Source organism: Hyunsoonleella ulvae, from assembly GCF_016827605.1.
GTDB lineage: Bacteria > Bacteroidota > Bacteroidia > Flavobacteriales > Flavobacteriaceae > Jejuia > Jejuia ulvae.
Genome location: NZ_JAEPJQ010000001.1, coordinates 1209593 through 1267263, shown reverse-complemented (window position 1 = coordinate 1267263; position 57671 = coordinate 1209593). Strand labels below are relative to the sequence as shown.

At 31.7% G+C, this 57671-nt stretch carries 54 protein-coding genes (2 of these 54 running past the window's edge); 11 read left to right on the top strand and 43 right to left on the bottom strand.

Annotation, left to right across the window (positions count from 1 at the left end; all coding sequences use genetic code 11):
- From JS605_RS05655 to JS605_RS05645, 3 genes are all read right to left on the bottom strand, one after another.
- Positions 1–116, bottom strand: partial view of a DUF5687 family protein gene (locus JS605_RS05655; RefSeq protein WP_203256671.1) — the start only. Its footprint begins 1363 nt before the window's first position; 116 of the gene's 1479 nt are visible here — the first part of the coding sequence; the start codon lies at positions 114–116; the stop codon falls past the left edge of the window.
- A 12-nt stretch (positions 117–128) separates the two neighbouring features.
- Positions 129–530 (bottom strand): DUF2059 domain-containing protein, encoded by a 402-nt coding sequence (locus JS605_RS05650; RefSeq protein WP_203256670.1) that lies wholly within the window; start codon positions 528–530, stop codon positions 129–131.
- Between the two features lie 124 nt (positions 531–654).
- On the bottom strand, positions 655–996 hold the full coding sequence (locus tag JS605_RS05645) for a PadR family transcriptional regulator (RefSeq protein ID WP_203256669.1): 342 nt from the start codon (positions 994–996) through the stop codon (positions 655–657).
- 112 nt (positions 997–1108) lie between these two features.
- On the opposite strand from JS605_RS05645, the gene JS605_RS05640 reads away from it, so the two are divergent.
- Positions 1109–2173, top strand: a complete 1065-nt coding sequence (locus JS605_RS05640) for a ferredoxin--NADP reductase (protein WP_203256668.1) — start codon at positions 1109–1111, stop codon at positions 2171–2173.
- 7 nt (positions 2174–2180) lie between these two features.
- Here the strand turns inward: JS605_RS05640 and JS605_RS05635 are convergent, their stop codons facing one another.
- Together JS605_RS05635 and JS605_RS05630 are read right to left on the bottom strand one after the other, a co-directional pair.
- A complete protein-coding gene (locus JS605_RS05635; RefSeq protein WP_239000260.1) occupies positions 2181–3206 on the bottom strand; it encodes a glycosyltransferase family 9 protein in 1026 nt (341 codons plus the stop codon).
- Positions 3207–3257: 51 nt separating this feature from the next.
- Complete coding sequence (locus JS605_RS05630) at positions 3258–3863, bottom strand: DUF4254 domain-containing protein (RefSeq protein ID WP_203256667.1); 606 nt, start codon at positions 3861–3863, stop codon at positions 3258–3260.
- A gap of 70 nt (positions 3864–3933) precedes the next feature.
- On the opposite strand from JS605_RS05630, the gene upp reads away from it, so the two are divergent.
- Positions 3934–4593, top strand: coding sequence for a uracil phosphoribosyltransferase (gene upp / locus JS605_RS05625; protein WP_203256666.1), 660 nt, complete (start codon positions 3934–3936; stop codon positions 4591–4593).
- On the opposite strand, the gene JS605_RS05620 is transcribed toward upp, so the two are convergent.
- Positions 4582–5505, bottom strand: a complete 924-nt coding sequence (locus JS605_RS05620) for a DUF6427 family protein (protein ID WP_239000259.1) — start codon at positions 5503–5505, stop codon at positions 4582–4584. The genes upp and JS605_RS05620 overlap by 12 nt on opposite strands.
- Before the next feature lie 124 nt (positions 5506–5629).
- Here JS605_RS05620 and JS605_RS05615 point away from each other — a divergent pair, with 124 nt between their 5' ends.
- Positions 5630–5857: a DUF6341 family protein gene (locus JS605_RS05615; RefSeq protein WP_203256664.1), complete on the top strand. Its 228-nt coding sequence runs from the start codon at positions 5630–5632 to the stop codon at positions 5855–5857.
- On the opposite strand, the gene purD is transcribed toward JS605_RS05615, so the two are convergent.
- The gene (gene purD, locus JS605_RS05610; RefSeq protein ID WP_203256663.1) at positions 5852–7123 is read right to left on the bottom strand and encodes a phosphoribosylamine--glycine ligase; all 1272 of its coding nucleotides are present in this window, start codon (positions 7121–7123) and stop codon (positions 5852–5854) included. The two genes, JS605_RS05615 and purD, sit on opposite strands and share 6 nt — an antisense overlap.
- 156 nt (positions 7124–7279) lie before the next feature.
- Here purD and JS605_RS05605 point away from each other — a divergent pair, with 156 nt between their 5' ends.
- Complete coding sequence (locus JS605_RS05605; RefSeq protein WP_203256662.1) at positions 7280–8590, top strand: phenylacetate--CoA ligase family protein; 1311 nt, start codon at positions 7280–7282, stop codon at positions 8588–8590.
- On the opposite strand, the gene JS605_RS05600 is transcribed toward JS605_RS05605, so the two are convergent.
- From JS605_RS05600 to JS605_RS05580, 5 genes are read right to left on the bottom strand one after another with little or no spacing between them, the layout of a single operon-like run.
- Complete coding sequence (locus JS605_RS05600; RefSeq protein WP_203256661.1) at positions 8571–9350, bottom strand: glycosyltransferase family 2 protein; 780 nt, start codon at positions 9348–9350, stop codon at positions 8571–8573. The genes JS605_RS05605 and JS605_RS05600 overlap by 20 nt on opposite strands.
- A complete protein-coding gene (locus JS605_RS05595) occupies positions 9350–10705 on the bottom strand; it encodes an undecaprenyl-phosphate glucose phosphotransferase (RefSeq protein ID WP_203256660.1) in 1356 nt (451 codons plus the stop codon). Before JS605_RS05595 ends, JS605_RS05600 begins: the two co-directional genes overlap by 1 nt.
- 1 nt (position 10706) lies before the next feature.
- The gene (locus JS605_RS05590) at positions 10707–11693 is read right to left on the bottom strand and encodes a UDP-glucuronic acid decarboxylase family protein (RefSeq protein WP_203256659.1); all 987 of its coding nucleotides are present in this window, start codon (positions 11691–11693) and stop codon (positions 10707–10709) included.
- 7 nt (positions 11694–11700) lie between these two features.
- On the bottom strand, positions 11701–12996 hold the full coding sequence (locus JS605_RS05585) for a UDP-glucose dehydrogenase family protein (protein ID WP_203256658.1): 1296 nt from the start codon (positions 12994–12996) through the stop codon (positions 11701–11703).
- Positions 12997–13007: 11 nt separating this feature from the next.
- Positions 13008–14003: an NAD-dependent epimerase/dehydratase family protein gene (locus JS605_RS05580; RefSeq protein ID WP_203256657.1), complete on the bottom strand. Its 996-nt coding sequence runs from the start codon at positions 14001–14003 to the stop codon at positions 13008–13010.
- 46 nt (positions 14004–14049) lie between these two features.
- On the opposite strand from JS605_RS05580, the gene JS605_RS05575 reads away from it, so the two are divergent.
- Positions 14050–15135, top strand: coding sequence for a glycosyltransferase (locus JS605_RS05575; protein WP_239000258.1), 1086 nt, complete (start codon positions 14050–14052; stop codon positions 15133–15135).
- Positions 15128–16255, top strand: a complete 1128-nt coding sequence (locus tag JS605_RS05570) for a sialidase family protein (protein WP_203256656.1) — start codon at positions 15128–15130, stop codon at positions 16253–16255. Before JS605_RS05575 ends, JS605_RS05570 begins: the two co-directional genes overlap by 8 nt.
- 527 nt (positions 16256–16782) lie before the next feature.
- Here the strand turns inward: JS605_RS05570 and JS605_RS05565 are convergent.
- Positions 16783–18078, bottom strand: a complete 1296-nt coding sequence (locus JS605_RS05565) for an O-antigen ligase family protein (protein WP_203256655.1) — start codon at positions 18076–18078, stop codon at positions 16783–16785.
- Positions 18071–18718 carry a DUF6418 domain-containing protein gene (locus JS605_RS05560; RefSeq protein ID WP_203256654.1) on the bottom strand — a complete coding sequence of 216 codons (648 nt, stop codon included), beginning with the start codon at positions 18716–18718 and terminating at the stop codon, positions 18071–18073. Before JS605_RS05560 ends, JS605_RS05565 begins: the two co-directional genes overlap by 8 nt.
- Before the next feature lie 133 nt (positions 18719–18851).
- On the opposite strand from JS605_RS05560, the gene JS605_RS05555 reads away from it, so the two are divergent.
- Positions 18852–19019, top strand: coding sequence for a hypothetical protein (locus JS605_RS05555; protein WP_203256653.1), 168 nt, complete (start codon positions 18852–18854; stop codon positions 19017–19019).
- A gap of 318 nt (positions 19020–19337) precedes the next feature.
- On the opposite strand, the gene JS605_RS05550 is transcribed toward JS605_RS05555, so the two are convergent.
- The 13 genes from JS605_RS05550 to JS605_RS05490 form a co-directional block, all read right to left on the bottom strand.
- Positions 19338–20366: a polysialyltransferase family glycosyltransferase gene (locus JS605_RS05550; RefSeq protein WP_203256652.1), complete on the bottom strand. Its 1029-nt coding sequence runs from the start codon at positions 20364–20366 to the stop codon at positions 19338–19340.
- Positions 20363–21637, bottom strand: coding sequence for a lipopolysaccharide biosynthesis protein (locus tag JS605_RS05545; protein WP_203256651.1), 1275 nt, complete (start codon positions 21635–21637; stop codon positions 20363–20365). The genes JS605_RS05550 and JS605_RS05545 overlap by 4 nt, the downstream gene beginning before the upstream one ends.
- An 11-nt stretch (positions 21638–21648) precedes the next feature.
- Positions 21649–22692, bottom strand: coding sequence for a polysaccharide pyruvyl transferase family protein (locus JS605_RS05540; protein WP_203256650.1), 1044 nt, complete (start codon positions 22690–22692; stop codon positions 21649–21651).
- Between the two features lie 12 nt (positions 22693–22704).
- Positions 22705–23760 (bottom strand): N-acetylneuraminate synthase family protein, encoded by a 1056-nt coding sequence (locus JS605_RS05535; RefSeq protein ID WP_203256649.1) that lies wholly within the window; start codon positions 23758–23760, stop codon positions 22705–22707.
- Complete coding sequence (locus tag JS605_RS05530) at positions 23760–25421, bottom strand: cytidylyltransferase domain-containing protein (RefSeq protein WP_203256648.1); 1662 nt, start codon at positions 25419–25421, stop codon at positions 23760–23762. Before JS605_RS05530 ends, JS605_RS05535 begins: the two co-directional genes overlap by 1 nt.
- 752 nt (positions 25422–26173) lie before the next feature.
- Positions 26174–27046: a dTDP-4-dehydrorhamnose reductase gene (rfbD, locus tag JS605_RS05525; protein ID WP_203256647.1), complete on the bottom strand. Its 873-nt coding sequence runs from the start codon at positions 27044–27046 to the stop codon at positions 26174–26176.
- The gene (gene rfbC, locus JS605_RS05520) at positions 27046–27594 is read right to left on the bottom strand and encodes a dTDP-4-dehydrorhamnose 3,5-epimerase (RefSeq protein WP_203256646.1); all 549 of its coding nucleotides are present in this window, start codon (positions 27592–27594) and stop codon (positions 27046–27048) included. Before rfbC ends, rfbD begins: the two co-directional genes overlap by 1 nt.
- A gap of 4 nt (positions 27595–27598) precedes the next feature.
- Complete coding sequence (rfbA, locus tag JS605_RS05515; RefSeq protein WP_203256645.1) at positions 27599–28456, bottom strand: glucose-1-phosphate thymidylyltransferase RfbA; 858 nt, start codon at positions 28454–28456, stop codon at positions 27599–27601.
- Complete coding sequence (gene rfbB / locus JS605_RS05510) at positions 28457–29464, bottom strand: dTDP-glucose 4,6-dehydratase (protein WP_203256644.1); 1008 nt, start codon at positions 29462–29464, stop codon at positions 28457–28459.
- 8 nt (positions 29465–29472) lie between these two features.
- Positions 29473–30540, bottom strand: a complete 1068-nt coding sequence (locus tag JS605_RS05505; protein WP_203256643.1) for a hypothetical protein — start codon at positions 30538–30540, stop codon at positions 29473–29475.
- A 1-nt stretch (position 30541) separates the two neighbouring features.
- Positions 30542–32236 (bottom strand): DUF6909 family protein, encoded by a 1695-nt coding sequence (locus JS605_RS05500; protein WP_203256642.1) that lies wholly within the window; start codon positions 32234–32236, stop codon positions 30542–30544.
- Between the two features lie 30 nt (positions 32237–32266).
- On the bottom strand, positions 32267–33766 hold the full coding sequence (locus JS605_RS05495) for a GH3 auxin-responsive promoter family protein (protein WP_203256641.1): 1500 nt from the start codon (positions 33764–33766) through the stop codon (positions 32267–32269).
- Positions 33767–34630, bottom strand: coding sequence for a M23 family metallopeptidase (locus JS605_RS05490; RefSeq protein WP_203256640.1), 864 nt, complete (start codon positions 34628–34630; stop codon positions 33767–33769).
- Positions 34631–34758: 128 nt separating this feature from the next.
- Here JS605_RS05490 and tatA point away from each other — a divergent pair, with 128 nt between their 5' ends.
- Entirely contained in the window at positions 34759–34941 is a 183-nt protein-coding gene (gene tatA / locus JS605_RS05485) for a twin-arginine translocase TatA/TatE family subunit (protein WP_203256639.1), read from the top strand.
- Positions 34942–35024: 83 nt separating this feature from the next.
- Here tatA and JS605_RS05480 read toward each other — a convergent pair whose 3' ends face one another.
- From JS605_RS05480 to JS605_RS05470, 3 genes are all read right to left on the bottom strand, one after another.
- A complete protein-coding gene (locus tag JS605_RS05480) occupies positions 35025–36002 on the bottom strand; it encodes a DUF4837 family protein (RefSeq protein ID WP_203256638.1) in 978 nt (325 codons plus the stop codon).
- A gap of 18 nt (positions 36003–36020) precedes the next feature.
- Positions 36021–37580 carry a LysM peptidoglycan-binding domain-containing protein gene (locus tag JS605_RS05475; RefSeq protein WP_203256637.1) on the bottom strand — a complete coding sequence of 520 codons (1560 nt, stop codon included), beginning with the start codon at positions 37578–37580 and terminating at the stop codon, positions 36021–36023.
- 179 nt (positions 37581–37759) lie between these two features.
- Positions 37760–38947, bottom strand: coding sequence for a phosphoglycerate kinase (locus JS605_RS05470; RefSeq protein ID WP_203256636.1), 1188 nt, complete (start codon positions 38945–38947; stop codon positions 37760–37762).
- Positions 38948–39197: 250 nt separating this feature from the next.
- Between JS605_RS05470 and JS605_RS05465 the strand changes: the two genes are divergently transcribed.
- Positions 39198–40367 carry a porin family protein gene (locus JS605_RS05465; RefSeq protein WP_239000257.1) on the top strand — a complete coding sequence of 390 codons (1170 nt, stop codon included), beginning with the start codon at positions 39198–39200 and terminating at the stop codon, positions 40365–40367.
- Positions 40368–40696: 329 nt separating this feature from the next.
- Positions 40697–41851 carry a DNA polymerase III subunit gene (locus JS605_RS05460; RefSeq protein WP_203256751.1) on the top strand — a complete coding sequence of 385 codons (1155 nt, stop codon included), beginning with the start codon at positions 40697–40699 and terminating at the stop codon, positions 41849–41851.
- Here the strand turns inward: JS605_RS05460 and JS605_RS05455 are convergent.
- The 7 genes from JS605_RS05455 to JS605_RS05425 form a co-directional block, all read right to left on the bottom strand.
- Positions 41848–42519, bottom strand: a complete 672-nt coding sequence (locus JS605_RS05455; protein WP_130936698.1) for a hypothetical protein — start codon at positions 42517–42519, stop codon at positions 41848–41850. The genes JS605_RS05460 and JS605_RS05455 overlap by 4 nt on opposite strands.
- A gap of 15 nt (positions 42520–42534) precedes the next feature.
- The gene (locus JS605_RS05450) at positions 42535–43623 is read right to left on the bottom strand and encodes a hypothetical protein (protein ID WP_203256635.1); all 1089 of its coding nucleotides are present in this window, start codon (positions 43621–43623) and stop codon (positions 42535–42537) included.
- Complete coding sequence (locus tag JS605_RS05445) at positions 43604–44146, bottom strand: hypothetical protein (protein WP_203256634.1); 543 nt, start codon at positions 44144–44146, stop codon at positions 43604–43606. The genes JS605_RS05450 and JS605_RS05445 overlap by 20 nt, the downstream gene beginning before the upstream one ends.
- 6 nt (positions 44147–44152) lie before the next feature.
- Entirely contained in the window at positions 44153–44695 is a 543-nt protein-coding gene (locus JS605_RS05440) for an RNA polymerase sigma factor (protein WP_317194120.1), read from the bottom strand.
- A 108-nt stretch (positions 44696–44803) separates the two neighbouring features.
- The gene (locus tag JS605_RS05435; protein WP_203256633.1) at positions 44804–45457 is read right to left on the bottom strand and encodes a GIN domain-containing protein; all 654 of its coding nucleotides are present in this window, start codon (positions 45455–45457) and stop codon (positions 44804–44806) included.
- A gap of 19 nt (positions 45458–45476) precedes the next feature.
- On the bottom strand, positions 45477–46322 hold the full coding sequence (locus JS605_RS05430; RefSeq protein ID WP_203256632.1) for a DUF4249 domain-containing protein: 846 nt from the start codon (positions 46320–46322) through the stop codon (positions 45477–45479).
- A 37-nt stretch (positions 46323–46359) separates the two neighbouring features.
- On the bottom strand, positions 46360–48735 hold the full coding sequence (locus tag JS605_RS05425; RefSeq protein ID WP_203256631.1) for a TonB-dependent receptor: 2376 nt from the start codon (positions 48733–48735) through the stop codon (positions 46360–46362).
- 240 nt (positions 48736–48975) lie between these two features.
- Between JS605_RS05425 and JS605_RS05420 the strand changes: the two genes are divergently transcribed.
- Positions 48976–50424, top strand: coding sequence for a vWA domain-containing protein (locus JS605_RS05420; protein ID WP_203256630.1), 1449 nt, complete (start codon positions 48976–48978; stop codon positions 50422–50424).
- 59 nt (positions 50425–50483) lie between these two features.
- Here the strand turns inward: JS605_RS05420 and JS605_RS05415 are convergent, their stop codons facing one another.
- The 6 genes from JS605_RS05415 to JS605_RS05390 all read right to left on the bottom strand — a co-directional run.
- Entirely contained in the window at positions 50484–51002 is a 519-nt protein-coding gene (locus JS605_RS05415) for an OmpH family outer membrane protein (protein ID WP_203256629.1), read from the bottom strand.
- A 260-nt stretch (positions 51003–51262) separates the two neighbouring features.
- Entirely contained in the window at positions 51263–52099 is an 837-nt protein-coding gene (locus JS605_RS05410) for a class I SAM-dependent methyltransferase (protein WP_203256628.1), read from the bottom strand.
- Entirely contained in the window at positions 52089–52640 is a 552-nt protein-coding gene (locus JS605_RS05405; RefSeq protein WP_203256627.1) for a hypothetical protein, read from the bottom strand. The genes JS605_RS05410 and JS605_RS05405 overlap by 11 nt, the downstream gene beginning before the upstream one ends.
- Positions 52641–52740: 100 nt before the next feature.
- Positions 52741–54612 (bottom strand): tRNA uridine-5-carboxymethylaminomethyl(34) synthesis enzyme MnmG, encoded by a 1872-nt coding sequence (gene mnmG, locus JS605_RS05400; protein WP_203256626.1) that lies wholly within the window; start codon positions 54610–54612, stop codon positions 52741–52743.
- Positions 54613–54695: 83 nt separating this feature from the next.
- The gene (gene ybeY, locus JS605_RS05395; protein WP_203256625.1) at positions 54696–55106 is read right to left on the bottom strand and encodes an rRNA maturation RNase YbeY; all 411 of its coding nucleotides are present in this window, start codon (positions 55104–55106) and stop codon (positions 54696–54698) included.
- Positions 55099–57671: the 3' portion of a DUF4175 family protein gene (locus JS605_RS05390; RefSeq protein ID WP_203256624.1), read on the bottom strand. 880 nt of this gene lie beyond the right edge of the window; the window shows 2573 of its 3453 coding nt (coding positions 881–3453); the start codon falls outside the window, past its right edge; it ends in the stop codon at positions 55099–55101. Before JS605_RS05390 ends, ybeY begins: the two co-directional genes overlap by 8 nt.

Below are 57671 nucleotides of genomic sequence, written 5' to 3'. Positions count from 1 at the left end.
ATCAAAACCATCCACAATCCCATAAAACCCATAAAAATCTTTATCCCTAGGCTTTTACCAAAGCTTGCAGACCTAAAAAACGCCTTCCATTCTAAATTTAAGAAATGCTTAATCATGTAGAAATGCGTTTAATTATACTTTTGGGCGATGCCCTGTACTTTCATTCCCCAAGACTGTCCCATCATCATACCCTTTTGTGCTAATGACACTTGTTTGTTGGCCAGTTTCTTTCCAATATGAGTTTTGTAGAATTTTACTAATTCTTGGATTTCTTCTCTAGTAAATTCTGCCATATACAAGGTAGCCATCTGATTGTAAAGTGCATCTAAAGTCCCCTCTGCTTCTTTCTTATAAGCTTCTTTATTTTCTTGAGATACCATACTACCCAATTGGTCTATAGCATCATCAAACGCTTTTGTGGCTCCCGTTAACTTTATAAACTCTACTGTTTCGGCTTTAAAATCGGCATCATCTTGTGCATGTGTAGAAATGGTAAGCACTAAAACGAATACTAGTAATAGATGTTTCATGTGTGAATTTTTTATGGTTTTTGTGAATTTTTATAATCAGTATAAAAATAGTTAGAATTGTTACAGTTTTTCTCGTTTCTGTAAAAATTTAAATTCTGTTTTTTAACAGGCACTAGTCCTAAAATCAATACTCTATTCTATATTTAGGATTGACTAAGGCTCGCATAGTGCGAATATATTCTTCGAGTTCAGCTAACTTGTTTACAGTTTCTTGAGTCCCCAGCTCTGTTAACTTATAGTATTTTCTCATACGGTTATTTACTCTAGCAAACTCAACATCCAACAGCCCTTCTGCTTCTAGTTTATGTAATGATGGATATAAAGCGCCTTCTGTAATATTAAGCTCTCCCTTGGTTATTTCCTTAACCTTCTTTGTAATCTCATACCCATACATTTTGTCATTCTCGTTCAAGAGCTTTAAAATAATGGTGGTTAAGCTTCCCTTATATAAATTGCTGCTTTTCATAGGTTTCAAATATACATAAAATTCTTATGCATAATTATTTTATGTATTAATTTTTCAGCTAAAAACATCGATAAAACGTTAATGCTTCACTATTTTTGCTAAAATTTTTATCATGTCTGGATTTCACAAACTTTCAATAAAAAATATAACTAGAGTTACAGATAAAGCTGTTAGTATTGGTTTTAATGTACCTGAAAATCTTAAGGGTCAATTTCAATTTAAAGCAGGCCAATATATCACGCTTAAAACCCAAATTGATGGCAATGATATAAGGCGAGACTACTCTCTTTGCGTGTCTCCACATAGTGGAAATTTAAAAGTAGCTGTAAAAGAAGTAGAGAACGGTACTTTTTCGGTTTACGCAAACCATACCTTAAAAGTTGGGGATGATATTGAAGTGGGTTCTCCGAAAGGTCGTTTTGTTTTTGAACCAAACGACAACAAAACAAAAAACATAGCGCTATTTGCTGCTGGAAGTGGTATTACACCAATTATGAGTATACTAAGATGTGCTCTGGAGGAAGAGGTAAAAAGTAAAGTGATATTGGTGTATGGTAATAAGTCTACAAAAGACACCATGTTCTTGAACGAACTTCTTGAGCTGCAACATAGGTATAGAGAACGTTTTTCTATAGAATTTGTATTTAGTCAAACCGATGAAGACAATGCTATTTTTGGACGTATTGAAAAAAGCACGGTAAACTATGTAATGAAAAACAAATACAAGCATATTGATGTTGATGCGTTTTATATTTGTGGCCCTGAAGGTATGATTCATACCGTAAAAAATGTATTGGCTGAACATAATATTGATGAAAATCGTGTGCATTTTGAGTTGTTTAAAGCTGCAAAAGCTGAAGCATCCAAGGAACAGAAGGACACAGTATCTAAATCTGGCAATGCACAAATTACCGTAATTGTTGACGATGAAGAAACCTCTTTTGAGATGTCTGCCAAGCAAACTATTCTTGAAGCTGCTCTTGATAAAGATTTAGATGCCCCTTACTCTTGCCAAGGAGGTATTTGTAGTAGTTGCTTAGCGCAAATTAAAGAAGGTGCTGCAACTATGGTACAAAACAATATTTTAACCGAAAGTGAGGTTGCTAGCGGATTGGTTCTTACATGTCAGGCACACCCAACTACAGCATCTATTGTGGTAGATTATGATGATGTTTAATAAGCGTTTATGTAACAACTGCCTTTATTTTATCTACAACCGTATCAGGTAAAACAGAAGCTGCTGCTTTCTCATAGCCCTTGGGCACTATGTTACCATAAACTGAGGTTGGTATTAAAGGGAAGGCTTTTTTATCTGAAAGTAAGGCGTAATCTTCAGGCTGGTTAAAAGGCATAAAACCAGCATATGGATGTGTTACTCCCCAAATGGTAACTACTTTAACACCCATCATTGCTGCTAGATGTGCGTTACCTGAATCCATTGACAACATAACGTCAAGGTTCGAAATAATATCCAACTCCCTTTCTAAAGATAATTTGCCTGCAAGAGCAACAGTATTACTATGAGATGTCTCCCAGCGCACTAATAAGTCAGCTTCATCCTTACCACCTCCAAACAATATAATTTTGTAATTAGTGGAGAGTGTTTTTATCACTTCTTCCATAAGGGTTAATGGATACACTTTACCTTCGTGGGCAGCAAATGGTGCTATACCAATAAATCCTGATAAACGATCTCCAACAAGACCTTTTAAATCATCTTTAAGTGTAACAGGTTGGGGAAACGAGGGGTTTGACAAATCTACTGGATACCCTAAAGCACCAAACACATCTGCATATCGTTGATGCGTGCTCTTTAATGGCTTGAAAAGTTTTCCTGAGGTTAGCTGCTGTTTTTCTTTTCGTCCTTTATTAATGGTAGCTACAACTTTGCTAGTTATAAATAGCTTTAATAACTTACTTCTTATAACATTGTGTAAATCGGCAATTGCATAAAACCTATGTGATTTATTTAATACCCTTGCAAGTTTATACAACCCGAAAACACCTTTATGAGTATGTTGAACATCAACAGAAATTACAGATATATTATGTATATTTCTAAAAAGAGGTTTAAAAAAAGGTTTGGTTAATACCGTAATTTTTAGATCGCTATACTGTTTTGTTAATGCTTGTAAAACTGGAATAGTCATGGCTACATCCCCCATGGCTGAAAGACGTATTACTAGAATATTTTTTTTGGGTGTAGACATCCCAATTTAAATTGAGGTTTTAGGCTCGAAGGTATCAGCAACGATAAAATTCTATTTTTGAGAACGCAACACAGGGTTAAGCTCATCGTCATTATACATCTTCATTTGCTTGTATACTTTCATATACTTACTTCCTTTTTCAATATCACTTAAAAGTGTATCTATAGCGGTAGACAAATCTACGCGCTGTTCCAATAAAACATCCAATTTGGATTTACAAGCAGCTCTGTGGGCATCTGAAGCATCTGCTCTAGTAGCTTCTTCATGCATATGATAAATTTTTAATGCTAAAATTGAAAGTCTATCAATACCCCAAGCCGGACTTTCTGTATTGATAGTAGCATCTTGGTTTGGAGTAACATCTTTGTACTTCTCCAAAAGGTAACTATCTATATACTCAACCATATCAGTTCTATCCTGATTTGAAGCATCGATTTGACGTTTTAATTTTAATGCATCAACTGGATCAATATTTGGATCGCGAATAATGTCTTCATAATGCCATTGTACTGTGTCTATCCAACATTTTCTATATAACAAATGTTCAATCAAATCATTTTTTGAATAAGGGTTTTCAAAAGGTTGATCTACAGTGTTTATAACATGGTATGTTTCAATAACATCTTGAAATATTTTATTGGCTTTATCGGTAAACATAGATTTAAATATTAAACCGCAAATATACTTATATTAGTTAACTTTAGCATTCTAAAAGCACCTCTTAAATATGCATATCCATAACCTATCTGAAGACAACTCGATACTTAATACATTCATTTCTGAAATACGTGATGTTTCCAAACAAAAAGACAGTATGCGTTTTAGAAAAAACATAGAACGCATTGGAGAGGTTTTAGGTTATGAACTGAGCAAAACACTAAACTACAATACAAAAACCATCCAAACAAGCTTAGGACACTGTGATATAAATATTTATGATGATAATGTTGTGTTATGCACAATTCTAAGAGCGGGTATACCTTTACACAACGGATTGCTGAACTATTTTGATACTGCTGAAAATGCCTTTATTTCAGCCTACAGGCACCATAAAGACAACCCTGAAAGTTTTGAAATTATTGTTGAGTATTTAGCATGTCCTGATTTAAATGATAAAACCTTAATTTTAGCAGACCCCATGCTAGCTACTGGCCAATCTATGGTTACAACTTACGAAGCTTTACAAAAGTTTGGTATGCCTAAAAATATCCACATTGTTAGTGTTATAGGGTCTCAAGTGGGCGTTGACTTTGTAAATTCAAAATTTCCAAAACACACACATCTTTGGATTGGGGCTATTGATAAAACCCTAAACCATCAAGGATATATAGTCCCTGGACTGGGGGATGCAGGCGACTTATCGTTTGGAGAGAAACTACAAAAATAAAAGTACAAATGGCACTATTAAGAGTACTGAAAAGAACACTTCTTTAAACCATTTCTCTTTTACAATTTCAAGATAATTAGAGATAATAATGGCTAATGGGGCGAACATAAATAGAAACTCAGCTCCAGTTTTTTGGGGTGCCAATATCAATATAAGAAAGGATAAAATTGATGCCCAAATTATAATATAAAAAGCTGGACGCAGCGCTTTTTTCTTTGATTTGATATTTTTTATGTAAAATAAAAAAGACCACAACCCAAAAGATAACAATACCGTTAATGCTATTAAAAACTGAATGGTATTGTAAGCACTAAAATCGAAACTTATCCTGCTCTTTTTAAAAAGATGGATTAGCAAATCAAAATCCATAAAAAAACTTATGCTATACGAGATAAGTAGTACTGAAATAATTGCTGTTATTGGTATGAGCCAATGTCTTAATTTATTCTCAGTATATAAAAAGATGGATACTGGCACTAATAGAATGAATAAAGCAGACCAAGGATAACACAACATAGCCACAGTAATCCAAAATGCAGCATCAAAAAGTTTCTTTTTTACATTTTTTTGAGACCGCAAACTAATTAAACGCCTTGCACTAAAAAGTAAAAATATATTTGCCAAAATTACCGCTAAATTATCAGTCGCTTGTGGTACCATAAGTAAAAACAACCCATAAAGTACAATTTCAAAATTTGTAGTTTGTGTAAGTCCGTTTTTAGTAGAAACAAAATTTACAATCAACATTGAAAAATAACTGCCAATAAAAAAAACCATAAATTTAAGTATTGAATTAATACCTATTGGATGGTTTTGAAGTTTAAAAAAAGAGAATAGACAAGCAATACCAATAATAAAAAATCCTACTATGAAATTTATTGGTTTAGATTTACTAAAAAAGCTTGTTATCATTGGCGGTTTTTGTATTTTTGTTGCGTAAATATACTAATCATGTAACTAATGATTATTATTTACATAAGATACTGAATCTATTATGAATTATAATGGATACTACTAAAATCAAAATATTTAACAGATGAAAGACTTCTTTTACGCTATACAAGATTTATTTGTTAATGTGCTTTTTGCACCTTATGATGCGTTAAGGGCATTGGAATTGGACAACTGGTGGTTAGCTAACACTATCTCTTGGATTTTTACCCTTATTTGTATGGTTGCCATTGTTTATTGGATAAAGCAACTTAAAATTTTTGATGACAATAACGAGGAAGATAAGAGTGTTTCTTCTCACTCGTTTTTATAAATCGAATCCAATATCCTTACGATAATACATCTTATCAAAATGTAGTTTATCTATACTTTGGTAAGATTTTTTTATGGCTTCTTGATACGTTTTACCGTAAGATGTAATAGCTATAACTCTTCCACCTGTAGTTACTATTTTGCCATCCATGATTTGAGCGCCTGCGTGAAATGGAATAGAATCTTTAATATTTTCTATACCCGTAATTTCTTTGCCTTTTTCATAAGCTTCTGGATATCCTCCAGATACACACATAATAGTTGTAGCTGCGCGTTCATCAATGTCTATATTTATTGTACCAAGAGTGCCGCTAGCCATGGCCTGTAAAATTTCAACCAAATCATTCTTAAGCCTAGGAAATACAACCTCGGTTTCAGGGTCCCCCATACGAACATTATATTCAATCACTTTAGGATCATCCCCTACTTTAATTAACCCAATAAAAATAAAGCCTACATAAGGCAAGTTATCCTTTTTTAAGCCCTCTACTGTAGGTTTTACAATACGTTCCTCTATCTTATTTAAAAACGCTTCTGTTGCAAATGGTACAGGAGATACTGCACCCATACCGCCAGTATTTAAACCTGTATCGCCTTCTCCAATACGCTTATAGTCTTTAGCTGTTGGTAATACTTTATAATTTGTACCATCAGTTAATACAAAACAGCTAAGCTCAATACCGTCTAGAAATTCTTCTATTACAACTTTTGTACTTGCATCTCCAAATTTAGCGTCAACCAACATACTCTTAAGTTCTGTCTTGGCCTCATCTAAATCATTTAAAATTACCACTCCCTTTCCCGCTGCAAGTCCATCTGCTTTCAATACATAAGGTGGTTTTAAAGTCTCAAGAAATGCATATCCTTTTTCAACACTGTCTTTTGTAAAACTTTCGTAAGCTGCAGTTGGAATATTATGGCGATACAAAAATTCTTTAGCGAATTCTTTACTACCTTCTAATTCAGCAGCAACTTTTTGTGGCCCAATAATAGCGACATGTTTAATGGCGTCATCATCTAAAAAATAATCATGAACACCATTAACTAAAGGATCTTCTGGCCCTACAACTACCATATCAATATTTTTGTCTAATACTAGGTTTTTAATAGCATCAAAATCGGTAACAGCAATATTTACATTTGTGGCTACCTCAGCAGTTCCTGAATTTCCTGGTGCTACATATAAGTTGTTGCATTTACTACTTTGTGCTATTTTCCATGCAAATGTATGCTCTCTTCCTCCAGAACCAAGTATTAGAATATTCATAGTTTGAGTTTTAGATTCCCGCCCTTGCGGAAATGACAATTTATTGGTTTTAATACAGCGTATTAAAGATGTCTTTTATAGTTTGCGCAAAAATAAAATTAATGGTCGTATTACACGAATATTTTTTATTTACTTTACACAGAATATTGTATTTAAGTGAATTTATTTAACCTTACTCTAAAATTAAAAGGCTTTCCTATTGAAAAAGCTAAAAGGGATTTAATTGCTATTCAATCTAAAACCGAAATAGAGCACAAATCCTATCTTAATTCCAGAAAACAGGATATTTTAAGCTTTCATTTACAGCATAATACATTTTATAAAGCTTTTACAAAAGGTATTGATACTAATAGTTGGAACGCACTACCTGTAATCAAGAAAAGTGATTTACAAATCCCTCTTATTAATAGATTATCTGATGGTTTTACACCTAAAAACTGCCACATACATAAAACCTCTGGTTCTTCTGGTACACCCTTAATTTTTGCCAAAGACAAATATACACATGCCATGTCTTGGGCAAATTTCATGGACAGATACTCTTGGTATGGTATTGATGCCGCTGCTTCAAAACAAGCACGTTTTTATGGGGCTCCTCTCAATGGAATGGGTTATTATAAAGAACGCTTCAAAGATTTTCTTGGTAATAGGTTTCGTTTCTCTGTCTTTGATTTAAGCGACACACAGTTGGAACATAATATAAAAAAGTTCAAATCTACTCCATTTGAATATATAAATGGTTACACTAGTGCCATAGTACAATTTGCAAAATTTTTAAAGAAAAAGAGTGTTGTTTTAAAAAACATTTGCCCATCTCTAAAAGTTTGTATTGTAACTGCTGAAATGCTTTTTGATGATGATAAAGTATTATTAGAAAAACAACTGGGAATCCCTATTGCTAATGAATATGGGTCTGCTGAATTGAGTTTAATCGCTTTTAATAATCTTGATAATGAGTGGCTGGTTAATACCGAAGATTTATATGTTGAGATTTTGGATGAAAATAATAAACCTCTCCCTTATGGACAGGAAGGTCGCATTGTAGTATCTTCTCTTTATAACTTAGCTCATCCTTTTATTAGGTATGATTTAGGTGATATTGGAATATTGAGCGAAAGTAGTACCCCAAAAAAGCCCATTTTAAAACAGGTAACAGGAAGAACAAGTGATATTACTATATTACCTAGTGGGAAAAAAGCAGCTGGCCTAACGTTTTATTACATTACCAAAACAGTAATAGACGACAATATGAATGTTAAAGAGTTTATTATTGAACAACATAAACTTGATACTTTTAAAATAATCTACAGTAGTAAGCTAGAACTTTCTAAAGAAAAAATAAACGCTATAACAACAGCTATAGACACATATTTGGAACCTGGTTTAAGTATAATTTTTGAGAGAAAGCAAGAATTGAAACGTACAAAAGGCGGAAAATTAAAACAGTTTACTTCTTTTGTGAAGTAATGGTTTGCTTAGATTTTACAAAAAAATACTCGTACAAAAACACCATTAAACTGTAAGTAGATTTTAGTATAGAAAACCCTAACCCTTTACGATACACTAAATAATTATATTTCAGCATATTTATTTTGTTGGAAGAAATCGAGTTTTTTCTAATTCTATATACCGCTAATGATTCTTCAATTCCTAAAGCAGGTTTACCACTCAAGGCAATTGCCTTTAACCATAAAAGCCAATCTTGACGTTTTCGGAGATTAGGAGCATATACTTTCCCTAAAACTTTTGCATTATATATTCCAGTTAAATTACCAATATAATTACATTTTAAGAACTTCTTATATGTTAGTTTAGGTAACGCTTTTACTGTTTTATGAATTAACGCTCCAGCTTCATTCATTAAATCGTAACTGGTAAAACATATATCTACATTATGGTTTAGCATAAAATTAACCTGTTTTTCTAGCTTAGATGGTTTCCAAAGGTCATCTGCATCTAAAAATGCTATAAGGTCTCCTGTAGCATATTCTATACCATGATTTCTGGTTATGGCTGCTCCTTGATTGGTTTCATTTGTGAATACTTTAATGTTGGGATACTTTGATAAAAAAGTATTGATGATAGACAACGTATCATCTGTAGATGCATCATCAACAAGAATGAGTTCCCAATTTGTGTATGTTTGGTTTAAAACGCTTTTAATTGTGCTTTCTATGAAACGATTGGAGTTATATGTAGGAGTTATTATGGAAACCTTAAGGCTCATTAATATGCTTTTTTCTCTCCCCTAACAGCATTAATAAAAGTTTGTATGACTATTTTAATGTCTAATAGTATTGACCAGTTTTCAACATAAAATATATCATACTTAACACGATTAATAATATCCTTATCGGTTTCTATTTCTCCTCTAAAACCACTTACTTGGGCTAAACCCGTAATACCTGGCTTTACAAAGTGCCTAACCATAAACTTATCAACTTTTCTAGCATACATATTAGTATGGCTTACCATATGTGGACGGGGGCCAACAACCGACATGTCTCCAAATAAAACGTTGAAAAATTGAGGCAGTTCATCAATACTTGTTTTTCTTAAAAATGCTCCAACTTTTGTTACTCTATGATCTCCTTTGGTAGCTTGATGTAAATGGGCATTTTTATTTGGCTTCATAGATCTGAACTTATAGCAGTCGAACTCTTCATAGTTAAACCCATTTCTTGATTGTTTAAAAAATACCGGTCCCTTAGATTCTAGTTTTATAAGAATAGCCAATAAAGGAGTTAACCAAGATAACATAAATATAATAATGCCTAAAGAAAATAATATATCAAAACTTCTTTTCACAACTTTATTAAAAGACTCTTGTAGAGGAATATTCCTTAAAGATAAAATCGGAACATAATCATAATATTCATACTTTAACTTTTTAGAAAAAATCTCCTTATTATCTGGAATAAACTTTAACTCCCTTAAATTGTTGTCTGCGAAATCTATGAGTTCATTTATTTGTTTATTGGACAACTCTGAAACAGAAAAATAAATTTCATCAATCTTATTATCTATAATAAAGTTATAGCATTTTTCTAAAGAAAAATCATTGTCTTTAACGCTAAATTGTTTAATGAACTTATATCCAAAATCTAAGCGGTAATTGAAAGTTGTAATAAGTTGATTTGTTTTTTGATTCTTACCAATAACTATAACTCTCCTAATATTTCCACCAAGTACACTTCTGTACTTGTTAAGAAGAATAAAAATTAAAAGTTTGAAAAATGAAAATAAACCAAAAACTGTAAAAAGATAATTCCCTAAATTAGTTCTATTAATATAGGGCTGATTAAAAAAGCCTACAAAACCATAAAGGACTATTGAAAATAGAGCTATCTGTTTTAATAATAATGTGAGAACATGGATAATTCTTGTATTCCGTTGTACCTCATAAAATTTATTGTATAGAGAAATAATTAGCCAGAAAAAAGAAATATACCCTAAAAATATTAATTCATTTTTTAGATTAATTTCAAAAAAATATACAGAGCCGTTAATGATAATTAAATCAACTAAAAAAGATATGGGTTTTATAAATCCAGAATATCTACCCTGTTTAAAAGTTTTCAATTTATCGCTTTATGTGATCTTCAAAGTTCTTATGCTCTCTTTTGTGTAAATCTTCATGAGAAAGGTTTTTGAAATAATTAAAAGTTATTCTCATCCCTTCAGCTCTATTAGTCTTAGCTTCCCAATTTAATATTTTTTTTGCTAATGCAGTATTTGGCTGTCGTTGAAGAGGATCATTCACAGGTAAAGGTTCATAAATAATTTTTTGACTTGTACCAGTAAGTTTAATAATTTCTTCAGCAAACTCTTTAATAGTGATTTCATCAGGATTACCAATATTTACTGGATACTGGTAATCACTTAATAAAAGCCTATATATGCCCTCAACTTGATCATCCACATAACAAAAAGAACGTGTTTGCGATCCATCTCCAAAAACAGTTAAATCCTCTCCTCTTAATGCCTGTCCCATAAATGCGGGAATAACCCTGCCATCGTTTAATCGCATACGAGGACCATAGGTATTAAAGATTCGAACAATTCTTGTTTCAACACCATGAAATCTGTGATATGCCATAGTAATTGCTTCTTGAAAACGTTTGGCTTCATCATACACCCCTCTTGGTCCAATTGTATTCACATTACCATAATAGTCCTCAGTTTGAGGATGTACTAATGGGTCTCCATATATTTCAGAAGTCGAAGCTACTAAAATACGCGATTTTTTCGCCTTAGCTAAACCTAATAAGTTGTGAGTTCCCAAGGAACCTACTTTTAAGGTTTGTATTGGTATTTTTAAATAATCTATCGGACTTGCTGGAGAGGCAAAATGTAATATATAATGCAGATCGCCATCTATTTTTATATGTTCTGTGACATCATGTTCTACAAATTCAAAATTATCCGAATTCTCTAAATGTTGGATGTTTTTTTTGTCTCCAGTTATAAAGTTATCCATGCCTATAACATGATAACCTTCTTTTATAAATTTATCACATAGATGTGAACCTAAAAAACCTGCTGCTCCTGTTATTAAAACTCTTTTCATAAATTTATTATCTACCTATTGAGAAATACTTTATTTCTTCTTTTAATAATTCCTCTTTGTCATAAAGATTTCTCCCATCAAAAATAACAGGAACATTCAATAATTTTTTAATCTTTTCAAAACTTGGTGTTCTAAATATACTCCATTCAGTACAAATAACTAATGCATCTGCATTTTTTAAAGCATCGTACATATTTTTAGCATACACTAATTTATCGCCATACTTTTTTTCTACATTGAACATGGCTTCAGGATCAAAAACACTAATCTTAGTCCCCATTTCGAGTAATTCGTCTATCAAATATAATGCTGGTGCTTCGCGAATATCATCAGTTTCTGGTTTAAAAGCCAATCCCCAAACAGCAATTTTTTTACTTGAAAGATTTTCAAAATGATTTGTGATTTTAGGTAAAAGAACTGTTTTCTGTTTTTTGTTTACGTCTATAACCGCATCTAAAATCTTGAAATTATATCCTTCATCTTTCCCAGACTTGTAAAGTGCTTTTACATCTTTTGGAAAGCAAGATCCTCCATAACCAATTCCGGGAAAAAGGAAACGTTTTCCTATTCTTGAGTCTGTACCCATACCTATTCTAACTTTGTCAACATCGGCTCCTACTTTTTCGCAAAAATTTGCAATCTCATTCATAAAGGTAATTTTAGTTGCTAAAAATGAGTTTGCTGCATATTTTGTAAGCTCAGCAGATTTTTCATCCATTACAATTATTGGGTTTCCAGAACGAACAAAAGGTTGGTATAGTTTTTTAATTATTGCTATTGCCTTTTCTGACTCCGACCCTATAACGATGCGCTCAGGTTTTAAAAAATCATCTACAGCAAATCCTTCACGTAAAAACTCTGGATTAGATACTACATCAAAATCCACTTTTGCGTTTTTTTGAATAGTATTTTTAACTTTTTCAGATGTGCCTACAGGTACTGTACTTTTATCTACAATAACCTTATAGGAAGTTATTAGTTTTCCAATATCATATGCAACACCTAATATATATTTCAAATCAGCAGAACCATCTTCGTCCTCGGGTGTTGGTAAAGCCAAAAAAATTACATCTGCGTGATTTAAACCTTTTTCTAAAGACGTTGAAAATTTTAACCGTTTTGCTTTTATATTTCTTTGGAATATAACATCTAAATGTGGTTCATAAATGGGTACAGACCCAGATTTCATTTTATCAACTTTTTCTTTGTCTATATCAATACATAGTACATCATTTCCAGTTTCTGCAAAGCATGTTCCTGTTACTAATCCTACGTATCCAGTTCCTACTACTGTTATTTTCATATTGTATTTTTTTAATCAAAATCATTTGGGGCCTCATTTTTCCAGTGTTTTAAGGCATCTTTGAAATTATATTTAAAATCAAAGTTTTGTTTTATCAAGTATTCAGGTTTTATATTTGTAGGGAATCCTGCTTTTTTCACTCTCACAGGGTGAAAATCAGATTTTCTCCCTAAAAGTCTAAATCCTTTATCAATAAAAAAAGCAATAAAGGCTAATAGTTTTACACTGATTTTCAACGTTGGTTTTTTATAATTTAATTCATTTTTTACAATGGAAACCATTTCTGAAAGAGATACTATTGGATTTTCTGCATAATTATATACTATTAATTTGCCATCCTTTTCCATAGTAAATAGCATACTTTCTACAAGACCAAAGACATAACCATAAGCTTTAATTATTTTACCATGATTTGGTAACACAAAAGTTCCCTTCTTTAAAGCTTTAATCATACGATAAACATTACCAGGATCTCCAGGCCCGAATATTACACTTGGCCTAACTACTATTAGCCTTCTGGTTTTATCTGTATTTAACCAATTTTGATGTATTTGTTCGGCCAGAGCTTTTGAAATACCATATGCAGTTTCAGGATACAAAGGGGAGCTCTCTGTTCTTTGCTCTTTGGAACGCCCATATGGAGCAATACTACTTGTAAATAAGATATTTTTAATTTTTGCTTTCTCAGCAAATTCATTGATGTTGTTAGCTCCTGGTATGTTGGTGTCGAAATACTCACAGTATTCGTGTCCCGGTTCCCTATGGATTGCTGCGAAATTAAATATCCACGAATTTCCACCATCTATACTTTCATCTACAAGTTTTATTGGTTGCCTAACATCCACAAGATTAAAAACAACAAGTCCTTTTTCTAGCTCTTCATTAAAACCTTCTATTTGCCTGATATCGAACACATAATATTTATCAAATTTTTCAATTTCGATTAGCTTTCTTAATAAAAACTTACCAATGTAACCTGAACCTCCAAATAAAAATGCTACTTTCATCAAAATTTAAATTCGTGGCTGCTAAAATAGTTTTAATTTTGCTCTTATGAAAAAAATTAAAGTACTCCATATTTCAGAGACATTTGCTGCTGGAGTTTACACTTATATAAAGGATATAAATCAGTTTTTTAATAACATAGAATACATTGATTCCTATGTTATTTACAGTGGTAATAGAAACGACACTGATAGAAATAAATTTAAAACTGATTTTCCTGAATCTACCAAACTGATAGAAGTTAGTATGGGTAGGGAGATATCTCCATTAAAAGATTTAAAAAGCACCATATCACTCTTTAAGCATATTCGAAATATTAAGCCAGATGTTATACATCTTCACTCTTCTAAGGCTGGTGTTCTAGGCAGGATAGCTTCCAAAGCGCATACTAAGAGTAGAGTGTTTTATACACCAAATGGTTATTCTTTTTTGAGAGAAGATGTTTCTACTGGAAAAAAGAAAATATTTAGAATAATTGAAAAGTGGACTAACAAAATTTTTGGAGGTATTACAATTGCTTGCGGAGATACTGAATTTGAATATGCCCAAAAGCTTGGTAAAGCGCTCTTGGTTAGAAACGGTGTTGAAATTGATTCTGTTTATACGTTGAAAGAACATAGCATTTTAAAAAAAGAAGGACAATTTATTGTGGGAACAATGGGAAGGCTCAGTCCTCAAAAAAATCCGAGTTTATTTAATCAAATTGCACTCAAAATCCCAGAAATTAATTTTGTTTGGATTGGAGATGGAGAGTTATCAAATTCAATAACAGCTAAAAATATTAAAATAGTTGGTTGGATGCCCAGAGAAGAAGCTTTAAAAGAAGTAAATAAATTTGACATATATATTCAAACATCATTATGGGAAGGGCTTCCCTTTACAATTATAGAAGCAATGATACTTGAAAAGGCTATTATAGCTAACAATGTGATTGGAAATAAAGATGCCGTTAAACACAATTATAATGGGTTTTTATGTAGTTCTACTGAAGAATTTGTAAATTCAATCAAAACTCTACAAAAAGACAAAGCTCTTCTTGAAAAAATGGGAATTAGTTCAAATATAAGAGCTAAAGAACTCTTTGACAGAGATAAAAACTTTTTAGGGCTGCTTGATATATATTTAAATGAATAAATTATTATTGTTATCATTTCTAGTATTATTCTCGTGTAATTCCGTGTACAATCAAAATACGGAGTTGACTTCTATAAAATATCAAACAATAGATACAAATTCCCACGCTTCTGAGGGTGGACTTGCCAGAATTAGCAACAATAAAATAATCGTTGTTTACAGAAAAGATCCTTCTTTTGCTCATGTAAGCAATAATTCTGAAATAGTTGCCAAAATTAGTAATGATAATGGAAAGCATTGGGGAGAAGAAAAGAAAGTATATAACAGTGCATACGATGATAGGAATTTAATAGTTGGCAATTTACCTAATGGTAATATAATTATAGTTTTTAGAAGGTATAATGCTGAAACAAATCTAGCTGTTGATTCGGGGTATATTATTAGTTCTGACGGAGGTATAACATGGAACAACTACACTAAAATACACGGAACAGAAAACAATAAAAACCAGCCATTCGGTGCAATAGTAAATACTAAAAAAGAAAGTAGCTTTTTAATCTGTTTCAAAAAAGGAATTGTTAAAAAGTATACATCAATAGATAATTTCAAATCCTTACCAATTGAGGCGACAATTATAAACGACTCTACAAAAATTATTCAAGAACCGTTTTTGGTAGAGATCGCTAAAGGTAAACAAATAATACTTTGTAGAAATGGTTATGGAAAGTTAGGACAGAGTTCATTTTACCAATATAATTCTGATGGACAAAATTATTATTACAAAGGAGAAACAAATATTTTCGATGATGAAAAAACATCTGTAAGGAGCCCCGTCTCCATGAGATACGATAAAAAAAGTAATATGCTGGAAGTTTGTTCTACTTCAAGAATTTTCAGTCATACAACTAAAAACATTAACAATGAATTACGTTTCTATTACCAAAACGCAGATTCGGTTTTTAATAATCCTAAAGCATATCAGCTTAAGATTAGGGCTGAGCGCCCCTTGCCCAATAAACATTGGTTTTATGGATATCCTAAGTTTTTAAATATATCTGAAAAAGAAGTTTTATATATAGTTACCGACTCAAGATTGAATCAAAAAGAAATTAAGCCTTTAACACATATGAACAATGAACAAGCCAATCTTTATTTTTTCAATAATAAAAAATATGAGTAAAGTAAAGCTTCTTGTTTTTCATGAATTACAAGACTTTTAATGGTATCTTTCTTTAAAAAGGGCAAAGAATTATCAATTTATTGACATATTAATAAGGAACCATATGTAATACATGTTTATCTTAAATCCTATGTCAAACAAAATTGTAGCCTTCACTAAAAATAGGACAGCATAAAATTTGAATTTACTAATTTTAAATTTTAAACTGTCAGGTAAGAAAAAGCAAATTTACCTAGACACAGATTGTTAATACTTTAAAGGAGTTCTAACAAGGTAGAAGCCTGAATTAGTCCGGAAATTAAGTATTGATAAGATTACCATCTATTTTCGTATAGGAAGTATAGTATAGGTGTCATGGAAACAAGATTATAACAATAATAATCGGCATAAATCTTTAGGAAATAAATTCCCCGTAGGGTTTCCCTAGATTTAGAGATGAAATAAATTTAATCTTCAATCTAACCTTAAAATAAAATTTTATCGAATTAAGAGGACTCCTATAATAGGATAAGCTACCACTAAGCGTATTAATCAGTCGCTTTATCTGATAAAAGGTTTTTGTTTAACTTCTTAATTTTTAATTGTTTTTTAATAACATATTCGTTTAGAAACAAAGACACAAAGACACTAAAAAACATAATGCCCTTTTGCCTGTGCAGAACAGTCTCTGTAAAAAACAGAGTAGAAATTAAAAGCAAGAACAGCAAAAAATCTGCACTCTTTATTTCAAACCCCTTTATTATACAAAATACTAAAATAAAAACTAAAACAAACAATCCAAATACTCCATAGTTAAGCAATGTTGATAAATATTGATTATGAGAGTTTTTATTTATACATGTTTTGCAATTCCGTTCCATATAGAGTGCATTTAATTTATCTTGATGAATAGACGTGCCATAACCAAAAAAAGGTTTTTTTCCGATTAATTCCATACTGGCATTCCAAATTATTTGTCGCTCTCCAATTTTGTGATATTCAGAACCAATTTTGGAGACTTGATTTTTAGTGTTAAAACCTATTTTATTTAGTGTATCATAATACTTATCTCTACCATATTTAGTAGTTTTTAACAATGTAAAACACGCAACTAGCACAATAATTAAAAACACAAAATTCTTTAGTTTAAAAACTGTCTTAAAATGAACACCAATATAGATTAGTGAAATCAATAAAAAAGAAAACAAGCCAATTCTTACTCCAAACAATAAAATTACAATAAGAAAGAGAACTGAGACTATACGCTTGAAAAGCTTTTTATAGTTTCCAAATATTAACAAAGCGTAAGCGAAGTTTATATACAAAGAATCGTATGGAAAATGAAAATGATACATAGACCTCTGCACAAAATTGTAATGGTGCTTATGATCAAAATGCACGAATAGGTTAAAAAACAACGTGCCTATTGAAAAACAACAAAAAGCAATACAAGAGTATATAAAAACTTTTTTTACCAAGTTTATATCGCTTAATTTAAGTTTTGAAAACATAATTAAAATAGGAAGAACAAATAAACTTAGTCTTTTAGAGATTATAGAAAAATCTTCGTTTATGGAGCCGGAATAAACTAAACCAATTACAACCACCAAAAAGTAAACTAAAGGCACTAAAATCACTATTTTACCTTTAATCAATCCTCTATCAGGACTGCCAATACTTCTGAATACATTAAAAACAGTAAAAAAGGCATATAGTCCTGTTCCTATTGATGATAAAATCATTTCAAAAGGCATGCAAGCCACAACAATAACCAAACCTACCAAGGCTAAGTTAATTTTACCATTTATTATATCTCTTGTTCTTTCTATCAACTCTTTAGTCAATTACTTTTGTCGATTTACTCTTAATTACTGCGTAAGAGAAGAAAATCATTAAGAAAAATAAAATCAAAAATGGTATTACTTTATTGAAATATGCCATTATAAATGCTATACCAACCCAATTAAAACATTGAAAAAATATGAATGACATAAAGTACTTTTTCTTTTCTATAGCATTTTTTAATAATCTAGCTGAAGGGATATAAAAAAGAATTATTAAAACTATATGGCATATATATGCATAAAATAATGGGTATATTTTTAATAATATTCCTGGATATGCATTTGTAAAACTAAACCCCCTTTTCATTGCTCCTTCTATATGCTCTAAATCTCCAAACCAAAAATAACGCATTAGTGTATGCATTCCTTTATATAACTCGGTAATGTCATAAGATTTTGGCTCGCCCAAATACACAAATTTCTCAACACTGCCCCAATATAAATGAGCTTGTAAACCAAAAATCCTGTAAATTATAGCCTCCATAGGTGTTTCTGCCCCAACGTTTTTGAAAGGATTTTTCTCTGAATACTTAAAATAAACAACACTAAACATCAATAAAAACAACAAAAAGTTTTTAAAGTTTACATATTTTAAAATCCGGATTTTACCTGTAAAATTTGAACTTAAAACAACTGGCATAAAAAAGGAATATAAAGCCCTTACTATAGGCGAAAATTTTTGACCAATAAGCACAATATATGCAATATAAATTATTAAAAGACTAATACCCCTTAATCTATGTTTCGTATATATCCATCCAAAAATAAAAGGAATGAAAACAGCAGTATTACCAATAACACTTTGTAAAAAGCTTAAGGTTGAATTCTCCCAATATGTAAAACGAGTAACAGATTCACTAAAAAGTGGACTTGAAGATAATAAGAGGTTTAAAACTAATAGAGAAAACAATGATACTCCAACAACAACTGAAAGAAAGTAATCATACTTATTTGATTTATACTTTAATGTTGGGATCTTAATTGAAAACCCTTTAAACTTTACTAGCCCGTATTCAATTATATTAATTGACAGTAAAAAAAACAATAAGAAGTAAAAGTTTGCTCCAACAAAATATCCACTCCTACCTTGTTCACTTATATAATTCCCTGCTTCGATATAAGTTACAGAAGCTGAAGTAACGACAGCCTGATAATATATATACAACATCAAATAGAATAACTTGTAATTATTCTTTAACTTATTTATTGAAAAAAATATAATAAATAGTACTATACAAATATTTAGAAATAAAGTCATTCTATACGTTGCTTAAGTTTTTTATTCCTAATTTCTGAAATAAATTAACAATTTTATAGTTAGTTACACTTAAGGGCATAAAATAAATATCTACTGGATTTATCACATTAAGTTTGAGATTTAATAATGATGTTGAAAAAAAAGAAATTATTATTGATGGTTTTATATTTACTATTAATTCTTCCACTGGTGTGTCATCAATTATCAAATTCACAGGGGCATCAATAAGTTTATTAATCTTATTATACGCTATTTTATAATCGCCATTTCTGTGCGGTTTGTATATTATTGTTGAATCTTTGGGCAATACTTGTTTAATTTTTTCAAGCAATTTATCTAATACATTATTATATTTAGAAATACCTATAACGTCTTCTAAAATATCTTGACCTATTAGAAGAACAACATTATCAATTGGTAAATAATTAATCTTTTCACCTTGTAAGAGTACTGCTTTCTCTGGAAAAATTGCGTATTCTGGATACCTAACATACTGTTTTAATACATCTTTTCTATCAATGCCAGATAATTGTCTAAAAATTAATTTGTATTTGACACCAAGTAGTTTACACCATATAAATTTGATTAAAAAAGCAAGGTACCTTTCTTTTGAAATCCGGTAATCATAATAATTGAGAATACCATCTTCAACTAGTATTTTATTTTTTAATGCTTTTTGTTTAAAACCAAAGAAAAAGTAATTGTTTAAAATATCTTCTAGATTACAATAATATAAATCAATATTGTCTGAGGGGGGTAATGTCTCTTTTATCCTTTCAATAAACACCTTGTAAAACTTTATTTTTTCCTTCTGGAACATTACCTTTTCCTTTAAACTGCCACTAGGCAACCTTAAATCTTTTTTTCCTGTTATTACATTATCCCATAGCTTTTTATCATATTTAAAATCTCCAGCATTAATTAATATATTTTTACGTTTAGATGCCTTAGTGCTTTTTATTATTTTTTCAAAATTTCCAATATGAGAAGGAGCTATTGAAACAAATATATTTAAATCATCCTTTCTCATTTTTTAAATTTTAATGGATTAATTAGTAACGCGCTAAAAATGAATTCTATTTTAAACTTATATATACAAATTAAATACATGAATAAAAATTCTAAAAAATATGAAACACAAGTAGTATATGCAGCTATCTTATAACCATACTTAGGCAACAACCAAAAATTAAGAATAAGGTTTATCAAAAAAGCTACAAGGGCGGGCAATATTTGAATTTTTGTTTTTTTGTAATAAAAAGGTACATTTATTAAAACTGAATACAAGAAATAAAAAAACATTCCCAATAATAAAACAGGAACAATATCTAAAGCAACTAAATAAGTATTATTAGATAGAAATAACAATAAATACTTTCTAAAAAAATAAATTCCAAAACTTACAATTAATATGAGTAACAGGTAGGATTTAAATTTTTTCTTAATTATTGAAATATTATTTTCGGACAAAGCGCTAAGCATAAATTTCTGCCACCATTTATTACTTGCTAGAAAAAAGGCCATCAAAATTGATGCAATAGTGTACCCTACAGTATAGTTTGCAACCTCTATTTCAGAATAATAATAATTTATTATATACCTATCTGCCATGTTGAGTCCCATAGCAGATAAAGTTCCAAAAATTAATGGCAAACTAAAACTTAAAGATTTAGACAGAAATTTATCAAACTCTTTTTTTTTAAACTTTAGTATTGACAAATTGTTATCGTTTGCCGTTAACCTTACTATTATAAACACAAAGACACAGCACAATATAAATATGTAAGAGATAGGATATGTATTTATAGATACATTATTAAACCATATAAAAAAAACAGTTAATATATAGGCCAAGCTTGATCTACTGATATAAAAAATACTATACTCTAAAGCACTTCCCTTTATTTGTAAATAAGACAAGTATTGCTCTATCAAAACAAATAAAAAAGCTGATATTAGTAAATACCAGTCAAAATTTTTATTAATTAAGTAAATTTCATTTTCAGATAAAGTAAATAGAACGATGCTAAAGACACCAAACATAAGAAAAGAAAAGAAATAAAGATTTTTTAATAATTCAAAAATCTTTGATTTATTATCTAAATAATATATTTTAACATAGCTTCTTTGAGAAAGGTCAAAGGCTAAAGAGGCCACTGGTATTGCTGCCCAAAATAATGATAAGATACCAAATTCTTTTTTAGAAAAACTGTTAGTAAAAAAAGGAAAGATTAAAAAAACGGTTCCTTTAGCAAATCCCTCTCCGATTAAATAATACAGTTTTTGTAAACTACCTTTCAAGTTTCTTTTGTTTAATTATATTTCGTTTTTAGGTTAGCTAGAAAAGATTTCATAACACTAAATTTTTCATCAAAAACTTTTTTCACTCGCTTAAAATCTCCAATATCATTATTCTTGTAGGTTCTTAACGTATTTCGTATTTTATTAAATAATTCTTTATCGTCAATATTCAAAATCGGTAGCCCTAGAGTTTTTACCATTCCAACGCCACGACCATCTTCATTTATTAAAACAGATGGTTTTCTTTGGCTTAAAAAATACAAATGAGCATGTACTCTATATCCAATATGGAAATCCATTTCTTGGTAAAAATCAATTTTTTCCATTTTATAAGAGACATCTCTAATCTTCATTTTGGGTATTAAAACCTTAGACCCTATACACATTAATATATACCCTATGCTTGTTACAAACTTTGTGTATTTATCTGGCATAATACCTCTATGAAATGTCATGTAAAAGTTTTCAGCTGAAGGAAACTCTTTTTTCATTAATGCAACTAATTTAATTGTTTGCCAAAACAACCTAGGAGCTGCTGGTGTAGTAATAACAATATTTTTTGCGGTAAAATCTGTAAAAGAATCATCTATATATCGCAAATCGTACCACACAGGGCAACCAGTCATCTTAACATTATTAAAGCCATTATTTTTAACAACACTCTCTGTTATTTCATCACGACAACTAGAATAATCTATACTACTATGAACAGAATTTAAAAAATCTAAAGATTCTTTATTAAATTTAAAATCCATAGGTTTTCCAATAGGAAAACCACTCCAACCCAAGCCAAAAGGAATTATTGGCACTTTAATTAATGACAAATCATCAACTAAAGGATATATACCTTTATATATATTTGAAGCATATGCGGGACCTCCACATAAAACCACAAATCTGGATTTATTAATTATGTCTAGTTGGTTATTTAATTTTTTTGTTCGGTCTAGAATAACAATGTCAGAATCCACAAAATATTCAAACAACTTTTTAGCTCTATCAGTTATTAAAAAGTCTCCAATATTTTTAATTTGCCCTGATAATAATACAATCATATAATTAATTTTTTAACTAAGCATATTCCACTGCATAACAGTATCCTCTTCTATTCTCTCTATAGCCTTTTTCCCTAAAACCTTTTGAATCTCTCTTGGCGATATTCCACTAGCTGGTCTTTTCCAAGTTAAGTGACTACTGGTTATAATTTCACCTTTTTTGATATCTTTTGATGCCACTAAACTTCTTCTGGCATTATCTCGTGATATACCCTCGGTCTGAAGAGGCTTTTTATTAAAACTACCTAATATACTATATAATTCTTTAATTTCTTTTGAGAATAATTTCAAGTCTTCTTTATCCATAGCATGGTAATGATCATTACCTGGTAATGTTTTATCGTGTGTAAAATGCTTTTCTAAAACTACAGCACCTAATAAATTTGCTGTTTTTAGAACTTGCATGTTTTTTGGTAATGTGTGATCAGAATAACCAGGAATAGTTTCTGGGAAACTCTTTATCAAATCTGTAATCATTCCCAAATTAGCATTTTCATCAATAGTTGGGTAATTTAAAATACAATGCATTAAACATACAGGAATTTCGAATTTGTTTATTGACTCTAATGCTTGTTGTACTTCCCATTTATATGATGCTCCAGTAGATAAAATAATAGGTTTATTAAACGAACACATATACTCTATAAACGGAAGATTTGTTATATCTGACGAAGATATTTTAAAAACGTCCATGAGATCGTTTAAAAACTTTGCAGACTCTACATCAAAAGGTGTAGACATAAATTCTATATTTACTTCATCGCAATACAACTTTAATTTCTCATATTCCGACTTCCAAAAGTTGTCATATTTTTTAAAAAGCTCAAATTGACTTTTTGTGGGTTCTTTAGAAGTATCCCAATATGAAGGGCTATTCTTAGATGCTATTTTTTCAGCCTTATATGTTTGAAACTTTATAGCGTGCGCACCTCCTTCTTTGGCTTCATCTATAAGTCTTTTAGCCAAGTCAAAAGAACCTTCATGGTTTACTCCTGCTTCAGCAATTATGTATGGAGGGTATATGGGTTTTGATTCTTTATGATTTTTAAATATTTCAAGAATTTTCATTAGTTAAATTTATTAGATATTGTTTGATTTATTAGTTTTATTACTCGTTCTTTTCCTTTATTTATTCCATTCTGCTGCATCCTTTGATGCATTAACAATCTAATATCAAAGGATAGGGTAGATTGAAAAACTTCAAAAATTGTACTATCATTTACCTCAGACCCTAATCCTAAATTATAAAATCCGTTTTTTTGAGAGGCAAAAAAATGAGTTGTTTCTCTATTGTTTTGACATAAAACAATAGATGGGACTCCTATCGAAGCAACTTCAAATGTAGTTCTTCCTGCTGAAGTGAAAACTAAATCTGAATTTAATATTTCATCCGATATATTATTCACATTATGTTTAATGGTTATGTTATTATAATCTTCTTTTAGCTTATCCTCAAACTCATAGCCCATACCAAGAATAACTGTTATATTTATATTGTTAGCATTACAATAATTTGAAATAATACCCAATACCCTATCAGTAAAATTATTTGGATCTACTCCGCCAAATGATATAAGAACTTGTTTTACGCTTTTTATTATTTCCTTCTTTTTGGTTAACAAAAATTCGTCTCTTAAAATAAAATATTTTGCGCCATAATAGTGATTCGGAATTATTCTTTCTTCAGGATACATTGCATTAATTACTAAATCTGCTTCTTTAGAACCAGACCCTAAATCTTCAAAATTTATTACTAATAATCCTTCATCTTTTAATTTTTTTACATAGCCCCTTTCGGTATCTAATTTATCGTTTATTATTATATCTGCTTTTAAGTTTAAAATATCTTGTAAAATATCTTCTTCCTTTTGTATATGTACTTCATAATTGTACTCGCTTATCTTTTTGTAAGCTAATTTACTAGAACTGTCAACTAAAAAAACAATTCGATGCTTTAGAATTTCATTAGCAATACTTAATGTGTTATAAACGTGACCCATACCTACAGATGAATTACCTGTTACAACAAACAACAATACTTTTCTGCTTAAATAAAATTCACATAAATTCCAATCTTCATAATCATCTATATCTATAGATTCTCTTTTTGTTAATGGAAAAATCTGGATATTTTTACCAAATCGGCTTTTTTTAGTGACAAACTTAGATTTTGTTATAACAAACCCTCCTGTTTCTTTATAAATTTTTGGCAAAAACTGTCTATTAACCCTCTTTTCATAATTAGCAACATAATTATCTCCTGTTTTTAACCATGTCAAATGACTGTCATAAACACCAGATATTAAGGTATCTATATTGTTTTTTTCCATCTCACTAATTGCTAGATCCAAAGTTTCTTTGCGTAAAAGTGGTGATGTTGCCTGTAAGGTTATTACATAATCATATTGTTTATTCTCCTTACTTGATATTTTAGTAAATGCGTCAAATATTACAGGATCTAATGTTGTATTATCATCAGAAATTTCACTATCTCTTGATATTGTCTTAGCTCCAAATTTTAGAGCAATTAAATTTATTTCGTCATCATCAGTAGAAACATAACAATCAACACTACAGTTCTTTATAGATAAAGCATTATTTATGCTATAAAAAATTAATGGTTTTCTATTAAGTGCTCTTAAGTTTTTCCGAGGAATCCCTTTAGAACCTCCTCTTGCTGGCACTATTACTAATACTTTTAAAAGGTTTTTTTTATTTACTTCTTTCATTTAAATACCTTTATTATCGCCTGCAAGCTATGCTTTTTTTTAAAAATTATCTCATTTTTGTACGAAATTTTTATTGCTTTGAAAATTCTTTAGAAAAAACATAAAGTAATAATTACAATAATAAATTTTGTAAACAGTTTAAGTACTTTTCTTATATAAGATTATTTCCAGTTCTTCTTTAACTTATAAATTAGTTTATAATCTAAATCTCTATTTACCTTATCTTTACTTACTGAGGAATGTTTGATATCTCATACCCTATTTGAACCGTAAATTGGTTATTATCCATATTCGTTAAATCTTTAATTAATTACGAAACTTATTTATACTAATGCGGTCTCCACTTGCAATATTATAAAGCTCTTGGGTCAATACAGAAAATAATACCCTGACATTGGCTTGCACTACATTTTCAAAAAACGTAAAGTCTATCGTTTGTTCTACATTACCATTAAGTTTACCAACCTTATTATTTAATACACCGTCAAAAAAATAACGGTATACAATTCGTTTACATACTTTGTAACGGCATAGACCGATAGTAGTTTACCTATTTTATTTCTAACATGGGTAACCCTGGATGACTAACATAAGTACTATATGAAGCCGCATATAAATCTTTCAATAGTATGCTATTTTTAGTAACCAAAACATGTTTAGAAAACCTGAAATATTAACCGCATTTGTGTATGGGATTTCTAATAGAGTGAGGTGCGGATCCAAGCGCAGCTTGAAGTAACACATAATCTACATCAATTACAGCTTTTTTGTATGTTTACTAGACATTTTTTTAAACTATCCTCCCAAGATGGTATTTCAATTTTTAAGTTTTTTTGAATCTTTTTCTTATCAAGAACACTAAATTTAGGTCTTTTTGCTTCTTGAGGAAGTTCTTCTGATGAAATTGATTTTAAATTAACTTCCAAATTAGAATATTTGAATATTGCATTTGCAAAATCAAACCAACTCACAGCCCCATCATTGCTATAATGATAGGTTCCAAAAATTTTAGTTTTCTCAGCAATAAAGCGTAGTATAACTTTTGCCAAATCTTTAGCATAAGTAGGAGTTCCTATTTGGTCGCTAACAACACTTAATTTATCTCTTTCACTTGCTAATCTCAGCATTGTTTTTAAAAAATTATTACCGTATTCTGAATACAACCAAGAGGTTCGAATTATAAAATAGTTTTCTGTTATATTTTTAATGTTTAACTCGCCCTGTAACTTAGATGCTCCATAAACACTTATAGGGCAAGTTTGATCTCCTTCAGAATAAAACGAGTTAGTATTACCATCAAAGACATAATCTGTGGAAATATGAATCAAAACTGTATCGTGCTCTAAACATACTTTAGCTATATTTTTAACCCCTTCAGCATTTACCTTATATGAAATTTTAGGCGTCTTTTCCGCTTGTTCAACATCAGTATATGCAGCACAGTTGATAACGTAATCAAAACTATTTTTATTGAATAATATTTTTAAGTCATCTAGATTGGTAATATCTAGTTCGGATTTTGAAACAAACATAAAATATAACCCTTTAGTATTATTAGCATTCAGCTCTTGGATGGTTTTTCCTAGTTGTCCATTTGCTCCTGTTACCAAAACCTTTTTTTTCATCACAACTTGAAAAAATCCTTAAACTTTGGTAAATCTTGATCCTTTTTAGATATTATAGTTTTCTGATTACCAATTCTCCAATCTATATTCAAATATTCATCGTTATATAATATTCCTGCTTCAGAATCTTTGCTATAAAAATTATCACATTTGTACGTAAAAACTGTATTGTCCTCAAGTACAAAAAAACCATGAGCAAAACCTCTAGGTATAAAGAGCTGAGTACGATTTACTTCATCCAAGATTATAGAAAAATATTTACCAAATGTTTGAGATCCTTCTCTAAGATCAACACAAACATCCATAACCTTTCCTTTTAAAACTTGTACTAATTTTGCTTGAGCATTATTGCCAGTCTGAAAATGAAGACCTCTTAGAACACCTTTAAAGGATTTTGAAACATTATCTTGAACAAAACTAACTTGCACTCCTGTTAATTCTTTAAATATTCTAGTATTAAAACTTTCGTAAAAGCAACCTCTTTCGTCTTCAAAAATATTTGGAGTAATAATATAACACCCTTTTAAATAAGTTTCTTTTACCTCCATACTACTATATTAATTGTTGAAGATATTCTCCATAACCACTTTTAAGTAATGATTTAGCTAATGTATTCAGTTGATTTTTATCAATAAAACCCATTTTGTATGCTTCTTCTTCTAAACAACCTATTTTTTGCCCTTGTCGTTCCTCTATTACTTGTACGAACTGAGATGCTTGCATTAAAGACTCAAATGTTCCTGTATCTAACCATGCTGTACCCTTATCTAAGATTTGAACATTTAACTTTTCTTTTAGTAAATAAGATTTATTAATATCTGTAATTTCTAGCTCGCCTCTATGACTAGGCCTAATGTTCTTCGCTATTTCAACAACTGTGTTATCATAAAAATATATACCAGGGACAGCGTAATTAGACTTTGGATTCACAGGCTTTTCTTCAATAGAAATTACTTTGTTGTCTTTGTCAAAATCAACGACTCCATATCGTTTAGGGTTTTGTACATGATAAGCAAAAATAATTCCTCCATTTGGGTTAAGACACGACTTTAATGTTCTACTTAACCCTGAACCATAGAATATATTATCCCCTAAAATCAATGCTACACTATCCTTTCCAATAAAATCTTCTCCAATTAAAAAAGCTTCAGCTAAACCGTTAGGCTGTTCTTGTATGGCATACTCAAAATTACAACCGTAATCACTTCCATTTCCCAATAAGTCTTTAAATTTATTTACATCCTTTCCTGTTGTAATAATTAAAACCTCATTTATTCCAGCCGATAAAAGTGTTGATAAAGGGTAATATATCATTGGCTTATCATAAATAGGCATAAGTTGCTTACTTATAACTTTTGTTAAGGGATACAAACGTGTTCCTGAACCTCCTGCCAAAATAATACCCTTCATTTAGCTTTTATATTTTTTTATATACCAATTTATAGTTTTCTCTAATCCTGTTTGAAAGTTCTCTTTAGGTTCCCATCCTAATTGATTTTTTATTTTAGATTCATCAATTGCATATCTAAAATCATGACCTAATCTATCTTTTACAAAGGAAATTTGATCTTTATAAGAAGTTCTTTCAGGAACAATTTTATCTAATATTTCACAAATCATACTTGCTATATATATGTTACTGTACTCATTACTACCACCTATATTGTAGGTCTCTCCAGAAATACCTTTATTAAAAACCAAATCAATCCCTGAGCAATGATCTTCTACATATAACCAATCCCTAACGTTTTCTCCATCTCCATAAATAGGGATTTTCTCCCCATTTAAAGCCTTTTTTATTACTGTAGGTATTAACTTCTCGTCATGTTGTCTTGGCCCATAATTATTAGAGCAATTGGTAGTGACCACATTCATATTGTAAGTTTTAAAATAACTTCTTACTAGAAAATCAGACGATGCTTTTGAGGCACTATATGGACTGCTTGGAGCATATGGTGTTTCTTCGGTAAATAATCCTTTTTTTCCTAAGGAACCATAAACCTCATCTGTAGATATGTGATGAAATCTTGAGTTTTTATGCTGCTTTTTTGTTTTACTGACACTATGCATCCAATAATTCCTAGCTGTATTTAATAAATTAAAAGTTCCTGTTATATTTGTGTGAATGAAGTCACTAGGATTGTTTATTGAATTATCGACATGAGATTCAGCAGCAAAATTTATAACTCCCTTAAAATCGTATTCCTCGAATAACTGATTGATTAAATCTTTATTACAAATATCTCCATGAACAAATTGATATCTGGGGTTTTTTGCAACCTCATTTAAATTATTCAAATTGCCTGCATAAGTTAACTTGTCTATATTTAATACTTGAACAGCAGGATATTTATCCAAATAATATTTAATGAAATTGGATCCAATAAAACCTGCCCCACCAGTAATCAGAATAGTCATTAGAATATTTATTTTCTACTGTGTTGCTCTAAATAAGACCCAAGCCCTAGGAAGCTAAAAATTAATAATAAAACAGAAAAAAGTATAACTGGGAGCAAATATTTCATTTTATCATGCCATTCTCTTATGTCGTATCCAGACTCAGGAAAATCTGCAATAACATTAATTATTGAGTTTTTGGTAACTAAAATGCTATCTATTTTTCTTCTCGCACTCTCATAACTCAATCTTTGTTTTATAATTTTAGACTCATCTACAATAAGGTTAGTAGACTCTGCATTACCCATGTATAAGTTTGTTCCAGAAGCTGGTAATCCTGCTTTTTCAGATTCCTTTATTCTAATATTCAAATATTGTTCTACAAGTGAGTCTGTCATTTGAATTTGCTTCTCTAACATCTTATCTTTTTTATCCAAAATAGCTTTATTTGACTCAAGAAGCCTATTTAGGTATGTGTTTCTAGAGATTTGTTCAATAAAGTTTTTTTCAATCTTTTTATAAACTACCCTATCTGTTGCTGCAACTCCTATCTGGTGTATTTTAAAATTAAATGGCGTCAACGATTCTTTGTATCTCTTGTATGACATCTCTAAACGAGATATGGAATCTAATTGTAGATAAAAATCTGAGTACATTTTAGCCATTGTATTTTCGTCCAAATCTGGTTTCACATAAAAACCCTTTAGTTTTGAAGCTTCTTTTATGGTTATATTTAACCTATTTGCCAGTTCTACACTATCCTTATCAATTGTTAACTGATTGAACTGATGAATATTTTCGTAAACTTGACGTGTAGAATTAAAGTTAGTTTCAATGAACAAGTTTGCTCCATAAAGCTTGTCTGATTTTTTATCAATAAAATACCCTGCGACTAAACCTATTAAAACAGCTCCAATGTACCAGAGTTTTCTTTTGTGAAAATGAACTAATAATAATATTAAAAAATTAAACCCTCCTATAAATATATTAACTATAAATTTATATAGTTTATCAAATAGGTTCCCAATGACTTTAAACAATTGGCCTAAATCTACTTCTTCAGATTGTTGTGGTTGCTGTGGCAAATCCTTACTCATTTTACTGTTTATTTAGTATTTGTTCTAAAATAGTTATTGTTATTACATATGTTGGTCTTACACCTGAGGTTCCTAATCCCCCAGATGCAAGCGTACTTCCTGTTTTGAGAGGATTATCACTCGCATAATACGCATACCTTACTTTTACATCCTCTCTTATACTTCCTCTTACCTTTGATGCTGCTTGTATCGCTTTTTGGTAATGTGCACCTTCCATCTCTAATCCTATTACGCTCCAAGTTGATTCAAAAAAGAACTTCAAAATATCTTTGTTTTGGAGCGATGTCCCTAAAACCGTTATCATAGACCCTCGACAAACATCTACTCCTTTAGACTCAAAATCTTCTTTTTTTAGCTCATTAGTAAACGGGTAGTTGTCTGCTGTACCTTCAAAAATATGCGCTGAAGGTATCATAATATCGCCTTTTCCTCCTTCCAAAATACCTGCCTTGCCCATAATGGAGATAGATTCTACATTTAAATGAATTTTTTCATTTTTATACTCAAAAGGCTTCAGTAATTCATCTATAGTTTCGTATGCTTGCTCCCCAAAAGCATAATCCATCACTAATATAACGGGTTTTTTCGACTTTAGATACATTTCATCTACTTTAACGTCTAACTTAGAAAGATCTATTTTATCTGTATCGAATATTTGTACATCAATATTTGCTCCCGAAGTATCATCAATGTATAACATGCCTTCTTTTAGGGCTGTTTGTTCTACTTTACTCCTAAGTTCTTTATTAGTACTATCACTTAACATTTTGTAGATATCAAACACATCTTGTTTAGCTGTAAGCGGCTTTAACGCCTTTGGTACAAAAAGTGTATTCATGACACTATGCATATTTGCACTTATAATATGCATTGGTCTGCTAAGCAATTTATTTTTGTGCAATACACTTTTTACTGAATTTGCCCAGATCTCACCATGAATATGATGTCCTATTTCTTCACGTAATACTGGGCTAAATTTTACCTCACGTTTTTCATTGTGTATTTGCTCTTTAATGGCCAACTTCCCCAACCAATATACTATATGTAACAAACGTTCTGGTTGTGATGGAGTTGCAAATGCATCGTAAATTTTAATTATTTCACTAAAAGTTCTACCTAAAATATTAGCAGCGTGGGTTATAGCTACTTCTCTCTCTTTTTGGGTTAGCTTTTTTGTACGCTTTACAACATTTTCTAGCTTAATCCAATCTCTGGTGGTTTTATCGCTATCATCAATTAGTGCTTTGCTACTTATTTTATGCGACTCAATGAATAAAAACGTAAGATGCGTTAAAATATCGTATATCTCAGAACGCCCTCTGGTTATTTCAATGTTCATTTGTTCTTCATCTATCCTGTAACAATTTCGACGACGTTTTTCAGGAATTATAGGCTTAAAATGGGAATTAGAGTAGCCCTCATCACTAGTAAGGTTTATTACAGAACATTCTTCAATACCTTGAGGAAGGCGATCTATTACATATAACAAGCCATTTAGTTCTACTTTTTCTTCTGCTATAGAACCATAAATTTCTGGGCGTAATAGCAGTAGGGATTGCCTTAAAGTTTCCCCAGAAACCCCCATAGGCTTGTAAAACCCACGATTAAACAAGTGACGCATGGTAATATACATGCGTTCAATGGCATTAGAACTCTCTTGAGCTCTTGTTCGTTCGAGGCGTCTGGTTCGTTTCATTTTTGCTATAAAAACGCTACAAATGTACTATTATTTTTCTATGAAACCAGAAAGTGAATCTGCAATATTTCTATCATTCGATAGCCTTGGTATTTTATTTTGGCCTCCTAGTTTTCCTAAGGATTTCATGTGCTCCTTAAAACCATTCTTCTTTACTTTAGAAATTTTTAATGGCTGTAGCACCTTACCTTCAATCAAATCAAAATAATATGTATTCTGATTTTGTAAAGATCTATCTATTCTCGCAGCTAAAGCATCCGTGCTATTTGGTGCTTTCTCAAACTCAATAAACCATTCATGATATGGTAATCCTTGTTGTGGATTAATTTGCGGTGCAACTGTAAACTCTGAAATTTGGATATCCTTCCCTTCAATAGCTTCTTGAATGGCTTGTTCTACTTCTTTACCTATTACATGTTCGCCAAATGCTGAGATAAAATGCTTTATTCTACCCGAAACTATAACTCGGTAAGGTTTGGTTGATGTAAATTCTACCGTATCCCCAATATTGTATGCCCATAATCCCGCATTTGTAGAAATGATCATCACATAATTTACACCAACTTCTACATCTTTTATAGTGATGCGATTTGGGTTTTCATTAAAAAAATCATCTGCTTTTATAAACTCATAAAAAATACCTGAGTTTAATTGTAATAGCATTCCTTTTTCATTCTGCTTGTCTTGAAATGCAAAAAACCCTTCACTGGCTGGATATAGCTCAATACTATCTACTTTACGACCTATTAAACTTTCAAATTTAGCCTTGTATGGTTCGTAATTAACGCCTCCAAAAATGAATAAGTTGAAATTCTTAAAAACATCGCCTACTTTTTTTCCTGTTTTTTGCTGTAATTTCTCAAAATACATTTGAACCCAAGATGGTATTCCAGAAATAACCGTCATATCTTCTTCTAAAGTTTCCTCAACGATGGTTTCTACTTTGGTTTCCCAATCTTCAATACAATTTGTTTCCCAAGAGGGCATTCGATTTTTTTGCAAATAGTTTGGTACATAATGCGCTACAATACCTGAAAGCCTCCCCAACTGAATGCCATTTTGCTCTTTTAAAATAGGGCTTCCTTGAAGAAAAATCATTTTACCATCAACAAATTTGGTCTTACCCGTCTCTTTAATGTATAGTAAAATAGCATTTCTAGCTGCCTCAACATGGCTGGGCATACTCTCTTTCGTTATTGGTATGTATTTGGATCCAGAGGTTGTTCCTGATGTTTTTGCAAAATAAATAGGTTTTCCTTTCCAAAGAATATCTGAATTACCTGCTACCACTTGCTCTACATAAGGCTTGAGTGCTTCATAATCCCTTACAGGAACACGTTTTACGAAATCATCATATGAAGATATTTCTGAAAAATTATGGTCTTTACCAAATACGGTATCAGAAGCATCAGAAATTAGTTTGTTAAAAACTTTTTCTTGAGTTTCAATGGGATTATTAGCCCATTTACTAATTTTTTTATGAATATATTTTGCAAAAGGTTTTGCTAAAGTTGCTTTAATTGAGCCCATTTATTCGAAATCAATAAAGTTAGTTGGATTTATGGGATAGCCATCACTCCAAAGTTCAAAATGTAAATGTGGGCCTGTTGACAATTCTCCCGTGTTACCTGAGGTAGCTATTACCTCCCCTGCTTTTACCAGATCTCCCTGGGTTTTGGTTAAGGTAGCATTGTGCTTATAAACAGATATTAGCCCATAGCTATGTTCTAAAATAATAACATGTCCTGTACCAGCAGTCCATTCTGCAAAAACAACAATGCCATCAGCCGTTGCTTTTATTGGTGTATCTTTTGGTACAACAATATCCACAGCGTAATGCTTATTTTTTATGTTGTATGGTTCACTTATAGTACCGGTTGCTGGTGGGAAAAGTACAAAGTTTGTGACGGATGTGGCGGATTCGAATAAATTATACTTATCCTCCTTTTCAACTTTGGCTCGCAGCAGGGAGTCTTCTTTTGTGGGGTTTAAATCCACCTCGCTTATCTCTAGTTTCGTAGCCTGAACTAAGGAGTCTCCATAAAGCTCCTCTGAACCCACATCACCTTTTAACACCTTTTTTATGGAAGCAAAATAACGTTCGTTTTTTACCAAAACTTGATGAAGAGAATCAGTTTTAAAACTCAAATTGGTTGCTTTTTTCTTTAGTGCTGTTGAAGAATATCCAGGAATGTACTCTTTTAAAGGGGAATAGGCTATAAGCAAAATAGTAAAACCAACTAGCAAAATACTAGAGAGCGTAACGATTACAAACACGTTTAATCTAGTAAGTTTTAATGATAGTCTTTCTTCAAAAGTATTCTCATTAAGTATCACTAAACGGTACTTATCCAGTAATTTCCTTTTTATTCTTTTTGGTTTTTTATTCCCCATGCTACAAGCAAAATTAATTAAATAATTTCAAGGTTTTAGCCTTCTCTTAAGGAAACCCCTAGTATTAATGTTAAAAACGGTTTTATTAAACTTTAATTATTAACTTTGTATCCTAAAACATGTTTGTTATGAGTTTTTACACATTACCATTAGCTATCGGCGCTCCACAAATAATTTTAATAGTTGTTGTGGTATTACTTTTATTTGGTGGAAGAAAAATACCAGAATTAATGCGTGGTTTAGGCAGTGGTATAAAAGAATTTAAAGATGCCAGTAAAGAGGAAGAACCAAAAAACGATAAAGCAGAGTAAGCTTTAAAAACTATACAAAACAAAAAACCAACACTAGCAGGTGTTGGTTTTTTGTTTTCAAATTGTCTCGTCCTAAAATAACTTTACTTCTCAATTTTAATTGTTTTAATTATGGCCTCCAACTCAAACATATAATCCCGTTTTTCAACTGATGGTGCAAATGCAAAGCCTTCAGCTATTATCCAACGTTTGTTTATTTCGTCTTCTATAGCGTAATTAATATAGGGGCCAGCCATAAAAGCATTTTTTACTTGCCACATACCTTTTGTCTCTAAAGTAGGTTTATTATCTAAGATGGTTTCTCCATGAAATGGTGTGTAGGCCATCTCTGTGGACATATAAGACCCCTCAACCGGCCCTTCGATATACTGTTTGCCAATAGAGTCTCTTATTACCACAATTTGATTAATTAAGCTATCTTTATTTATAGCACTGTTTGGCAACTCATAAAGCATTAAATTAAGTGTTCCTGTATTAATGTCTCGTCTAATCCAGAAAAAATTATCATCCTCTTTTGCTATTCTATACGCACTAGGAAATTCTATCTTCAAACCCAATTTATCTTTAATAACTTGGGTATTAAAGAGCGATTTTCTCATGATACGCTGCCTTTGCTTTAGTTCGATATTTCTAAATGTTTCTAATATTTTTTGGGTGTTTTCTTTTAAAATATTTTCAACTTGTTGTTTTGTTTTCCCTGTAATTAAAATTACTTTTTGTGGTTGCGCATACACATTATCCCTAAATGTGATCCCAGCTGGTTTCCCCATTTCAATCTTTAAAACGGTTCGGGTTCTTGTTATAAAATCAGTAAAAACTTGAGGTGGTATTTGATTGATATTAAATGTAGGCTCATCTTGTGGCAAACCATAAACTGGAGCTGTGAGTACATCCCTTATAGCCTCTCCTAAACGCCCTTTCCAGTTTTCATTATCTATAACAACAGATACATGGTTAATTCTTCCTTCCGAATCAAAAAGTATTCTTTGGTTTTTTGATTTATCGTCCTTACAAGACGCAAACACTAACACAATTATTAAAACACTTATTATTTTTCTCATTGTTTTTATGTTTTGAAGTTATCCTTTTGAAATTTTCAACTTCATTCCTGGTTTTAATTTACTACCACTAATACCATTCCAATCTTTAATATTTTGAATAGAAACTCCAGAAAATTTTTGAGAAATACTCCAAAGTGAGTCTCCTGTTTTTACGGTATATATAACAACATCTCCTGTAATAGGCTTTGGCTTTATTTTTTTAGTAGCAACTTGTGGAACTGAAACTACGGGTTTTCTTGGGTAGATAGAAAGACGTTGCCCTATTTTCAGGTTATTGTTTCGCAATCCGTTCCAGCGTTTAATGTCGCTTACCCTAACACCATAAATCCTTGCTATTTTCCCTAAATAATCTCCAGACTTTACACGATATCGTATCCTATCATTCGCATTAAAAAACTGTGGTAATGGTTTTTCTCGTTTTTCTAATTCTTCTTTTGCAAAAGCATAAATTTTTTCTTCGTTGTTTACAAAAGCACCTACAACTTCTGATGGTAATCGCAATGTGTAATTTTTGTCTTTTATAACAGGGATGATATCTAACTTGTAAGAGGGATTTAAAAATTGTAATTGCTCAATAGGTGTTCCAGTTACTTCAGAGACTTGATCTAAAGTTATCATGTGTTTAACAACTACTGTATCTGTTTCAAAATAAACCATTTCTGGCTTATAACGCTTAAAGCCATGAGCTTCTGCATATTCAAAAATGTACATGTTGGCTAAAAATGCTGGTAAATATCCTGCGGTTTCTCGTGGTAAATTGTGGCGAATATTCCAATAATTCTCATAGCCACCCGATCGTCGTATGGCTTTCGTAACATTTCCTGGGCCTGAATTATATGCTGCTAGAGCTAAATCCCAATCTCCAAAAATCTCGTATAGTTTTGCTAAATATTTAGCTGCTGCTTTGGTAGATTTTATAGGGTCGCTACGCTCATCCACATAACTGCTTACATCTAAACCATACATTTTGCCTGTACTAAACATAAATTGCCATAAGCCTGTAGCACCAACCCTAGATTTTGCATTGGGTTTTAAAGCAGACTCTACTATAGCTAAATATTTTATTTCTAACGGAATGTTTTGATTATCCAATTCCTGTTCAAATAAAGGAAAATAGAACGCACTCATGGTCATGAGTTTCTGCAAATGCTTTCGCCTATGTTTTAAATACGATTTTATAACACGCTCTAGAGACGGATTATATGCTACGTTAAAAGGTGTTCTGGCATCTAATTCCTTTAAATGCTTTTTTAACGTATCTGTTGGAAGTTCTGGGTAATCTACCTCTTCAAAAGTCATTTCGGTTACTGACTTGTATATGGTATCAAACAAATTATTGTTGTAGATTTCTTCTCGCCATTTTTTATCTATTTCGGCTAAATGGTCTATGTCTTTTAGTTTTTTTACTGAAAGACTATCATCTACAATGGGCTTAATAGAAGTTATGACCTTTTGTTCGACACCTACCAGTGTCGTGTCTCCCACAAGCGTAGTGTTTATTTTAGACGTCTCTGCTGGTATTTGGGCAAAAGAAACAGCCGTAACACACAATAAAATTATAAAAAATCGAAAAACCATAAGTATCCATTCAATTTAAACGAACGATATTAAGGCTAAAATCGTGTTTTTTGATTGAAATACAAAAATAAGACCTGATAGAGTTTTAAATCTACCAGGTCTTTTCTGTTTTTTGTTGAAGTAGAAAATACTATTTCATCTTGTTAAGGGCTCTTCGAGAGTCTTATACTCCTTATGGATTAAGCCAAAATAGCAGCAATTCCAGGCAATGTTTTCCCTTCTAAGCTTTCTAACATAGCTCCACCTCCTGTACTTACATAACTTACTTTATCTTGAAAACCAAATTGTTTAACAGCGGCTACAGAATCGCCACCACCTACTAATGAAAACGCACCATCTTTTGTTGCTTCTGCAATGGAATTTCCTAGCTCTATTGTACCATTTGCAAAACTTTCCATTTCAAAAACACCTAATGGGCCGTTCCAAAGAATAGTTTTACTTTCCATTACAACTTTGTGGAACTGCTCGCGAGATTTTGGTCCTGCATCTACTCCTTCCCATCCATCAGGAATGGCATTGATATCACAAATTTGTGTGTTAGCATCGTTACTAAAAGCGTCTGCTGCGATGGTATCTACTGGGATATGTACTTGTACATTTTTCGCTTTGGCTTGTTCTAAAATTTCTAATGCTAACGGCATTTTATCGTCCTCGCAAATAGAGTTTCCTATGCTTCCTCCTTGTGCTTTTACAAAAGTAAAGGCCATACCTCCTCCAATAATTAAGTGGTCTACTTTATCTAAAATATTTTCAATAATGGTAATTTTAGAAGACACTTTTGCCCCACCAAGAATAGCTAAAACAGGCTTTTCTCCTGTTTCCATTACTTTTTTAATACTTTCTATTTCTTGGGCTAATAAATTACCAAAGCACTTTTTACCTTCAAAAAATTGGGCTACAATGGTTGTAGATGCATGTGCTCTATGTGCTGTACCAAAAGCATCATTTACATAAATATCGCCAAGTTTTGATAATTTTTCAGCAAAGCCTTCGTCTCCAGCGGTTTCTTCTTTGTAATACCTTAAGTTTTCTAATAATAAAATTTCTCCTGGTTGTAAGCTAGCTGCTGCAGCTTCAACATCTTCGCCAATGCAATCTGATACAAATTTTACACCTACGCCTAAAACATCCTCTACTTTAGACACAATATGCTTTAATGAAAACTCATCTTGAAATCCTTTTGGACGCCCTAAATGCGACATTAAAATACAACTTCCACCGTCTTCTAAAATTTTAATAATGGTTGGTTTTGCCGATACAATTCTTGTAGCATCTGTTACCTCAAAATTTTCATTTAATGGTACATTAAAATCTACACGGATAAGTGCCTTTTTATTTTCGAAATTAAAATCGTTTAGCGTCTTCATTTATATTGTTTTATATCAAATTAGAACACAAATGTAGGCAATTAAATAGCTTTAAAAAATGCCTTTTTTAACGAAAACGTTTGAAGTGAAACAAAATTTTCTGAAGATTAATTGTCTTAGTCAAAAACAGGTGGACCTGTATAGGATATGTAAAAAATTTCGGCTACATTCGTTTGCTTTTAGACATAAAATATTGTAGAGATGTATTTACGATAGTTTAATGAATTATTAAAAATCAACAAATAAAATAATGATGAAAATTAAATTACTATTTCTTTTAACCACAATTTTGAGTCTTAATTGTTACTCTCAAGTTTATTTTGAAAATGGCTATTATATTGATAATAATAATGAAAAAGTTAATTGTTTAATTAAAAATCTTGATTGGGGAAATAATCCAACTGAATTCAAATATAAACTAACAGAAAATAGCGAAATAAGTATAAAAACAATAAAATCTATTAAAGAATTTCAGATTTATAACTCTTCAAAATATGTGAGACGCTCCGTAAAAATTGATAGATCTAGTAACAAAGTTGATGAATTAGATAATGATAAAAGAATTACATTTCAAGAAGAAGAACTCTTTTTAAAAGTGTTAGTTGAAGGAAAATCTACTTTGTATAGTTATGTTGACAATAGTTTAATAAGATACTTTTATAACATAGGAGAATCTGATATTGAGCAATTAGATTTTAAAAATTATTTAACTCCTGAGGGTAAAGTTGGCGTAAATAATAGATTTAAAAATCAACTATGGAATAATTTGAAATGCTCTGATATCAAGAAGAAAAAAGCTGAAAATTTAGAGTATAAACAATCAGATTTAGTTAATTTTTTTGTAGCCTATAACAGCTGTACGAATCAAGAATATATTAACTTTGAAGAAAAGCCTAAAAAAGATTTATTTAATTTATCCCTCAGACCTCGGTTAAATAGCTCTTCATTAGAATCTAATTATAGAAACACTAATATTAAAAACGAGTTAGGTTTTGGTTTTGGAGTAGAAGCAGAATTTATTTTTTCTACTAATAAAAATAAATGGGCACTTTTAATTGAGCCAACTTATCAAAGTTTTATGATAGAAAAATCTACTGATGAAAGTTTAAGCGAGGTAGATGTAAATTATAGTTCTATTGAATTCCATGCTGGTATAAGACATTACTTATTTTTAAATGATACATCGAAAATTTTTATAAATGCGTCTATAATTTATGATTTAAGCTTAAATAATCCACAAATTGATGAATTGGAAATTACAACATCATACAATCTAGCTTTTGGTTTAGGCTATAAGTATAATGATAAATACAGCGTAGAGTTAAGACACCAAATACCTAGAAGATTGCTAAGTTCTTACTCTAATTGGTTTGCAGATTATAAAACTTTATCAGTAGTTTTTGGATATTCTCTATTTTAAAATAACATCACATAACAAGTTTATTGGGCTTTAATAAAATAAAGAAATTACGTGCTTGTTTGGTTTAAATTACCTTTAGAAACTCTTTGTAAACAATCTATATTTTTATATAAAATCACTAAACTGAACTAAACAAAACACCAAAAAGTTTACACCAACACATCTGCTTTGGCAAACACACCCGCATTAGGGATTGCAGAGGAAAGCCCACAGCGACCCCGCAAGTGGGAGCGAGGACTTGTAACGTAAAGCCTGCCGGCAGGCAGGCCCGACCCTACCTTAGGAGGGGAATGCCCAAATATTTTAAAAAATTGGTTTACTTTTGTGCGATGCTGTTTCAGGATATTTTAGGGCAAGAGCACATAAAGGCACACTTAACGCAAAGTGCCGATAACGGGCGTATACCGCATGCGCAATTGTTTGTTGGTCCTGAGGGTAGTGGCACCTTACCTATGGCTATTGCTTATGCGCAATATATTTTGTGTGGCAACAGTAATGGCGAAAATACTTCGGGTAACGATGCTTGCAACATAAAGTTTAACAACGTTTCGCATCCTGATTTACATTTTGCGTTTCCGGTAACTACTAGTAGTAAAGTAAAGAGCAAGCCTGTAAGTAATTTTTATCTGGAAGAGTGGCGACAACTTTTAAATGAACAACCTTACGGGAATTTATTTGATTGGTATAAACTGCTTGGGGTGGATAATAAACAGGGGCAAATTGGTGTAGATGAGGCTCATGAAATTGTAAAGTCCTTGACTTTAAAATCTTATGAGGGTGGCCATAAAGTGATGTTGATTTGGATGGCTGAAAAAATGAATATTGCTTGTGCCAATAAGCTATTAAAACTGATTGAGGAACCGCCTAATAAAACCATTTTTTTGCTGATTGCTGAGGAAGAGGAATATATTATTAACACGATTCGCTCGCGATGCCAAATTTTACATTTTCCGCCTTTGGCCGAAGAAGTAATTAAAAATGCTATTATTAAAAATTACAATTTAGAGGCTGCTGTTGCTACAAAAATTGCACATCAGGCTAATGGTAATTATAACAAGGCCTGCGATTTAGTGTACCACGATTCTGAGGATACACAGTTTGAAACTTGGTTTATTTTTTGGATACGTAGTGCTTTTAAGGCTAAAGGTAACAAAGCTGCTATTCACGATTTAATTTCATGGAGTGAAGATATTGCTAAAACAGGACGAGAAACACAAAAACAGTTTTTAAATTTTTGTTTAGATTTCTTTCGTCAAGCTCTTTTGTTGAATTATAACGCTACTGATTTGGTGTATTTTGAGCCAAAAACTGATAAGTTTAAGCTAGAAAATTTTGCGCCTTTTGTGCATGGTAACAATATTATGGATATTAGCAACGAACTACAGGATGCTATTTACCATATTGAACGTAACGGTAATTCTAAAATTATTTTAACGGATTTATCTATCAAACTAACACGGTTATTGCATAAAAAAGCTGACTAAAAATTATCTTTTACCTTCTTTTTTCTCCCCATATTAAAGATGCCTAGTTTTAGTCCTACTCCAACAGAAAATCCGTTAAGGTTTCCACTATCATAAGGTGGTAAATTATAATCGCTTGTAAATCTGTAGCGTATTCCTGTTTCTAATTGCGTAAACCTTGAAAAGTTATAGAGAATATTGATGCCTGGCTCTACAATAAAAAACTCATCAAAATCTTCTTCTTTAATATCTTCGTATTCATCTGTAAAACTATTGCCAAAATAGCCTACCGCTCCACCACCAACTAACACTGGAAAAGAGACACTTATAAAACGTTTACCAAACAAAATGGGTTCTAGATGCAAACCTACATACCCTCCTAAAAGTGCTACTTTATCGCCGTTAAACAAATCTGGCCTATCATTAGGTCTTTCATTAAAAAAACCTGTAATCCCTATGCCTACTTCCATTTTTTGATTGGCGACATAAGCCAATTTTAAATTTACAAACGCTGTTTCTTTTTCGCCTCTAGTATCTAATTGTGCATAATGGACATTAAAACCCAAATACACACCGTGTACCACATTTTTTCTATCGTCGAATTCTACATATTCGTTAGATTCTTTTTTTTGTGCGAAACTGGAATATGTCGTTATTAAAACAAATAGTATTGTAATTATCCTGTTCATTGTTTTGATTGATTTTTAAAGTTCTTTAAATATGATAATGCCTTTATACCCAGTGAGGTCAAAAATACCTTGATTACCATCGCCGTAAGTGGCTCTTATTTGTCTTATCTTATTTTTTTCATCCAATACCTTGCTATTAATGTCTTTCATTGTTTTAGGTATTCTAAGTACGCCTTGCTCCAATTCTGCACTAAAATTAAAATTAGTTTTAGAGATATTTACATATACTTCTGATGATTTTTGATGCAAATTTACAACAGGTGCATTGATGCCAAATTTCTTTAAACGCAACTCTGCAAGATTTAAGCTTAAATTCACTTTAGACCATATATTCGTTAGTGTTACTTGCGAATACTTTATAGTACCGTGAATAGTATTTACATTATTAATTTCGATATCATCTTTATTGGAATTAATGTCTAATGTTCCAACTTCTACCAAACTTATTGTTGCGCCATCGGCATCTAATTTTAAGGTTTCAGATTTTTCAAAAGAAATGGTTGCATCTTTTGCTGTAATATTTGTTTTAGTTAACGTATTCGCTCTTAGTTTTCCGTATTTTACTGATAGTTTTGACTCTAACACATCATCCGTTATCCTTAAATCGCCATGCTCTACATCGGCTATTAATTTACCATCCCAATCTGAAATTATAATATCGCCATACTTATTGTATACCTCTATGGCTGCTTTCCTAGGTAGGTAAATACTATAATTGATGTCTGAGTTTGCTTTTTCACTATTTAACGGTCCTATTTTTTTAATGTACTTATTGAAGAATGACGCGTTTTTTTCTGTGATCTCGGTTTTTACAACCACTTGTGATGTTGTGGTTATAAAATCGGGATTAATGCGCTTTAAAAGGTCTTTTGCTTTTTCTAAATTCTTTCCTTTTACTTCTACTGAAATTTCAAACTTAATAGAATCTTTATCCCAACCATTAATGAATACATTGCCGTATTTATTTTCTAGGTATAAAGCCCCATCATTTGTAAGTGGAACCGTTTTTTTAATCTCCTTACTTAATTTGTCTTGCCCATATACCATACTTGAAAACAGCATGATGGCAAGAAAAAATGATATTTTATAATGTAATTGCTTCATCTTCAAAATCGGTTTTAACTGGATATGATCGTTCTAATAAATCCTCCATGAGTTTAATCTTCTTTCTGTAATTACTAATTATAGCTTCAATAATTTTTTCATTGTTGATGCCTAATTTTAGCTCCCCTTTTAATTTGTTGTATTCTGCATCTAAATCGTCTATTAACAACAAGAAATCTTCTTGGTCTTCTCTTGATAAATGCAAACTATTCTTAATTAATTCTACTTGATTATTTACCAGTAGTTGATAGTGGCTATCAATATCCTGTAGTTCTTGATTCACAATTTGTTGTTCTGGATCTTGCCCACCAGATAGCAAGAAAAAGAACGTACAACCAACCAATAGTATAATGCTAGCCGCCACTCTAAATGGTGTTGTTTTCCATAACGGAATAACCTTAACTGGCTTTTCTGGTAGTTCTGAAACAATATCGCCCCAAAGCCTTAGTTTGTCTACTTCGTCTAAATCGAAATCATCAAATTTAGCCTGGTGCTTACTGGTGTATTTTTTTAAATTGTCCATTGGCTTTCAATGCATTAATGCTATTAGTTTCTTTTTTGCTCTGTGATATTGGGATTTGGAAGTTGAGGTGCTTATGCCTAAAATTTCTCCTATCTCAACGTGATCGTATCCTTCAATTAAATACAAATTGATTATGGTCTGGTAGCCCTCTGGGAGCTGCTTTATTGCTATTTTTATGGTATCTACATTAAGTTGTTCTTCTTTAATATCTTCATCTTCTTGTTGTTCTGGAATCCAATTATCATAATCATCCATGGCCACCAAAGGCACGCGTTTTAATTTTAAATGATTGATGCTTTTGTTTATCACAATACGCTTTAACCAAGAACCAAAGGTGCTTTCGTATCTAAAACTGTTTAGGTTTTTAAATGCCTCAACAAAACTCTCTTGTAAAATATCTTCGGCATCTTCTTTAGATTTTACCATTCTTACACACACATTAAACATAGCATTAACGTAAAGCGAATACAATTTGTATTGCGTTTTTCGGTCGCCCAATTTGCTCTTCTCTACAAGCTCTTTATGTGTAAAAACTACTTGGTTTGTCACCGCGTTTTGGTTGTGAAATCGGTTTTGGATTTAGTTTCTATTTTTAAAGACAATAGAAATTTTTAAAGGTTGCATGAAAGTTACAATTTATTTAATATCAGCATCTTTCTAATTTGAATTTATTACTGCGCCATCGCTGCTTGTAGATACATTTACCGTTGGATTTCCTTTATAAAATATTATGCCATCGCTACTTACAGAACCTGATAAAGCATCAGTACAAGTTATAGAAACTGTAGCATCTGAAGAACAATTTATATTACATGTTTTAGTTTCAAAATCGAACCCTTCTACCTTGGCATCACTACTGGCATCTATATTCATACTATTTGCTGAGCCTGAAAGCACAATAAAAGCATCACTGGAAACATTCAGTTGGAACGTTTCTAAGTTTTCAAATCCAGTACAGCTTCCAAAGCTATCGGCTGATAGTATTAATCTTGAAATGGTTGGAATGGTTATTTCTAATTTTAACTCTGTTAACCGCCTAATATTGCCAGATAATCTTGCAACTAGTCTACCGTTACTTACGCTTGTAGTTACATTTTTTATGATATTATCGCTTGTGGTTATCTTAACAGATTGTTGTGTGCCGTATTTTATAACTACTTCTATATCACTTGAAACGTCAACTTCATTAAAATTTGAAACCATGCGTTCTTCTGATACGATAGTGTCAGACGCCTTTATACTATCTACTGAGCATGAGGTTAACCCCATACAAAAGGCTAAAAGCAGATAAAATATATACTGTGTTTTCATGATATTATGTTTTTAATTGTTATTGAAAAGTATAGGTTACGGTATCAAACTCAGACAACCTAAAATAGCCTAAAGGATAATTTTCTGGTGTGCTTACGTTAATACAATTACCTTTTAGCTTTGCTGGAATAGTACTAAACGGATCTCCTGCGCTATCATACTGCTCTATTAACAGGCTTATATAATTATCATACTGCTTTGAGATACCATATAGGGTGAATTTAACTGTATCTCCAGGATTAAATTCAGCTTGGTCATCATCATCTTCTCTGTCTTTTTCAAAAAAAGTATTGAGTTCATTACCGTTTACAAATTCATCTGGATAGTCCTCAAAAATTGGAAAAAAAATACCTTCTTCCATAAATTTTATGAGATAGAAATTCTCCTCATCGACTGGGTCATCCCAAAAAATGGAAACATCCAAAACTTCATCATCAAAGCCACCTTCTACGGATTGCTCTACGCGTTTTATTGGCGATACCGATTTTAAGGTTTCTGTAGCACGATAGGTTTCATTATTGTATGTAATTTCTAAGGTGTAACTGTCATTTATTACGGGAACAAAGTTAGAGATGGTGTACGTGCCATTATTCTGGTCCTCAAAAGTATACTCAATATTATTATTGTTATTTGTTACTTTTACTGAAGCTCCCGTAACTGCTGAGTTTACAGTGTTCTCAAAATAAGGGGTAGATGTACTTAACTTTATGATTTGGTTGTTACCTGTTGTGCCTTTTTGCCAATCTAAGGAAGCTTCAATAACTAGTCTTGGAGCAGCTGTTGGAACGTCCACATCAATCACATCTTCACAGGATGTATATCCTATTAAAAATAATATTGAAAGTATTTTTATATATGGTTTCATATTTGTTTGTTTTTAGTACCCATAAGGGTATTCAAGATTAAAATTTGAAGTTATATGTTATCGATGGTATAATACCGAAAATAGCTGTTCGTGTTGCTTCATTTGCTGCTGTGTCATCATTTTGAACAAACCTGATTGAGGCTGCATTTTTACGGTTATAGGCATTGTAGATACCAAACACCCACTCACCTTTCCATTTTCTATTCAAATTCTTTTTCGGACTATAAATTGCTGATATATCTAAGCGATGATATGCTGGTAATCTGCTGGCATTTCTATCTGAAAAACTAGCTATAGATAAACCTTCATAAGTGTACTGTCCATCTGGATATGTCACAGGTCGTCCTGTTTGGTAAACCGCATTAGCACTAAATTTCCATCGGTCATTTAGTTTATATGCTCCTGTTATCGATACATCATGAGTTCTATCAAAAGGGGTATTGTACCATTTGCCATCGTTAATACCTAACCCACCAGCAATCCCTCCTGGTGTTCTTTGTTCTGATTTTGATAAAGTGTAGGCCAACCATCCCGTAAAGCGTCCTTTATTTTTTCTCAATAAAAATTCTAAACCATAGGCTCTGGCTTCGCCATTTAAAATTTCAGTTTCAATGGTATTAGTCCCTATTAAATCTGAACCGTCTACATAATCAATTCTATTGTCTACAGTCTTGTAATACGCTTCTACTTCTAAAGAGAAGATGTTGTCTTTTAGGTTTTTGTAATACCCTGCTGCATATTGATGTGATTTTTGGGGTTTAATATATCTTCCACTTGGCGTCCATACATCTAGCGGTGTTACAGCAGTGGTATTGGATAGTAAATGCATATATTGGGTTGATCTTGTATAGCTTGCTTTTACGGAAGAAGATGTATTTAATTGATAGGACATTCCCAAACGAGGCTCAAAATTATCATAGGTTTTTATACTTTCGCTTTTCTTAAAAAAAGTTTCGCCTGTTTCTTCTCCTTCTTCGTAAATGCCTAATGTTTCATTATATACAACGGGTTTATTATTTGCATAATTCATAATATTTTGTCCGCCAAGTCTATTAAACCTACTGTAGCGTAGTCCGTAATTTAAAGTAAGTTTATCTGAAATTTGATGTTCTGCACTGGCATAAATACCATTTTCTAAAGCTCGCTTTTGTTCTAACTTTAATTGGTTTACAGGAGAGCTTTCTGTTGTTGGTTTTACTTCTCCAGGATTTAAATTGTGAAGAATGGTACTAACACCAAAATCTACCTTTACTTTATCATTGAGATAGTACCCAAAATCGTATTTAATATTATAGTTTTTAATGTCTGCAATCCAATCCAACTCCACAAAATCAAGTATAATACGGTAATCGTACTTGCTATATATTAAGGATAAATTGGAAAACAGCTTATCGTTAAATACATGATTCCATCTTAAATTTCCAGAGGCATTTCCATAGTTAGTTCTAATAATATTAGATAAATCGAAAACATCTCTTCCAAAATACCCTGAGAGGAATAGCCTGTTGTTTTTATTTATTGTGTAATTCGTTTTTAAGTTTAGATCGTAAAAGGATATTTTATCATCTTTTACTTCCGGGATGGCTTTCATAAGTAAATGGGCATAAGAGCTTCTACCTGCGATTAAAAAAGACCCTTTATCTCCAAACAGCGGTGCTTCAGCAGTTAGCCTACTTGAAATTAAACCTATGCCTCCATTGAGTTCAAACTGTTTACTATTACCATCCTTTTGGTGTACATCTAAAACTGAAGATACTCGTCCTCCAAACTTTGCAGGAATGTCTCCTTTGTAAAGCTTTACATTTTTTATTGCATCATTGTTAAACACTGAAAAGAAGCCAAAAAAATGAGATGTGTTATAAATAATGGCTTCATCAAGTAATACCAAATTTTGGTCTGCAGCCCCTCCTCTTACATTAAAGCCCGCAGTGCCTTCTCCAGAATTTGTAACACCTGGTAACATTTGAATGGATTTAATCACATCTACCTCTCCCAATACTGCGGGTATTTGTTTAATGGTAGAAGCATTGAGTTTTGAAACACTCATTTGTGGTTTCTTAATACTAATGCGCTCTGGTTCTTCGGCTGTAACGACAACTTCATCTAATTGATGCGTTGCTTCCGTAAGTTCAAAATCTAGAACTTGATCTTGGTTAAGGTTAATTTCTTTTGAAATCTCTTCATAACCCATATACGATACTACTACCGTATAATTACCCTTTGAAGCTGTAAGTGAATAAAAGCCGTAACTGTTGGTAACGGCTCCATTTGTGGTGCCTTTAAAAAAAACGGTAGCTCCTAATATTGTTTCTCCATTTTTGGCATCTTTAACTGTACCACGAATACTAAACGTGTCTTGTGCAGTTGCCGTCATGCCTAGAAACAGGCATAACCCTAGTAACATAATTTTCATTTGATCTGTTCGTTTTATAATGCTGAACTATTTCAGCTTAGTTTGATTGATGATTGATTCTATTGGTATTGACAGATTAAAAATTGAAAGGTTGCATTGTCTTTTGATTTTTTTTAAAATGCGGTCTAATGTATTCTAAATCAAAAAATTCATTAAGCAATTAACGCAACCATTTCTTACATGCTACATCTAAAAGACATATTGCAATTCACTTTTATTAAACTTTAAAACACCCTCGCTATGAAAAACCTTTATGCAATCTCATCCTTTTTATCTTTACTAATAATTACTGTTGCATGTTCTCCTTTAGATAAGGTATCTATGCATGAACTTTCGGCTTATAACCCCGAACCAATAGTTCAAGAAAATTATAAAGATCATGGAGAAAATCCCTTTATTTCAACTAGTGAAGCCCCTGTGTCTACATTTTCGGTTGATGCTGATGGCGGTTCTTATGCCAACATGAGACGCTTTTTAAATTTAGGACAAACCCCACCTGTCGCTTCAGTAAGAATTGAGGAGTATATTAACTATTTTACATTTGATTATCCTGAACCTCAAAATGGAGATAATGTCGGTTTGAATTCTGAAGTTTCCATCTGTCCTTGGAATACAGATCATCACTTGATACGCATAGGTATGAAAGGTAAAACCATTCCAGAATCAGAACTTCCAAATTCTAATTATGTCTTTTTAATTGATGTTTCTGGTTCTATGAGTTCTCCAGATAAATTGGGTATTTTAAAGTCAGGATTTAAAACTTTAACAGATAATCTTAGGGATGATGATAGAATTGCTATTGTTACCTACGCTGGGAGTGCAGGTGTATTATTGCCATCAACATCTGGGAGTGAAAAAGATAAAATAAAACAAGCCATAGATCAACTAGGTGCTGGAGGTAGCACAGCAGGAGCTGAGGGTATTATTACCGCCTATAAAATAGTAGAAGAACATTTTATTAGTGATGGTAACAATAGGGTTATCTTAGGATCTGATGGCGATTTCAATGTTGGTCCATCCTCTACTGAAGCACTTGTAGAACTTATAGAAAAAAAACGAAAAACGGGTATTTATCTAACTGTACTTGGTGTTGGAGGCGGAAATCTAAACGATTATGGTATGGAGCAGATTGCAAATAAAGGTAATGGTAATTACGAGCATATAGATAATGCAAAACAGATTCAAAAGGTTTTTACTTATGAACTAGGAAAGTTATATACTGTGGCAAAAGATTCTAAAATTCAAGTAACTTTTAACGAAAATAAAGTTTCTTCCTATCGTTTAATTGGGTATGAAAATAGAGCTTTAGAAAATGAAGATTTTGAAGATGACACTGAGGATGCAGGCGAAATTGGTTCTTCTCAAACTATTACAGCACTTTATGAAGTGGTATTAAAAGATAATACTGAAGCGCTTTATGCTACATTTGACTTTAGGTATAAAAAACCAAATACTGAAATAAGCATCCCTTTAGCACACGAAATTAAGGAATCTAGTAACGCTATAATATCTGAAAACATGAATTTTGCTACTGCAGTTACAGGGTTTGGTTTACTCATGAAGAATTCAGAATATAAAGGAAACGTTTCTAAACAAATGGTAATTGATTTGGCTAGTGGTGCTACTAGCTTTGATCCTAATGGATTTAGACAGGAGTTTATAGAACTTGTTACACATTGGAATAATTAGAAACAAAAAACACTGGTAATAATTTGATTACCAGTGTTCTAAATAAATTTTACTATACTCTATTCTTTCTTATATTCCGCATTTAAGTTATCCAAGATCGTTTGTGTTAAATCATTTTCTTCAGTACCATAAAGTACTGACGCTGCAGCATCACTAGTGCCTAAAATATAAGTGTATCCGTTTTTCTTACCGTAGTCCTTTACATAATCTTTTACTTTAACAATCAACGTATCTATTTCTGATTGAAAGGCTTGTTGTATGGCTTGTTGTTCTTGCTGAATTCTTTGAGATAATAATTGTTCTTTTTGCTGAATCTCTTGAGATAACTTTTGAAGATTAGCTTGAGACATTCTTTTAGCTTTTATCTGTGCTTCTTTTAAGTCTAATTGATACGCATTAACCATACTATCCCTTCGTGTATTAAAAACTTTTTCTCTGGCCTTAAATTTTTCTTCAAGATCTTTCTTTTCCTGAATATCATTAATCACGGTACCGTTATCTACATAACCAATTTTATTTGGTTTTTGGCATGATGCTAAAATCATCAATAGCATTACAGCGTAAAATATATGTTTCATGGTTTTTGGTTTTTGGTTTTTGGTTTTTAATTTGAATCATTTTTTTCAAGTCGCACAAATGTAATAAAGTATGTGAAAAAGAAAACCGAAATTGGTTTGAATTTAACTTATAATCAAAAATTATTACTGATTTAAAAATCTATAATTAAATTCTATTAAAAATAAGCTCAAATAAAGCGATTTAAGAGACTTTAAAAAATAGAGTTGCAAATACGGTGTTTAAAGCTTAAAGCTTCATGAAAAATGCGCGCTGTATTAAATTAACTATTTTTTACAATATAAATCAATGAAGAAGCTTCATTGGAGCTTAGAGCTTTAAGATTTGATAACAGGCCTATTAAGAATCCTTTTATAGGATTCATTTTTCCAAACTTATATTTTTCAGAAAGCATACTCACATAAAAAGCATCAAACCACATAGGTTTGGTTTTTATAACTTTAAAATTAAATTTAGAAACCAAATTCGACATCGCATCACGATTAAAATGCCAAAGATGCCTAGGCACATCAAAAGCAGCCCAAAATTCTTTGTAATGTGTAGCATCGTAACTTTTATAATTTGGAACTGCAATAACCAATGTTCCGTTTGGTTTCAATAAAGTTTTAAAAGTGCTTATCTGAGCTTCTAAATCTGGTAGATGTTCTAAAACATGCCAAAGTGTAATAACATCAAAACTATGTCTTTCGAACTTTGATAGTTGGTCAGTCTCATAAACCGAATTTCCAGTTTTTGTATTGGCTATTGATCTTGCTTGTGTGTTTGGTTCAATGCCAAAAGCTTCCCAATTATTTCTTTTGGCTGTTTGTAAAAAATCGCCTGTACCACAACCAACATCTAATAATTTTTTCTCTTTTGAAGTAAAAGAATTAATTAAGTTTAATTTCTTTTTTAAAGAAATAGTTCTTACCAAATGGTATACTTTTTCAAACAGGTTTCGTTTAGCATCTGTATGAGAAATATAATCCTCACTCTCATAATAATCTGCTAATTTATCTGGAGGTGGTTGAGGTGTGGTTTCTAAAAAACCAAACTCTAAGTTTTCTTCTAACCGGAATTTTTCTCCAGAAACAGAAAAGTCTTTTACATTAATGGGCATCACTATACAGGTTAATTGCTTTTAAATAATTTAACGCGCCTACTTTAGTTTGATCATGGATAAACCCATCCAATTCTGGATGATTTTTTTTAATCCAACCTAAAAGCTTTTTTCTATTTCTACTAAAAATAGTATCGTTAAAATTAATGTATTCTGGAGTTTCTACACTATAAATCTTATCCTCTTTAAACTGAATTATCTGTTTGTATATTATAGGAGATTCATGCAAAAAAAGAACTCTCTTATCTATTTTAGAAACTATGGCTTTAACAGTCCCATGGTTTTCTTCCATGTTGGAAACCTCATATTTTGGTTTAAAAACAGCATCCCATTTTAAGAATTCTATATAATCTGTTTTTAAAAACACCTTCTTATAAGCAATCTCTGTGGTTAGTATACTATCTTCTAAAATGCGTTTTGCTTCAGAATAATTTGAATTATTTAAGACGCTATAATACTGTTTTGCTATATCAATGTTACTACCACTTTTACTGCAAGAAACAAATCCAAGCAGTAGCATGAGCAATAATTTTGAAGTCATTTTTTTCATAGAAATATGATATAAGACAGAGAAAATATTAAATGTTCCACGTGGAACATCTATGAAATTTATTAAGAAAAATTATTGTTTTCAAAAGAAACTAACGCCCCATGTATACCAATAATACAGAAATATCATTAGGAGACACACCACTAATTCTTGAAGCTTGAGATACTGTTGTTGGCTGTATTTTTTTTAGCTTTTCTCGCGCTTCAAAACTCATAGATTTTATTTGTGAGTAATCAAAATTCTCTGGGATTTTTACATATTCTAATCTGTTTAGCTTATCCGCATTGTTCTTTTCTTTTGCTATATATCCAGAATATTTTACTTGAATTTCTGTCTGCTCTATCACTTCCCTGTCTAAATTATTGTCTTGAATATAAGCCTCAACAGACGCTACTTTCCTAACATCGTTCATCTCTACATTTGGTCTTGCAAAAATCTTAAACAGCTTACCAGATTGTTTTACAGGCGATGATTTTTTCGATTCCAAAATTGGATTAATCTCTTCTGGCTTTACACTTTGGTTCTCAAAAAACGACACAAATTTTTCAGCTGCTTCATGTTTTTCTTCCATACGCTTTAGGCGTTTTTCTGAAGCCAAACCTAATGTATATCCTTTTGGTGTTAACCTTAAATCAGCATTATCCTGTCTTAATAATGTTCTATATTCTGCCCTCGAAGTAAACATACGATAGGGCTCTTCCGTACCTTTTGTAATTAAATCATCAACCAAAACTCCTATGTAAGCCTCATCCCTTTTTAATGTAAAAGCATCTTTTTCTTGAACTTTTAAACCCGCATTAATCCCTGCCATTAATCCTTGAGATGCTGCTTCCTCATAACCCGTAGTACCATTAATTTGTCCTGCAAAATACAACCCACTAACAAGCTTTGTTTCTAATGTATGTTTTAATTGCGTAGGCGGAAAATAATCATATTCTATAGCATAACCTGGCCTAAAGAATTTCACATTTTCAAAACCAACCACAGAACGTAGCGCCTTAAACTGCACATCTTCTGGCAATGAGGTAGAAAAGCCATTTACATAAACCTCAACTGTATTCCACCCTTCTGGCTCCACAAATAATTGATGTCTGTCTTTATCTGCAAATCTATTTATCTTGTCTTCTATAGACGGACAATACCTTGGCCCTAAACTTTTAATCCTACCATTAAACATTGGAGACCTATCAAAACCCTCACGCAATAAATCATGTACTTCTGGACTAGTATAAGACATATGACACGACCTTTGTTTTTCCAGCGGTTTTGTGATGTCTAAATAGGAAAACTTTTCTGGATTATCATCTCCCGGTTGTTCAATCATTTTAGAATAATCCAACGATCTTCCATCTACCCTGGGAGGCGTTCCTGTTTTCATCCTGCCAGAATCGAAGCCTAAATCAACCAGCTGTTCCGTTATTCCCGTTGCAGCTTTTTCCCCTGCTCTGCCACCACCAAAATTCTTATCTCCTATATGAATTAAACCATTTAAAAAAGTACCATTGGTAAGCACTACGGTCTTAGATTTTATTTCAACACCCAAAGACGTTTTAACACCAACAACGCTGTCTTTTTCGATTAGCAATCCCGAAACCATTTCTTGATAGAAATCCAAGTTTGGTGTTTGCTCTAAAAGCAATCTCCAATCTTCTGCAAAACGCATTCTATCACTTTGTACCCTTGGACTCCACATTGCTGGTCCTTTGGATTTATTCAGCATTTTAAATTGAATAGCAGATGTGTCAGATACAATGCCACTATAACCACCTAAAGCATCAATCTCCCGAACAATTTGTCCTTTAGCAATACCTCCCATAGCTGGGTTACATGACATCTGTGCAATGTTTTGCAAATTCATGGTTACCAACAATGTTTTACTGCCCATATTGGCAGCAGCAGCAGCAGCTTCACTACCAGCATGTCCTGCACCAACTACTATTACATCATAATGATCGCTAAACATGATTTATCTTTTTCATTAAACAATGTTCCACGTGGAACATTTTATAAATTTTGGTTTGCAAATATACACTGAAATCTTTAACTCTACTCTAAAACAGAAAGATAGTAGTTCTCCTTAGCTCTCATTTCATTGGCCTCTTCTTCACTTTTATCTTTATAGCCACAATAATGTAATACACCATGAATTATAACACGATGTAGCTCTTCTTCAAAAGAAACATGAAAATCTTTGGCATTGTCAACAACCCGATCAATAGAAATAAAAACATCTCCTTGTATTATTTTTCCTATAGAATAATCAAAGCTAATAATATCTGTTAATGTATCATGCTTTAGAAATTCAACATTCAACTTATGCAGATAATCATCATCACAAAACACATAATTTATGGCATCTAGCTTATACCCCTCTGAAGCAATTGTATTAGCAATCCAATTAGATATTAGTGTTTCGTTATTGAGTTTGAAATCTGTTTCGTAATTGAAATCAATCATTAGCTTTTTTAAAATATTGCTGCACTTTCTTTTTATAAACTTGCTGCAAAGGTAAAGCTTGTCGGTTTAATATTTCTGTAGTTTGAAAATATTGTTTAGCTGTTGGGATTTGACTGTTGCTATTATTATTAAACTCCTTATTATTGGTTTCAGATTCACGTTTATTTTCCTGGCCTTGTTGAAAGGTAGCATTTTCTAATTTTAACAGTTGATGTTTTAAGTTAGTCATTTTTTGAAGTGTTTCATTGGTGAGACCCTTGTTTAACAAATCTAATTCAATGTCTTCCATTTGTTTCGACAATCTATCGCCAATACCACCTTTACCTTCTTTCTCCAAACGCTTATCTAAAGCCTCGCGGAGTTGTTGCTGTTTTTGGTAAATCTCGTACAACAAACCTTCTTCATCAAAGTTAGTACCTTCTCCTTCTCCTCCTGATTGCTTTCCATTTTGTCCCTCTTTACCATTCTGTTCTTGTCCTTTGTCTCCTTTTTGCCCTTCTTTGCCTTTATCGCCTTGTTTCTCTCCTTTCCCCTGTTCCTTACCCTTACCTTCTTTTGGCTTTCCTTTCTGTCCTTTCTTCATCCCTTGTTGCATCATTTTGTTGAGCTGTTCTTGGCTCATAATAATGTCTGGTAATTGCATGTCTCCTTGACCTTGACCCATGGACATACTCATACTTTCTTGCATGTTGTCTAAAATATCACTTAACATATCCGCCAGATTATTAGTGGCCGTAACAGCAAATTGCTGGTTTGAAACACCTTGATATATTTGGCTTTCTGCTAAACGCTCTAACGCCTTATCTATATTAAAATACACTTCAGAGATTTCTTTATTAATAACCTCAGACATTTTGGGTTGTCTTAAGGAAAGTGTAAATAAACTGTCATCTATATGCTCAAAGTGTTCTTTAAGGTAGCTTTGCCTTTTTAAATATGATGCGTATTTATTGTGGTTAACATCAATAGCCTTAAACTGTTCCATCAACGCTTCTTCATCAAATGAAAACAATACTAAGTTGTCTAGAATCTGGCGCAACATTTCCATATCTTCTTGCATTTGTTCGCCACTCATCGCTTGCATAGCCCCTTGCATATTTTGGCTCATTTCTCTCATTTTTTGAGCTGCTTTCTGTTGACTTTTTTGAGCGTTTTGATGATTTTGTTGTTTTTCCTGATTAGTTGATGTATTTTGTTCATTCTCTGTACCTTCTTCTTTTTGCTTTTGCTCTACAGCTTCTTTCTCTTTTAATTCATCAGAGGCATTTTGTTGTTCATTTTGCACCTCCTTTTCGTCCAGTTTATCCCGAGGAATATCAATAGGCTTTTTTAATGCTTTGCTGTCTTTTTCGAGAGCTTCCATTTCTTTTTGAAACTCATTGAACTTCTCATTTATAGCATCTTGCTTTTCCTTAGTGTTTTCCTTTTCTGAAGCCTTAGAGAGTGTTTCTTGTTCTTTTGATAATTCTTTTAAATCGTCTGCAAGTTTCTCTAATTTCTTTTCAACATAAAATCGCTTGGTCAATTCTAACAATTGCTCTAAGCTTCGTTTTTTATTCTTATTCTGTTTGGCAACTTCTTCAAGTTTTTTAATTAGCCCTTCATTATTAATTTTTTCTTGTAGTTTCTCTAACTCCTCCAACAGCTTTTCATTCTTTTTTAGCTGTTCTTCGTTATCATCCAAACGCTTCTTTAAGTCCTCTTTAAATGGATCTTCTTTTTTTTCTTCCTTCTGAAACTCCTCAAGATTGTCTTTTAATTTCTTGTTGAAGTTTTTCATCATCTCATCTTGCTGTTTCTGGCGTTTAAAAAATGATGCCAACTTCTTTTTGTCATTAAAACTTAAATTCTTTTTCTCTTTACCTGTCTTGGTTAATTCTTTTAGGCGTTTTTCTTGCTCTTCAAACTTTTTAAGCGATTTATTTAAATCCTTTATAGTTTCTCCTTGCTCTTGTAATTGCTTTTCTTGTTCTTCATCTAGAGTTCGCTTACGATATGTAAACACCGAGCTTTTCTTATACTTGAACTTATTAACTCTATCATTATCAAATACTTGAAAGTATAATTGATATGGAATGCCAGGTTTGACCTCTAAATTATCAGGAAATGCAGTTATAAAATCTTGTACATTAGAAGTTGTTATGGGTAGCTCCTTTATTTTCTTATCACTTTCATCATCAGATGGATAATACACCAGTTGTAGTTTGCTCAAGCCATAATCATCACTTATTTGTCCATAAAAGTATAGCGTTTGCAAATCTAAACTGTCCACTTTCATTTGTACATTTAATTCGGGAAAATCATCCTTAATCACATCAATAGTAAACGACAAATTCTCATAATCTTTCAAATTCTTGTTACTGGTACTCAGTGTGTAATTGTAGTCTCTGTATAGGCTTTTGGAAGTTTCAAAAACCCCCGCCTTATCTGAAACAAATGCTAGTGTATCCTTAGCATATAAATGCACCTCATCAGTAGATTTCGTTTGCAGTTGCCACGTTACTTTTGTACCCTCTGGCACGACAGCATTACCTGTACTTTTTAAGATTTCGTCTTGTTTTTTGG

Excerpts from the sequence above, each read along its gene's own strand:
- JS605_RS05650 (WP_203256670.1), bottom strand. The coding sequence starts at position 530 with ATGAAACATCTATTACTAGTATTCGTTTTAGTGCTTACCATTTCTACA.
- JS605_RS05645 (WP_203256669.1), bottom strand. The coding sequence starts at position 996 with ATGAAAAGCAGCAATTTATATAAGGGAAGCTTAACCACCATTATTTTA.
- JS605_RS05640 (WP_203256668.1), top strand. The coding sequence starts at position 1,109 with ATGTCTGGATTTCACAAACTTTCAATAAAAAATATAACTAGAGTTACA.
- JS605_RS05635 (WP_239000260.1), bottom strand. The coding sequence starts at position 3,206 with ATGTCTACACCCAAAAAAAATATTCTAGTAATACGTCTTTCAGCCATG.
- JS605_RS05630 (WP_203256667.1), bottom strand. The coding sequence starts at position 3,863 with ATGTTTACCGATAAAGCCAATAAAATATTTCAAGATGTTATTGAAACA.
- upp (WP_203256666.1), top strand. The coding sequence starts at position 3,934 with ATGCATATCCATAACCTATCTGAAGACAACTCGATACTTAATACATTC.
- JS605_RS05620 (WP_239000259.1), bottom strand. The coding sequence starts at position 5,505 with ATGATAACAAGCTTTTTTAGTAAATCTAAACCAATAAATTTCATAGTA.
- JS605_RS05615 (WP_203256664.1), top strand. The coding sequence starts at position 5,630 with ATGAAAGACTTCTTTTACGCTATACAAGATTTATTTGTTAATGTGCTT.
- purD (WP_203256663.1), bottom strand. The coding sequence starts at position 7,123 with ATGAATATTCTAATACTTGGTTCTGGAGGAAGAGAGCATACATTTGCA.
- JS605_RS05600 (WP_203256661.1), bottom strand. The coding sequence starts at position 9,350 with ATGAGCCTTAAGGTTTCCATAATAACTCCTACATATAACTCCAATCGT.
- JS605_RS05590 (WP_203256659.1), bottom strand. The coding sequence starts at position 11,693 with ATGAAAAGAGTTTTAATAACAGGAGCAGCAGGTTTTTTAGGTTCACAT.
- JS605_RS05585 (WP_203256658.1), bottom strand. The coding sequence starts at position 12,996 with ATGAAAATAACAGTAGTAGGAACTGGATACGTAGGATTAGTAACAGGA.
- JS605_RS05580 (WP_203256657.1), bottom strand. The coding sequence starts at position 14,003 with ATGAAAGTAGCATTTTTATTTGGAGGTTCAGGTTACATTGGTAAGTTT.
- JS605_RS05575 (WP_239000258.1), top strand. The coding sequence starts at position 14,050 with ATGAAAAAAATTAAAGTACTCCATATTTCAGAGACATTTGCTGCTGGA.
- JS605_RS05570 (WP_203256656.1), top strand. The coding sequence starts at position 15,128 with ATGAATAAATTATTATTGTTATCATTTCTAGTATTATTCTCGTGTAAT.
- JS605_RS05560 (WP_203256654.1), bottom strand. The coding sequence starts at position 18,718 with ATGCCAGTTGTTTTAAGTTCAAATTTTACAGGTAAAATCCGGATTTTA.
- JS605_RS05555 (WP_203256653.1), top strand. The coding sequence starts at position 18,852 with ATGAAAACAGCAGTATTACCAATAACACTTTGTAAAAAGCTTAAGGTT.
- JS605_RS05550 (WP_203256652.1), bottom strand. The coding sequence starts at position 20,366 with ATGAGAAAGGATGATTTAAATATATTTGTTTCAATAGCTCCTTCTCAT.
- JS605_RS05540 (WP_203256650.1), bottom strand. The coding sequence starts at position 22,692 with ATGATTGTATTATTATCAGGGCAAATTAAAAATATTGGAGACTTTTTA.
- JS605_RS05535 (WP_203256649.1), bottom strand. The coding sequence starts at position 23,760 with ATGAAAATTCTTGAAATATTTAAAAATCATAAAGAATCAAAACCCATA.
- JS605_RS05530 (WP_203256648.1), bottom strand. The coding sequence starts at position 25,421 with ATGAAAGAAGTAAATAAAAAAAACCTTTTAAAAGTATTAGTAATAGTG.
- rfbD (WP_203256647.1), bottom strand. The coding sequence starts at position 27,046 with ATGAAAAAAAAGGTTTTGGTAACAGGAGCAAATGGACAACTAGGAAAA.
- rfbC (WP_203256646.1), bottom strand. The coding sequence starts at position 27,594 with ATGGAGGTAAAAGAAACTTATTTAAAAGGGTGTTATATTATTACTCCA.
- rfbA (WP_203256645.1), bottom strand. The coding sequence starts at position 28,456 with ATGAAGGGTATTATTTTGGCAGGAGGTTCAGGAACACGTTTGTATCCC.
- rfbB (WP_203256644.1), bottom strand. The coding sequence starts at position 29,464 with ATGACTATTCTGATTACTGGTGGGGCAGGTTTTATTGGATCCAATTTC.
- JS605_RS05505 (WP_203256643.1), bottom strand. The coding sequence starts at position 30,540 with ATGAGTAAGGATTTGCCACAGCAACCACAACAATCTGAAGAAGTAGAT.
- JS605_RS05500 (WP_203256642.1), bottom strand. The coding sequence starts at position 32,236 with ATGAAACGAACCAGACGCCTCGAACGAACAAGAGCTCAAGAGAGTTCT.
- JS605_RS05495 (WP_203256641.1), bottom strand. The coding sequence starts at position 33,766 with ATGGGCTCAATTAAAGCAACTTTAGCAAAACCTTTTGCAAAATATATT.
- JS605_RS05490 (WP_203256640.1), bottom strand. The coding sequence starts at position 34,630 with ATGGGGAATAAAAAACCAAAAAGAATAAAAAGGAAATTACTGGATAAG.
- tatA (WP_203256639.1), top strand. The coding sequence starts at position 34,759 with ATGAGTTTTTACACATTACCATTAGCTATCGGCGCTCCACAAATAATT.
- JS605_RS05480 (WP_203256638.1), bottom strand. The coding sequence starts at position 36,002 with ATGAGAAAAATAATAAGTGTTTTAATAATTGTGTTAGTGTTTGCGTCT.
- JS605_RS05475 (WP_203256637.1), bottom strand. The coding sequence starts at position 37,580 with ATGGTTTTTCGATTTTTTATAATTTTATTGTGTGTTACGGCTGTTTCT.
- JS605_RS05470 (WP_203256636.1), bottom strand. The coding sequence starts at position 38,947 with ATGAAGACGCTAAACGATTTTAATTTCGAAAATAAAAAGGCACTTATC.
- JS605_RS05465 (WP_239000257.1), top strand. The coding sequence starts at position 39,198 with ATGATGAAAATTAAATTACTATTTCTTTTAACCACAATTTTGAGTCTT.
- JS605_RS05460 (WP_203256751.1), top strand. The coding sequence starts at position 40,697 with ATGCTGTTTCAGGATATTTTAGGGCAAGAGCACATAAAGGCACACTTA.
- JS605_RS05455 (WP_130936698.1), bottom strand. The coding sequence starts at position 42,519 with ATGAACAGGATAATTACAATACTATTTGTTTTAATAACGACATATTCC.
- JS605_RS05450 (WP_203256635.1), bottom strand. The coding sequence starts at position 43,623 with ATGAAGCAATTACATTATAAAATATCATTTTTTCTTGCCATCATGCTG.
- JS605_RS05445 (WP_203256634.1), bottom strand. The coding sequence starts at position 44,146 with ATGGACAATTTAAAAAAATACACCAGTAAGCACCAGGCTAAATTTGAT.
- JS605_RS05435 (WP_203256633.1), bottom strand. The coding sequence starts at position 45,457 with ATGAAAACACAGTATATATTTTATCTGCTTTTAGCCTTTTGTATGGGG.
- JS605_RS05430 (WP_203256632.1), bottom strand. The coding sequence starts at position 46,322 with ATGAAACCATATATAAAAATACTTTCAATATTATTTTTAATAGGATAT.
- JS605_RS05425 (WP_203256631.1), bottom strand. The coding sequence starts at position 48,735 with ATGAAAATTATGTTACTAGGGTTATGCCTGTTTCTAGGCATGACGGCA.
- JS605_RS05420 (WP_203256630.1), top strand. The coding sequence starts at position 48,976 with ATGAAAAACCTTTATGCAATCTCATCCTTTTTATCTTTACTAATAATT.
- JS605_RS05415 (WP_203256629.1), bottom strand. The coding sequence starts at position 51,002 with ATGAAACATATATTTTACGCTGTAATGCTATTGATGATTTTAGCATCA.
- JS605_RS05410 (WP_203256628.1), bottom strand. The coding sequence starts at position 52,099 with ATGCCCATTAATGTAAAAGACTTTTCTGTTTCTGGAGAAAAATTCCGG.
- JS605_RS05405 (WP_203256627.1), bottom strand. The coding sequence starts at position 52,640 with ATGACTTCAAAATTATTGCTCATGCTACTGCTTGGATTTGTTTCTTGC.
- mnmG (WP_203256626.1), bottom strand. The coding sequence starts at position 54,612 with ATGTTTAGCGATCATTATGATGTAATAGTAGTTGGTGCAGGACATGCT.
- ybeY (WP_203256625.1), bottom strand. The coding sequence starts at position 55,106 with ATGATTGATTTCAATTACGAAACAGATTTCAAACTCAATAACGAAACA.